The sequence below is a fragment of the Acidovorax sp. Leaf191 genome (genome assembly GCF_001424425.1).
Lineage (GTDB): Bacteria > Pseudomonadota > Gammaproteobacteria > Burkholderiales > Burkholderiaceae_C > Acidovorax.
In genome coordinates this window covers 1-56,078 of sequence record NZ_LMPT01000006.1, presented here as the reverse complement: position 1 = coordinate 56,078, position 56,078 = coordinate 1, and the positions used below count along the sequence as shown (strand labels likewise).

51 protein-coding genes and 1 pseudogene (1 of these 52 running past the window's edge) are annotated in these 56,078 nt (G+C 67.0%); 36 read left to right on the top strand and 16 right to left on the bottom strand.

The features are described 5' to 3' along the window. The 3 genes from ASG27_RS06985 to ASG27_RS06975 all read left to right on the top strand — a co-directional run. Positions 1–254, top strand: partial view of an AtuA-related protein gene (locus ASG27_RS06985; protein WP_056172096.1) — the 3' portion only. Its footprint begins 157 nt before the window's first position; only the last 254 of its 411 coding nucleotides appear in the window; the start codon falls outside the window, past its left edge; it ends in the stop codon at positions 252–254. Positions 255–322: 68 nt separating this feature from the next. Then, on the top strand, positions 323–1,318 hold the full coding sequence (locus ASG27_RS06980) for a Bug family tripartite tricarboxylate transporter substrate binding protein (protein WP_056414588.1): 996 nt from the start codon (positions 323–325) through the stop codon (positions 1,316–1,318). Between the two features lie 206 nt (positions 1,319–1,524). Next, positions 1,525–3,657: an alpha/beta hydrolase domain-containing protein gene (locus tag ASG27_RS06975; RefSeq protein WP_056414585.1), complete on the top strand. Its 2,133-nt coding sequence runs from the start codon at positions 1,525–1,527 to the stop codon at positions 3,655–3,657. A gap of 231 nt (positions 3,658–3,888) precedes the next feature. Here the strand turns inward: ASG27_RS06975 and ASG27_RS06970 are convergent, their stop codons facing one another. Next, positions 3,889–4,782: a LysR family transcriptional regulator gene (locus ASG27_RS06970; RefSeq protein ID WP_056414582.1), complete on the bottom strand. Its 894-nt coding sequence runs from the start codon at positions 4,780–4,782 to the stop codon at positions 3,889–3,891. 127 nt (positions 4,783–4,909) lie between these two features. On the opposite strand from ASG27_RS06970, the gene ASG27_RS06965 reads away from it, so the two are divergent. From ASG27_RS06965 to ASG27_RS06955, 3 genes are all read left to right on the top strand, one after another. Then, positions 4,910–5,776 (top strand): MBL fold metallo-hydrolase, encoded by an 867-nt coding sequence (locus ASG27_RS06965; protein WP_056414579.1) that lies wholly within the window; start codon positions 4,910–4,912, stop codon positions 5,774–5,776. A 272-nt stretch (positions 5,777–6,048) separates the two neighbouring features. After that, a complete protein-coding gene (locus ASG27_RS06960; protein WP_056414577.1) occupies positions 6,049–6,342 on the top strand; it encodes a hypothetical protein in 294 nt (97 codons plus the stop codon). Between the two features lie 6 nt (positions 6,343–6,348). Next, complete coding sequence (locus ASG27_RS06955) at positions 6,349–7,002, top strand: DsbA family protein (protein ID WP_056414573.1); 654 nt, start codon at positions 6,349–6,351, stop codon at positions 7,000–7,002. A gap of 382 nt (positions 7,003–7,384) precedes the next feature. On the opposite strand, the gene ASG27_RS06950 is transcribed toward ASG27_RS06955, so the two are convergent. Both ASG27_RS06950 and ASG27_RS06945 read right to left on the bottom strand, forming a co-directional pair. Further along, on the bottom strand, positions 7,385–8,533 hold the full coding sequence (locus ASG27_RS06950; protein WP_056414570.1) for a zinc-binding dehydrogenase: 1,149 nt from the start codon (positions 8,531–8,533) through the stop codon (positions 7,385–7,387). Positions 8,534–8,706: 173 nt separating this feature from the next. Next, entirely contained in the window at positions 8,707–9,573 is an 867-nt protein-coding gene (locus ASG27_RS06945; protein WP_056414567.1) for a LysR family transcriptional regulator, read from the bottom strand. 304 nt (positions 9,574–9,877) lie between these two features. Between ASG27_RS06945 and ASG27_RS06940 the strand changes: the two genes are divergently transcribed. After that, on the top strand, positions 9,878–10,840 hold the full coding sequence (locus ASG27_RS06940) for a DMT family transporter (RefSeq protein ID WP_056414564.1): 963 nt from the start codon (positions 9,878–9,880) through the stop codon (positions 10,838–10,840). A gap of 152 nt (positions 10,841–10,992) precedes the next feature. Continuing rightward, complete coding sequence (locus ASG27_RS06935; RefSeq protein WP_056414561.1) at positions 10,993–11,370, top strand: hypothetical protein; 378 nt, start codon at positions 10,993–10,995, stop codon at positions 11,368–11,370. Between the two features lie 51 nt (positions 11,371–11,421). Here ASG27_RS06935 and ASG27_RS06930 read toward each other — a convergent pair whose 3' ends face one another. From ASG27_RS06930 to ASG27_RS06920, 3 genes are all read right to left on the bottom strand, one after another. Beyond that, a complete protein-coding gene (locus ASG27_RS06930) occupies positions 11,422–12,468 on the bottom strand; it encodes an alpha/beta hydrolase family protein (RefSeq protein WP_056414558.1) in 1,047 nt (348 codons plus the stop codon). A 325-nt stretch (positions 12,469–12,793) separates the two neighbouring features. Continuing rightward, entirely contained in the window at positions 12,794–13,753 is a 960-nt protein-coding gene (locus ASG27_RS06925; protein WP_235503970.1) for an NAD(P)/FAD-dependent oxidoreductase, read from the bottom strand. Continuing rightward, positions 13,716–14,204 (bottom strand): Rrf2 family transcriptional regulator, encoded by a 489-nt coding sequence (locus ASG27_RS06920; RefSeq protein WP_056172076.1) that lies wholly within the window; start codon positions 14,202–14,204, stop codon positions 13,716–13,718. The genes ASG27_RS06925 and ASG27_RS06920 overlap by 38 nt, the downstream gene beginning before the upstream one ends. Before the next feature lie 249 nt (positions 14,205–14,453). On the opposite strand from ASG27_RS06920, the gene ASG27_RS06915 reads away from it, so the two are divergent. After that, positions 14,454–15,203: a class I SAM-dependent methyltransferase gene (locus ASG27_RS06915; protein WP_056414552.1), complete on the top strand. Its 750-nt coding sequence runs from the start codon at positions 14,454–14,456 to the stop codon at positions 15,201–15,203. A gap of 158 nt (positions 15,204–15,361) precedes the next feature. Here ASG27_RS06915 and ASG27_RS06910 read toward each other — a convergent pair whose 3' ends face one another. Beyond that, positions 15,362–16,312, bottom strand: coding sequence for a LysR family transcriptional regulator (locus tag ASG27_RS06910; protein WP_056414549.1), 951 nt, complete (start codon positions 16,310–16,312; stop codon positions 15,362–15,364). Positions 16,313–16,429: 117 nt separating this feature from the next. Here ASG27_RS06910 and ASG27_RS06905 point away from each other — a divergent pair, with 117 nt between their 5' ends. Both ASG27_RS06905 and ASG27_RS06900 read left to right on the top strand, forming a co-directional pair. Continuing rightward, a complete protein-coding gene (locus tag ASG27_RS06905; RefSeq protein WP_056414546.1) occupies positions 16,430–16,828 on the top strand; it encodes a tautomerase family protein in 399 nt (132 codons plus the stop codon). Positions 16,829–16,876: 48 nt separating this feature from the next. Then, the gene (locus tag ASG27_RS06900) at positions 16,877–17,347 is read left to right on the top strand and encodes a cupin domain-containing protein (protein WP_056422770.1); all 471 of its coding nucleotides are present in this window, start codon (positions 16,877–16,879) and stop codon (positions 17,345–17,347) included. A 128-nt stretch (positions 17,348–17,475) separates the two neighbouring features. On the opposite strand, the gene ASG27_RS26560 is transcribed toward ASG27_RS06900, so the two are convergent. After that, the gene (locus ASG27_RS26560) at positions 17,476–18,732 is read right to left on the bottom strand and encodes a P-loop NTPase fold protein (RefSeq protein WP_156370554.1); all 1,257 of its coding nucleotides are present in this window, start codon (positions 18,730–18,732) and stop codon (positions 17,476–17,478) included. A gap of 338 nt (positions 18,733–19,070) precedes the next feature. Here ASG27_RS26560 and ASG27_RS06895 point away from each other — a divergent pair, with 338 nt between their 5' ends. The 7 genes from ASG27_RS06895 (at position 19,071) to ASG27_RS06865 (ending at position 27,647) form a co-directional block, all read left to right on the top strand. Beyond that, a complete protein-coding gene (locus ASG27_RS06895; RefSeq protein WP_442854084.1) occupies positions 19,071–20,318 on the top strand; it encodes an ROK family transcriptional regulator in 1,248 nt (415 codons plus the stop codon). Further along, the gene (locus ASG27_RS06890) at positions 20,315–21,805 is read left to right on the top strand and encodes a sugar ABC transporter ATP-binding protein (protein ID WP_056414540.1); all 1,491 of its coding nucleotides are present in this window, start codon (positions 20,315–20,317) and stop codon (positions 21,803–21,805) included. Before ASG27_RS06895 ends, ASG27_RS06890 begins: the two co-directional genes overlap by 4 nt. After that, positions 21,786–22,802 carry an ABC transporter permease gene (locus tag ASG27_RS06885; protein WP_200912404.1) on the top strand — a complete coding sequence of 339 codons (1,017 nt, stop codon included), beginning with the start codon at positions 21,786–21,788 and terminating at the stop codon, positions 22,800–22,802. Before ASG27_RS06890 ends, ASG27_RS06885 begins: the two co-directional genes overlap by 20 nt. 424 nt (positions 22,803–23,226) lie before the next feature. Beyond that, on the top strand, positions 23,227–24,216 hold the full coding sequence (locus tag ASG27_RS06880) for a substrate-binding domain-containing protein (protein ID WP_056172273.1): 990 nt from the start codon (positions 23,227–23,229) through the stop codon (positions 24,214–24,216). A 469-nt stretch (positions 24,217–24,685) separates the two neighbouring features. Further along, entirely contained in the window at positions 24,686–25,699 is a 1,014-nt protein-coding gene (locus ASG27_RS06875) for a sugar phosphate isomerase/epimerase family protein (RefSeq protein WP_056414537.1), read from the top strand. A gap of 172 nt (positions 25,700–25,871) precedes the next feature. Next, positions 25,872–27,038 (top strand): Gfo/Idh/MocA family protein, encoded by a 1,167-nt coding sequence (locus ASG27_RS06870; RefSeq protein ID WP_056414536.1) that lies wholly within the window; start codon positions 25,872–25,874, stop codon positions 27,036–27,038. 39 nt (positions 27,039–27,077) lie between these two features. Continuing rightward, positions 27,078–27,647: a sugar O-acetyltransferase gene (locus tag ASG27_RS06865; protein WP_056414533.1), complete on the top strand. Its 570-nt coding sequence runs from the start codon at positions 27,078–27,080 to the stop codon at positions 27,645–27,647. 218 nt (positions 27,648–27,865) lie between these two features. Here ASG27_RS06865 and ASG27_RS06860 read toward each other — a convergent pair whose 3' ends face one another. Beyond that, complete coding sequence (locus ASG27_RS06860; RefSeq protein WP_056414531.1) at positions 27,866–28,219, bottom strand: hypothetical protein; 354 nt, start codon at positions 28,217–28,219, stop codon at positions 27,866–27,868. A gap of 243 nt (positions 28,220–28,462) precedes the next feature. Next, the gene (locus ASG27_RS06855; RefSeq protein ID WP_056414528.1) at positions 28,463–29,941 is read right to left on the bottom strand and encodes an aminotransferase-like domain-containing protein; all 1,479 of its coding nucleotides are present in this window, start codon (positions 29,939–29,941) and stop codon (positions 28,463–28,465) included. Between the two features lie 201 nt (positions 29,942–30,142). On the opposite strand from ASG27_RS06855, the gene ASG27_RS06850 reads away from it, so the two are divergent. From ASG27_RS06850 to ASG27_RS06795, 12 genes are all read left to right on the top strand, one after another. Beyond that, a complete protein-coding gene (locus ASG27_RS06850) occupies positions 30,143–30,985 on the top strand; it encodes a c-type cytochrome (RefSeq protein ID WP_056414526.1) in 843 nt (280 codons plus the stop codon). 13 nt (positions 30,986–30,998) lie between these two features. Next, the gene (locus ASG27_RS06845; RefSeq protein WP_056414524.1) at positions 30,999–32,294 is read left to right on the top strand and encodes a c-type cytochrome; all 1,296 of its coding nucleotides are present in this window, start codon (positions 30,999–31,001) and stop codon (positions 32,292–32,294) included. Between the two features lie 82 nt (positions 32,295–32,376). Next, positions 32,377–32,796, top strand: coding sequence for a thioredoxin family protein (locus tag ASG27_RS06840; RefSeq protein WP_056414520.1), 420 nt, complete (start codon positions 32,377–32,379; stop codon positions 32,794–32,796). A gap of 234 nt (positions 32,797–33,030) precedes the next feature. After that, positions 33,031–36,372, top strand: a complete 3,342-nt coding sequence (locus ASG27_RS06835; RefSeq protein WP_235503972.1) for a DEAD/DEAH box helicase — start codon at positions 33,031–33,033, stop codon at positions 36,370–36,372. A gap of 313 nt (positions 36,373–36,685) precedes the next feature. Next, positions 36,686–37,279, top strand: coding sequence for a ribosome maturation factor RimP (gene rimP, locus ASG27_RS06830; RefSeq protein WP_056414514.1), 594 nt, complete (start codon positions 36,686–36,688; stop codon positions 37,277–37,279). A 74-nt stretch (positions 37,280–37,353) separates the two neighbouring features. Beyond that, entirely contained in the window at positions 37,354–38,841 is a 1,488-nt protein-coding gene (gene nusA / locus ASG27_RS06825) for a transcription termination factor NusA (protein ID WP_056414511.1), read from the top strand. Between the two features lie 24 nt (positions 38,842–38,865). Next, positions 38,866–41,730: a translation initiation factor IF-2 gene (infB, locus tag ASG27_RS06820; protein WP_056414508.1), complete on the top strand. Its 2,865-nt coding sequence runs from the start codon at positions 38,866–38,868 to the stop codon at positions 41,728–41,730. A 189-nt stretch (positions 41,731–41,919) separates the two neighbouring features. Next, positions 41,920–42,291, top strand: a complete 372-nt coding sequence (gene rbfA / locus ASG27_RS06815; protein ID WP_056414505.1) for a 30S ribosome-binding factor RbfA — start codon at positions 41,920–41,922, stop codon at positions 42,289–42,291. Between the two features lie 137 nt (positions 42,292–42,428). Further along, entirely contained in the window at positions 42,429–43,373 is a 945-nt protein-coding gene (gene truB, locus ASG27_RS06810; RefSeq protein WP_442854083.1) for a tRNA pseudouridine(55) synthase TruB, read from the top strand. Continuing rightward, complete coding sequence (gene typA / locus ASG27_RS06805) at positions 43,370–45,193, top strand: translational GTPase TypA (protein ID WP_056414499.1); 1,824 nt, start codon at positions 43,370–43,372, stop codon at positions 45,191–45,193. Before truB ends, typA begins: the two co-directional genes overlap by 4 nt. 183 nt (positions 45,194–45,376) lie before the next feature. Next, a complete protein-coding gene (locus ASG27_RS06800) occupies positions 45,377–46,261 on the top strand; it encodes a DMT family transporter (protein ID WP_200912403.1) in 885 nt (294 codons plus the stop codon). 90 nt (positions 46,262–46,351) lie between these two features. Then, on the top strand, positions 46,352–47,455 hold the full coding sequence (locus ASG27_RS06795; protein WP_056414496.1) for an enoyl-CoA hydratase/isomerase family protein: 1,104 nt from the start codon (positions 46,352–46,354) through the stop codon (positions 47,453–47,455). Between the two features lie 131 nt (positions 47,456–47,586). Here the strand turns inward: ASG27_RS06795 and ASG27_RS06790 are convergent, their stop codons facing one another. The 4 genes from ASG27_RS06790 to smpB all read right to left on the bottom strand — a co-directional run bounded on the left by ASG27_RS06790 (position 47,587) and on the right by smpB (position 50,212). Then, positions 47,587–48,501, bottom strand: coding sequence for an anti-sigma factor family protein (locus tag ASG27_RS06790; RefSeq protein ID WP_082485870.1), 915 nt, complete (start codon positions 48,499–48,501; stop codon positions 47,587–47,589). A 3-nt stretch (positions 48,502–48,504) separates the two neighbouring features. Continuing rightward, positions 48,505–49,077 (bottom strand): RNA polymerase sigma factor, encoded by a 573-nt coding sequence (locus tag ASG27_RS06785; protein ID WP_056414492.1) that lies wholly within the window; start codon positions 49,075–49,077, stop codon positions 48,505–48,507. 40 nt (positions 49,078–49,117) lie between these two features. Continuing rightward, a complete protein-coding gene (locus ASG27_RS06780; RefSeq protein ID WP_056414489.1) occupies positions 49,118–49,486 on the bottom strand; it encodes a COG4315 family predicted lipoprotein in 369 nt (122 codons plus the stop codon). A gap of 252 nt (positions 49,487–49,738) precedes the next feature. After that, positions 49,739–50,212 (bottom strand): SsrA-binding protein SmpB, encoded by a 474-nt coding sequence (gene smpB, locus ASG27_RS06775; RefSeq protein WP_056414488.1) that lies wholly within the window; start codon positions 50,210–50,212, stop codon positions 49,739–49,741. Positions 50,213–50,324: 112 nt separating this feature from the next. Between smpB and ASG27_RS06770 the strand changes: the two genes are divergently transcribed. Both ASG27_RS06770 and ASG27_RS06765 read left to right on the top strand, forming a co-directional pair. After that, positions 50,325–50,765, top strand: a complete 441-nt coding sequence (locus ASG27_RS06770; protein ID WP_056414485.1) for a type II toxin-antitoxin system RatA family toxin — start codon at positions 50,325–50,327, stop codon at positions 50,763–50,765. Beyond that, a complete protein-coding gene (locus tag ASG27_RS06765) occupies positions 50,758–51,138 on the top strand; it encodes an RnfH family protein (protein WP_056414483.1) in 381 nt (126 codons plus the stop codon). Before ASG27_RS06770 ends, ASG27_RS06765 begins: the two co-directional genes overlap by 8 nt. Before the next feature lie 64 nt (positions 51,139–51,202). Here ASG27_RS06765 and ASG27_RS06760 read toward each other — a convergent pair whose 3' ends face one another. Beyond that, positions 51,203–51,730: a DUF4124 domain-containing protein gene (locus ASG27_RS06760; protein ID WP_056414480.1), complete on the bottom strand. Its 528-nt coding sequence runs from the start codon at positions 51,728–51,730 to the stop codon at positions 51,203–51,205. A gap of 223 nt (positions 51,731–51,953) precedes the next feature. On the opposite strand from ASG27_RS06760, the gene guaB reads away from it, so the two are divergent. From guaB to guaA, 4 genes are all read left to right on the top strand, one after another. Then, positions 51,954–53,429 (top strand): IMP dehydrogenase, encoded by a 1,476-nt coding sequence (gene guaB, locus ASG27_RS06755; protein ID WP_056414478.1) that lies wholly within the window; start codon positions 51,954–51,956, stop codon positions 53,427–53,429. A 110-nt stretch (positions 53,430–53,539) separates the two neighbouring features. Next, complete coding sequence (locus tag ASG27_RS06750) at positions 53,540–53,800, top strand: type II toxin-antitoxin system Phd/YefM family antitoxin (RefSeq protein WP_056414475.1); 261 nt, start codon at positions 53,540–53,542, stop codon at positions 53,798–53,800. Beyond that, entirely contained in the window at positions 53,797–54,231 is a 435-nt protein-coding gene (locus ASG27_RS06745; RefSeq protein ID WP_056414472.1) for a type II toxin-antitoxin system VapC family toxin, read from the top strand. Before ASG27_RS06750 ends, ASG27_RS06745 begins: the two co-directional genes overlap by 4 nt. An 11-nt stretch (positions 54,232–54,242) precedes the next feature. Further along, on the top strand, positions 54,243–55,859 hold the full coding sequence (gene guaA / locus ASG27_RS06740) for a glutamine-hydrolyzing GMP synthase (RefSeq protein ID WP_056414469.1): 1,617 nt from the start codon (positions 54,243–54,245) through the stop codon (positions 55,857–55,859). Between the two features lie 87 nt (positions 55,860–55,946). Here guaA and ASG27_RS26550 read toward each other — a convergent pair. Then, positions 55,947–56,078, bottom strand: a pseudogene (locus tag ASG27_RS26550) (electron transfer flavoprotein subunit alpha/FixB family protein); the annotation flags it as partial.

Sequence of the window (56,078 nt, the reverse complement as noted above, 5' to 3'; positions counted from 1 at the left end):
ATGTGCTGGTCGAGCAGGTCACCGAAGCCGCCGTGGCCCGCCAGTTCGCGCTGCGCCAGCCACGCCAAGTCACGCGCTACCTGCTGCCGCAGCTGCAGGCCATGAACATCGTGCTGGACGATGTGCTGGACGGCGGCGTGAACGATTCGCTCAACCTCGACAGCCACGGCAAGGCGCTGAGCTACCTGCTGCTGGACATGCCCGTCACCGTGCCTGCCGCGCTGGCACCGCACCTGGGCGGGCCGCCGCCGTAGCCGTCGCTTGTTTGACGGGTTCCCGATTCCCTTTCCGCTTTTCCATACCTAAACACAAGGAGACAACCATGAACCGATCCACTTCGCTGTTGAACCAGGGCCGACGCCACGCGATGGCCGCCGCCGTGCTGGCGCTGGGCGCGCTGCAGGGCGGGGCTGCCCATGCGCAGGCCTACCCCGCCAAGCCCATCACCTTCGTCGTGCCGTTCGCGGCCGGCAGCGCCACCGACCAACTGGCGCGCGCGCTGGGGCAGTCCATCACCAACGACACCAAGCAGGCGGTGGTCATCGACAACAAGGCCGGTGCCAGCGGCATGATCGCGGCGTCGGCCGTGGCCAAGTCCGCAGCCGACGGCTACAGCGTGCTCATCACCACCAACACCACGCATGCGGCCAACGAGCATCTGTACAAGAAGCTCTCGTACGACCCGGTGAAAGACTTTGTGCCGGTGACCGGCCTGGGCAAGGGCGGGCAGGTGCTGGTGGTCAACGCCACTGCGCCGTACAAGAACGTGGGTGAGCTGCTGGCCTTTGCCAAGAAGAACCCCGGCAAGCTCAGTTTTGGCAGCGGCAGCTCGTCGAGCCGCATGGCCGGCGAGATGCTCAAGCAACTGGCCAGCGTGGATATCCTGCACGTGCCCTACAAGAGCAACCCGCTGGCCATCACCGACCTGCTGGGCGGGCAGATCGACCTGATGATCACCGACACCTCCACCGGCGTGCCCCAGGTCAAGGCGGGCAAGCTGCGTGCCCTGGGCTACTCCACCCCAAAGCGCAGCGCCCAGCTGCCCGACGTGCCCACGCTGGACGAAGCCGGCGTGAAGGGCTACGACATGGGCTACTGGTTTGCGGCCTACGTGCCGGCCGGGACCCCCGCACCGGTGGTGGCGCGCCTGAACGAGCTGCTCACGGCTGCCACCAAGAGCGCTGCGGCCAAGAGCTTCTACGACAACGCGGGCTCCGAGGCATGGACGACCACGCCCGATGAACTGGCCAAGTTCCAGGCCGCTGAAACCCAGAAGTGGGGCAAGGTGATCAAGGCCGCCGGGATCGAGGCCGAGTAAGCCAGCAGGCCACCCAAGCCAGCCCACAAGCCGCAGCCCCCGCGCCGGGCCGCGCTTTTTCCACCCCGTTTTCCGTTCCGCCAGTCCGCCTACCGTCCCCGGCAGGCGCGGGCGGAGCCTTGCCGCGCGCAGCGCACCAGACGCTGCCGTTTTTCTCTCAGAGCCGCTAGAGCGGCCACCACCCACCATCCATCCCAGGAGACAACATGCAACCCCTTCGTGCATTCGGAAAACTCGCCCTCACGGCCGCCGCCGCGGCATCCTTGGCCGCTTGTGGCGGCAGCGGCAGCAGCAATGGGGACGACGCCCCCAAAGGCCCGGCCCTCAAGCTCCAGATCACTGCCACCGAGGCCTTCCCCGGCAGCTATGGCGACGTGGGTGAATACGAGCGCCTCACAGGCACCATCAGCGGCGAGGTCGACCCCAAGGACCCCAAGAACACCACCATCCAGGACCTGGCGCTTGCGCCCACCAACGCCAACGGCATGGTCGAGTACCAGGCCGACTTCGTCATGCTCAAGCCCAAGAACATGGCCAAGGCCAGCGGTGTCTTGCGCTACGACGCACCCAACCGCGGCAACATCCTCACGATGCTGAACCCCACGGCCACGCCCAGCGATGCGGTGTACCTGGAGCGCGGCTACGTGATGCTGTACTCCGCCTGGCAGGGCGACGTGCCCAAGACCACCCCGGCGCGCCTCACGGTGACCGTGCCCGTGGCGAAGAACAAGGACGGCAGCAGCATCACCGGCCCTTACCGTGCCGAGCTGGTGCCCACCGTGGCCAGCCCGTCCATGACGCTGCCCGGCGGCGTCTTCAACGGCACCATGATCCCGTACGAGCCCGCCAGCCTGGACAACACCCAGCCCGGCTACTCGCTCACCCGCCGCGCCAACGAGACGGATGCACGCGTGCCGGTGCCCGCAGCCGACTGGAAGTTCGCCACCTGCGATGCGGGCACCAATGCCTTCCCCGGCACCGCCAGCCCCACCAGCGTGTGCCTCAAAGGCGGGTTCGACCCGGCCTACCTGTACGAGCTGGTCTACGTCGCCAAGGACCCTAAGGTCATGGGCGTGGGCCTGGCCGCGCTGCGCGACACGGTGAGCTTCTTTCGCAGCAAGGCGGCCGACTCGTCGGGCACGCCCAACCCGCTGGCGGGCCGCATCCAGTACACGCTGGGGCAGGGCACCTCGCAGTCGGGCAACGCGATGAAGACGTTCTTGCACCTGGGCTTCAACCAGGCGCTCGACGGCGGCAAGGTGTTCGACGGCATCTTCGCCCACGTGGCCGCGCGCCAGACCCACATCAACACCCGCTTTGCCGTGCCCGGCGGCGGCGGGGGCCTGCGCACCGACCACACGGCCTTCGGCCAGACGGCGCCGCGCGGGCTGGACAAGGACTACAACGACGACATCAGCGGCCGCCAGGGCGGCGTGATGAAACGCTGCGCCGCCACCAGCACCTGCCCCAAGTTCTTTCTGGGCCTGTCGGGCACCGAGTTCTGGCAACTGCAGGGCTCGCCCGTGCTGACCGATGCCCGCGGCACCAAGGACCTGGCCCAGCCCGACAACGCGCGCATTTATTACTACGCCAGCACCCAGCACGGCGGGGCAGGGGGCACGGCCAGCATCGCGTATGCGCCCACGCGCGCTACCTACCCCACGGGCACGGTGGTGCACTTCAACGACACCTTCCGCGCGCTGTTCCTGAACCTGGAAGACTGGGTGGTGCGCGGCACGCTGCCGCCCGCCAGCCAGGTGCCACGCATCGACAACGGCACGCTGGTGCGGCCCGAGGCGCTGGCCTTTCCGGCCATGAAGGGGCTGACCTGGGCGGTGGGCGGCGTGCAGACGGCCATTCCTGAGTTCAGCTACCGGGGCCTGTACAACAACTTCCCGCTGTTCGACTTTGGCCCGCAGTACATCCCGCAGGACGAATCGGGCATCGCCACCATCCTGCCCCCGCGCAACCTGGGCCGCGACTACGCGATCATGGTGCCGCAGGTCGATGCGTCCACCGGCCTCACCCGCGCCGGCATCCGCAGCGTGGAAGCGCGCGCGCCTCTGGGCACCAGCATCGAGTTCAACTACGTCGCCACGCCCGGCATCACCGACCTGGCCAACCTCACCGGCAGCTTCATCCCCTTCCACAAGACGCGCGCCGCGCGGCTGGCGGCGGGCGATGCGCGGCCGTCGCTGGAAGAGCTGTACGGCACGCAAGACGGCTACGTGGCGGCCGTGACCGAGGCCGCCAACGCACTGGTGGCGCAGCGCCTGCTGCTGCAGCGCGACGCAGACCTGCAGATTGCGCGGGCCAAGGCGGCGGCGGTGTTGCCTTGAGGTGACTGGGTATTTGGGGTGGGGCTGAGGTTTTGGTGCCGTTGTGCTTCTTGGCGGTGGCCCCCTCTCCCCAACCCCTCTCCCGCAAGGGGCGAGGGGCCAGGGCGCCGGGGTGCTGTTGATCGCCTTTCCAACATCAAGCAAAAAACAGCCTCTACCGCTGGATCAGAAAGCGCTACCAGCTATCAAAAATATAGCGTTTCACTCATCTGCCACGCCTACCCGCGCCAACTACCAAGGCACCCCTTCAAACCGCTGCACCAAAAAATCCAGCAGCGCCCGCACCGCCGGCGACAAATGCCGGCGTGACGTGTACAGCGCGTAGATCGTCATCACCGGCAAATCCCACGCGGGCAGCACGGCCTGCAGCTCGCCACTGCGCAGCAACGGGTTGGCCAGGTACGTCGGCTGCATCGCAATGCCGCCCCCGGCCAGCGCCGCGCGCATCAGTGTGGTGGCCTCGTTGGCGCTAAAGTGGCCCGACACGCCCACGCGCTCGGTCTCTGCGTCCCGGGTCAGCGTCCACACGCTCTTGCCAAAGTTGGCATAGCTCAGGCAGCGGTGCTGCGCCAGATCGGCCGGCCCCTGGGGCGTGCCGTGCGTGGCCAGGTAGGCGGGTGATGCCACCAGCACCGAGTCACACCGCGCCAGCGGTCGGCCGATGAGCAGCGGGTCGGGCTCGGCGCTGATGCGGATGGCCAGGTCGATGCGGCGCTCCACCAGGTTGAGCGACCCCTCGCTCGCGTCCAGGTCGATCTTGAGCTGCGGGTGTTGCGCCAGAAAGTCCGCAATCGCCGCGCCCATCTGCGCGAACGCGAACGACACGCTGCAGGTCAGCCGCAGTTGGCCGCGCAGCTCGCCCTCGGTGGTGCTGGCGGTTTCTTCCTCCAGGTCTTGCGACAGCGCCAGCATCTGCTGGCAGCGGCGCAGGCAGTGCTCGCCGGCATCCGTCAGCGTCACGCTGCGGGTGGTGCGCTGCAGCAGCCGCGCCTGCAGCCATTGCTCCATCTCGCCCACATAGCGCGTGACCATGGCGCGCGACATCTCCAGCCGCTCGGCCGTGGCGCTGAAGCTGCCGCTGGTGGCCACTTCCACAAACACCCGCATGGCGGTCAGGCGGTCCATATTTGCTCTATTGGTGCAACAAATATGCGCATTTTATGGGGTTTATTGGATCGATTGGCGCAAATAAACTTCGCTTCGACATCGACGCCAAGCCCTGACAACCCCTTCAACTTTCTGGAGAAACGCCATGTTCCGCACCACCCTCATCGCCGCCACCCTCGCCGTCGCCTTCACCGGTGCCCAGGCTGCCCAGCCGCTGCAAGTCAAGGTCTACAACGCCGACGGCAACAGCTTCAACGTCAACTCCACCGTGGTCTACGGCGAGAAGGAGGCCATGGTCATCGACGCCGGCTTCACCCGTGCCGACGCACTGCGCATTGCCGCCAACGTGCTCGACACCGGCAAGGAGCTCAAAACCATCTACGTGAGCCAGGCCGACCCCGACTACTACTTCGGCGTGGAAACGCTCAAGGACATCTTCCCCAAGGCCGACGTGGTGACCACCCCCGCCGTGCTGGAGAAGATCAACGCCAAGCTGGCGACCAAGCTCTCGTTCTGGGGCCCCAAGATGGGCGCCAACGCACCGCGCACGCCCGTGCTGCCCAAGGCCATCAGCGGCAACACGCTGAGCGTGGACGGCCAGGTGGTCGAGATCCGCGGCACCACCGGCGTGCTGGCGCACCGCCCGTATGCGTGGATCCCGTCCATCAAGGCCATCGTGGGCAACATCGCGGTGTCGGGCACCAACACCCACGTGTGGACGGCCGACACGCAAACCGTGGCCGAGCGCAGCGCCTGGGTCGCCCAGCTCGACGAGATGGCCGCACTGCAGCCCGCCGTCGTCGTGCCCGGCCACATGCCTGCCGGCGGCACGCTGGATGCTGCCAACATCACCTACACCAAGGGCTACCTGCAAGCCTTCGAGAAGAATGCCGCCGCCACCAAGACCAGCGCTGAACTCATCGACGCGATGAAGAAGGCCTACCCCGCAGCGCCCATGGGCCTGTCGCTGGACATCGGCGCCAAGGTCAACAAGGGCGAGATGAAGTGGTAAATCGCTGAGTAACGGAAAGAGGAAAGGCCGGCGACGAACCTGCGTTCCATCCATCGCTGCCGTTGGCGCTGGTGCCGCCGTTCAGGCTCCCACAACCGCTCGGGCTCTCACAACCGTTTAGCCTCCCACACCCGTTCGGGCTGAGCTTGTCGAAGGGCTCAGCGTGAACGGGTGGTGGGAGCTGGAGCGCAGATAGACATACACGCGGATAGCGACAAGACTTCGCGCTGCAGCATCAACGCCCGCCATCCGTTTTTCACAAGGAGCCCCCCATGTCCATGCACCCACTCCAGCAAGTCCTGCAGCACCTGCACGCCGGTCGCTGGAACGCGGCGCACGACCTGGTGCAGCACGACGGCTCCATGCTCGCGGCCTGGCTGCACGGCATCCTGCATGTGCAGGAAGGCGACCTCGAAGACGCCGAAAACTGGTACGACCGCGCCGGCCGCCACTTCCGCAGCCGGGGCACGCTCGCGCAAGAGATCGAAAGGTTCGAAGCCGCGCTCGCTGCTTCAGCACCCCTCACCGCATCCCCCACAGCATCCCCTGATCCTGAAAGCCCCTGACCCACCATGTCCTCCGTCTCCGTCACCGTCACCTATCTGTTCGACCCCCTGTGCGGCTGGTGCTACGCCGCCGCGCCCGCGCTGAAGCACCTGCAGGGCGTGGACGGCATCCATGTCTCGCTCGCGCCCACCGGCCTGTTCGCAGGCGCAGGCGCACGGCCCATGGATGCGGAATTTGCCGCCTATGCGTGGAGTAACGACCAGCGCATCCAGCAGCTCACGGGCCAGCCCTTCACGCAGGCCTACCGCGACCATATCCTGGGTGCGCCGTCTGGCCGCTTCGACTCAGGCCCTGCCACGCTGGCGCTGACTGCTGTGGCCCACACTGCGCCCGAGCGTGAGTTGGATGCCTTGCATGCGCTGCAGCATGCCCGCTATGTGGATGGGCGCGACACTGCAGAGCCTGCCGTGCTGGCCGATGTGCTCAATGCCCTGGGCCTGGTCGACGCCGCGGCGCTCACGCTGGCGCCCGATGCAGCGCTGCGCACGCTGCTGGCCGAACGTGTGGCCCACGCCCAGTCCACACTGCGCGCCGTGGGTGCACGGGGTGTGCCGCAACTGGTGGTGACAGGGCAGGGCGGCGCGCTGCGGCTGTTGGGGGGCGATGCGCTGCTGGGGCCGCGCGAGCAGTTGGTGGCGCTGGTGCGGGCAGCGGCCTGACGGACAGCCGCTCGCAGTCAAAGAAAACCAATCACCGTTCGCGCGAAGTTTGTTGGCGCGCGGCGCAAGGCTTCGACAGGCTCAGCCCGAACGGTTTTTGAGGGGCTCAGCCCGAACGGTGTGGGGCGAGTGAAGATGCAGCCACAATTACCCGTTCACGCTGAGCCCTTCGGCAGGCTCAGGACAGGCTTGTCGAAGCGCCGCCCAAGGCTTCGACAGGCTCAGCCCGAACGGTGTTTGAGAGCTCAGCCCGAACGGTTTGGGGGTGAGTGAAATGGAATCCCCAATATCCGTTCACGCTGAGCCCTTTGACAGACTCAGGACAGGCTTGTCGAAGCGCCGCACAACGCTCCGACAGACTGTGACCTGCACCGACCCCCGCTCACTCCATCGACGGATCGATCAACACCTTCGCACCCGTATTCCGCGCACCATAAAACGCGATCGCATCGGCGCTCACAGCCCCGGCCAGCGACACCGTCCGCGCATAGTGGCTGGCAAACGTGGTCTTCAACTCCGCCGCCACGCGCGCGCGCAGCGCCTGGGCCGCGGCATCACCGATCTTGGCCAGGAACGGAAACAGCAGCCACCCGCCAATGCCCCAGGCCATGCCGAACGTGCGGTGGATCTCGGTCGGCCGCGTGTCCAGGTGGCCGTACAAATACACCTGCTTGTGCACCGCCGATCCATACCGGCTGTACTCCTGCGCCTTGCGGTTGATGGCCGCTTCCATGCACTGCAGGATCTGCCCGGCCAGCGTGCCGCCGCCGGTGGCGTCGAACGCGATGGTCGCGCCCGTGGCCACGAGCGCCTCGGTCAGGTCGGCCACGAAAGTGGGCGCGCTGGTGTCGCACACATACTGCGCGCCGATGCCGCGCAGCAGCGCTGCCTGCTCGGGCTTGCGCACGATGTTGACCAGGCCGATGCCGTCCTTCTGGCAGATCTTGTTCAGCATCTGGCCCAGGTTGCTGGCCGCGGCGGTGTGCACCAGCGCGGTGTGGCCTTCGCGCTTCATGGCCTCCACCATGCTCAGCGCGGTCAGCGGGTTGACGAAGCACGATGCGCCCTCGGCCGCCGTGGTGCCTTCGGGCAGCGGCAGGCACTGCGCCGCCGGCATGGCGCGGTACTGCGCGTACATGGCGCCGCCGATCACCGCCACCGTGCGGCCCAGCAGCGCCTGCGCGGCGGGCGACGCGCCCGCAGCCACCACCAGGCCCGCGCCCTCGTTGCCCACGGGCATGCTCTGGCCCAGGCGCGCGGCCATGCCGGGCATGGCGCGCTCGGGGATGCGGGCCGTGGCCACCGGCCGGTCGGCCGTGCCGGTGACCTGCACCGTGGACAAATCGGCCGGGCCCAGGAGCAGGCCGATGTCCGACGGGTTGATGGGCGTGGCCTGCACCCGGATCAGCACCTCGTCAGGCCCCGGCGTGGGCACGGGCGTGGGCTCCAGGCTGATCTGCAAGGTGCCGTCGGGCTGGACGAGGGAGCGCAGTTGCAGTGCGGTGGTGGGAATGTCGGTGGTGGTGGTCATGCTTGGCTTTCGGTAGGAAGAAGGGCGCGCCGTTGGTTCAATTGCGCGCCCCGGTGCCAAACATTAGAACTGGATTGCGCCGCAGCCACGGTCGCGCAAGTGCCTTGCGGCGGCAGGGTTGCTGTCGTGGTCCGCAGTGCCGGCCGGCACGCAGGCCGTGTCGCCACGCACCATCAACTCCCCAGCGTGCGCAGCATCTGCTCGTACATCGCATCCACCGCTGGCGAGCGCAGCGACACCTTGCTGCGCAGCACCGCCACCTCCATCGAATCGAGCAGCGGCAGGTCAAACTCTGCCGGCAGGTCCTGCAGTATCTGCAAGTGCGCGGGCACGCTGCACCGCGTGAGCACCGCCACGGCCAGGCCGCTCTCCACGGCGGCCAGTTGCCCCGCCAGGCTGGAGCTGTGGTACACGATGCGGTGCGCACGCCGCCGCGCCGCCAGCGCCTTCATCGTGGCGATGCGGGCCAGGCTGGCCGACTCGTACACCGCAATCGGCAGCGGGTCGCGCCGCCACACCTCGTGCTGCGGCGAGCCCACCCACACCAACGGCTCATCAAACAAAAAGTGCCCGCGCTGCGGCTTGTCGCGCGAGACCAGCGCCAGGTCCAGCTCGCCGCGCCCCAGGCGCGGGATCAGCGACGTGGACTGCTCGCACGTCAGCTCGATCTCCACCCCGTGGTAGCGGTGCGCAAAGCTGCGCAGCACCGGCGTGAGGTAGGCGCTGGCATAGTCGTCCGGCACACCCAGCCGCACGCGCCCGGCCAGCTGCGGGCCGAACAGCGCCGTGTGCGTCTCGGCCTGCAGGTCGAGCACGCGGCGCGCGTACGACAGCAGCTCGGCCCCGGCCGGCGTCACCTCCAGGTGGCGCGGCCCGCGCAGCAGCACCGGGCGGCCGAGCGCAGCCTCCAGCTTCTTGATCTGCATGCTGACTGCGGATTGCGAGCGGTGCACGAGGGGCGCGGCGCCCGAGAGCGAGCCTGCGTCCACCACGGCCACAAAGGCACGCAGCCAGTCGATCTGAAAGTCTGGGTGGTTCATTGTGGTGACAGTGCCTCGGTGGGTGTGTGCAGTGGTGTGATCTGGCGTCTTGCCGTGTGGCTGGCGCCTGCGCAGATTCTCTGGTCCGTCGCACAGGGATTGGGGCGGGCTTCGACAGGCTCAGCCTGAACGGTCGGTGTGAACGTGAGTGCGGGTGCGTGAGTGTGGATGCGTATGGGTGCGTGTGGAGACGTTGGATGCCGGGCTCTGTCAAACGCCATTTTCAATGGCATTCGTTTATCGAATGTTAGTCGTTCGAATTATCCGTTTTACACCACAACGCTAAACCCCGAGCATCAGCCCCATGAATCTCAAAGCCGGCATCGCAGCGTCCCTATCCCCCGCAGAGCCATCGCAACCACCTGTCCAGCGCGAGCGCGACGGCCAGTGGCTGCTCATCGCCGGGGGCGTGCTGCTGGGCACCATCGGCGTGTTTGTGGAAGAGGCGGGCCAGCACCCGCTGGTGACGGTGTGGTTCCGCTGCGCATTCGGCGCGCTGGCGCTGCTGGCCTGGTGCCTGGCCACGGGCCGGGGGCGCGAGCTGCTGCTCAGCGGCCGCGCCCGCTGGGTGGCGTGCGCCACCGGCGTGCTCATGGTGTTCAACTGGGCGCTGTTCTTCGCGGCCATCCCGCGCACGTCCATCGCCGTGGCGACGGTGATCTTTCACATCCAGCCCATCTGGGTCATCGTGTTCGGGGCCCTGTTCCTGCGCGAGGCCGTCTCGCCCACGCAGTGGCTGGCGACCCTGGCCGCATTGGGCGGCCTGGTGCTGACCACCGGCCTGCTGGACGGCACCGCAGCGGCTGCGGCCGCCAGCAGCAGTGGTGGTGGCGGCGGCTACATGGCGGGTGTGCTGATGTGCCTGGGCGGCTCGCTGTGCTACGCGGGCGTCACGCTGCTGGCCAACACGCAAAAGGCCATCAGCCCGTTTGCGATGGCGCTGTGGCAGTGCCTGGTGGGCGCCGTGGCGCTGGTGTGGGCCCCCTTCGTGCTGGGCTGGCCGCAGCAGGGTGCCGCATGGGCCTGGCTGCTGGGCCTGGGCGTGGTGCACACGGGGCTGGCGTATGTGGTGCTGTTCGCGGGCATGGCCCGCCTGGCGCTGGGGCGCATCGCCGTGCTGCAGTTTGTGTACCCGCTCACCGCGGTGCTGGTGGACTGGGCGGTGTATGGGCGCACGCTCAGCGCCGTGCAACTGGCGGGTGTGGGGCTGATGGCGGCGGCGCTGTGGACGATCCGGCGGCCCCAGTTGTCCGCCAAGCAGGCCTGACGCTGCGCGGGGCGCTTTAGCTGAACACCGCTGTAATTTCCTGTAATCGCCAAGCCGTCCGGTCGGCGCGACGATGGGCTCGCTTCCTCAACAAGTGATGAAGCCGAGGGCGCCGAAAATCGTCAAAGAGTAGGCATTCAGGAGAGCGGAAAATGAAAAAAATCATGACTGCAGTGCTTGCTGTGCTGCTGTGCGGGACGGCCTTGGCCAGGCCCACGTATGTGTTCCAGCCGGACTGGGATGCAGAAATCAACAACGACGTGAACAATCCCGCCACCGGAAAGCCCTACACGCAAACTCAGGTCCAGACATTTCTGGATAACGTCAAAAACCGTGGTGCCGACGAATCCAAGGCCGCCCAGGTTCTGCGCGCGTGTGGGCAGGTCCAGATAAAGAAAGGGTGCCATCAGGCCTCCGAGCCCCACATCACGATCTGGGTGGATGGCCGGGTCAAATCCAACCAGGTCAAAGCCTGCCAGAAGGTCGACCCTGACAGCGCCGTGCATGTGAACGGCTGCGATGCGCGCTGAGCGGCTCCATGTTGTCAGCGGTGCAGACTTGCCGCCGCTGACGAAAACCGCTCAGGGCGCCTTGCCCGCCGCGATGCCTGCCGTTGCAGACGCCGGAATATGCCGCTGAAAGAACTGCACCACCTGCGCATTGAACACCTGGTGAAAAGCCACCCGGTCGAACCCCGGCGCATCGCGGCAAATGTCCGGCGCCACCTCGGCCAACGCCGGCGAGCAGGGCGCCAGAAAGGCATAGTGACCCGCGTTGGCGGCCAGATGCCAGTCGGGCGCGCGGGGCAGGCCCTGGCGCACGGCTTCCACGCTGTTCAACGTGACGCCGTCGCCACCCAGCGCCGAGGCCCACAACTGCACCGGCACGCCGACCTGCCGAAGGCCCTTGGCGTCGAACACGCTCAAGGGATCGACGATGACCGCCGCCTTGATGCGCGCATCCGGCGCGGGTGTGGCCGGTATCTCGTTGCGGCGGATCTCGCCGCACAGCGGCCGGGTGGACAGCGGTGGGCACAGGTCTGGCCGCAGCGTCCAGTCCGGCATCGCGCCAGTGGCCACCAGCCCCGTGTAGCCGCCGCGTGAAAAGCCGAAGAAGCCGACCTTGCCCGCGTCCAGCTGCTTGCTCTGGGGCCATGCGCCCAGCATGTAGTCCGTCAGCCGCTTCATGTCCACCGGCCGCGTGGCAAAGGCCGACAGGTGGCCCTGGCGGCTCATGTCCTGAAAATTGTCGCCCGGGTGGTGGATGGCGGCCACCACATAGCCCGCATCGGCCAGCGCTGCCGCCGTGTCGTGGTGCCCCAGGGCCGATCCGCCCGCGCCGTGCGACACCACCACCAGCGGCAGACCTGGGCCGGTCACGGGGCAGTCCCGCGTGCCTTGCAGCACCAGCGGCGCCAGGTCGATGCGGCCCGGCGGGGTGCTGCACGGCGACCACACGGCGCCGCGCAGCGCGGGCCCGTCCTGGTCGGCAGGCACCTCGATGAAGGCAAAGCCTGCGGCGTGGGCCAGGGTGGCGGCGCAGCAGAGCGCAGCGGTGGACAGCCAGCGAAAGGCACTGCCAAAGCCAGAGCGGGCATGCAAGCGGGAGATGAATCCAGTGGAGGTCATGGTGATGGATGACTGGGGCGGTTGGGAACTGGCAGGCCGGTGCGCAGGTCGGCGTGCGCGGCGTTGCGCCGCACAGTGTGCCGCAGCCTGCGCGCCGGGACTGGGCCGATCTTGCGGCTTTGCAGCGTGGCTGCACCGGTGGTCCGCTCGGCAGTCATCCCTGTGAACCGGTCACGCAGAGCCCTGTGGCTGGTGATGGCGGGGCTGCCGACGTGCGGCGCAGGGCTTCGACAGGCTCAGCCCGAACGGTTGGGGGCGCTCAAAGAACGGCAGCCAAAACCTCAGGCAAGGCCCGCTGCCGTCGGCGCCCACCCATGCTGCCTCGTTATGGCCCGAACACCATCGCCTGGTGCGCCCCCACGCCCGCCAGCACGCCTTCGGCCGACGCCAGCGTGGCGTTGTGCCGCATCAGCGTGGCGTCGCCCGCGGCGTACACGCCGGGCACCGTGGTCATCTTGTTCGCATCGGTGCGGATGCACGGGCCCATGGGGCCGTCGTCCATGGCGCAGCCCAGTTGCTCGGCCAGCGGGCTGGCGGGGCGCGTGGTGGCCGCTACGTACAGGGCGTCCAGCGGCAGCAGGCGCGCGCCGCTGTCGCCGTGGGCCTGCAGGCGCACGTCGTGCAATGCCCCGCCGTCGCCTTCCAGCACCGCAATGCGCGCAGGCTCCACCGCAATGCCCAGCGCCAGCAGCCGCTCGCGCTCGGCCGGTTCCAGCGTGGGTTCGCCGTTCAGGAAGAGGGTGGTGGGGCCCCAGTCGGCAATCAGCTGCGCGTGCATGCCCGACTGCGGCGAGTGGTACAGCACGCCCAGCCGCTGGCCCGCAAACTCGTAGCCGTGGCAATAGGGGCAGTGCAGCACGCTGGTGCCCCAGCGCTCGCGCAGGCCAGCGATGTCGGGCAGGCCGTCCTGCACGCCAAAGGCCAGTACCAGCTTGTGAGCCTCCAGGTGCGTGCCATCGTCCAGCACCACGGCAAAGCCGCTCTCCGGCGACCCCGCGCTTTGCTGCACCGTGGCCGACACCGCCGTGCCCTGGCGCAGCGCCACCGTGGGGTAGACCAGCAGCTTGCGGCGCGCCTGCTCGATCATCGCCAGCGGCGGCTCGCCGTCCTGCCCGAAGAAGCCGTGCGACGCGGCGGCAAACCGGTTGCGCGGCTGGCCCGCATCCACCACGCACACGCGCCGCCGGGCCCGCGCCAACTGCATCGCGGCCGACAGGCCGGCAAAGCTGCCGCCTATCACGATCACCTCATACGCCTGGGTGGTTGTCATTGCTGCTGCCGCCATGAGAAATCTCCTTGTGACCGTGGCACCCGGCCACCATGCGTTGATGAAACTCGGCCGACAGCTGCGCCAGCGTCACCTCGCCCAGGCGGGCCAGCAGCACCTCTTCGGCGGCCTGGTACGCGTCCGTCAGCGCGCGGTTGACGGCCTGCTCGACGATGCAGCCCGGGCTCTCCACCCTGTTGCCCACCGCCAGCAGCGTGGGCGCGCCCAGCGCTTCGTGGATGTCGCGCAGGGTCACTTCGGACAGCGGGCACGACAGCACCCACCCTCCGCCATGCCCCTTGGCCGACGAGACAAAACCCGCATACCGCAGCCCCGCCATCAGGCGGCGGACCACCACAGGGTGGGTCTGCATGGCCTGCGCCAGCGACTCGGACGTGGCGGGGCCATCCATCTCTGCCATGTGCAGCAGCGCGTGGAGGACGTTGGAAAGGCGGCTATCTCGTTTCATGCAACATTCAAAGTTGCGTGATGTTAGCATGGGCTCAGAAGGAGCGCTGGAGGGCTCACGGTTCACTACTGAATTGATAGCTGCTAGCGCTTGCTAGAAAAGCGGTAAGGGCCAATTCGTCTTGTATTTTTTGCCCCCTGTCGCATACCCCTACCCGTTCGGGTTGAGCCTGTCGAAACCCTGCGCCAACCCGGCCAACCCTCGGCTCAACCTCTACCGCAAAACGCCGTACCCCCCGCACACCACACCATGCCCCATCCCACCACCACGACCCCCTTCACCGACCCCGCCGCCGTCGCCCGCTACGCCGAAGGCCCCCGCCGCAACGTGCCCGGCTACGACAGCCTGCTGCCCATGGTGCGCATCCTGCTGGCCGAGCGCGTGCGCGCCGACGGCCGGGTGCTGGTGGTGGGTGCGGGCGGCGGGCTGGAGCTGGAGGACATGGCGCGCGCGCACCCCGGCTGGCGCTTCGACGGCGTGGACCCGAGCCAGCCCATGCTGGACCTGGCCGCGCAGCGGCTGCAAAGCGCGGGCGTGTCGGGCGACCGCGTGGCGCTGCACCACGGCTATGTGCAGAGCGCACCGGCCGGGCCGTTCGATGGCGCGACGTGTTTGCTGACTTTTCACTTTGTGCCGCGCGAGGAGCGTGCGGCCATGGTGGCCGAGATCCGGCGGCGGCTGAAGCCCGGCGCGCCGTTCGTCGCGGTGCACCTGAGCGTGGCCGATGGTGAAGGTGCTCGGGGCGAAGGCGGGGCAGGGGAGCGTGACCTGTGGCTGTCGCGCTATGCGGCGTTTCAGGTGGCGTCCGGCATGGCGCCGGAGATGGCCGACCGCGGGCGTGCCAAGGTGGCGGCCGAGCTGGCGGTGCTGACGCCGCAGGAGGACGAGGCGATCCTGCGCGAGGCCGGGTTCGGCGATGTGCGCATGTTCTACATGGGGTTCGCGTTCAGGGGCTGGGTGGCAACGGCCTCCAGTGAACGCGGCGCCCACTCGCCCTGAAACCGTTCACGTTGACTGAGCCCATCCACAGGCTCAGGACAGGCTCAGGACAGGCTTGTCGAAGCGCCGCCGCGCAAGGCTTCCACAGGCTCAGCCCGACCGGTTGTTCAACTTCAGGAACCCCCCGGACCAGCCAGCCGGTGGTGCAAAAAATAACCTCAACGCACAGGCGCCAGCGCCCACCGGTCCTTGGCCGCCTTCACCAGAAAATCAATCACCGCCTTCACCCTGGCCGCATTGCGCCGGCCCGGTGACGACACCGCGTACAGCGTGTGCACCGTGCGGGACGCAAAAGGCGCCAGCACCTCCACCAACCGGCCTTGCGCCACGTCGGCCGCCGCGAGCGGGCACGACAGCATGCCAATGCCCGCGCCGCCCACCAGCGCGTGGTGCACCAGGGCCGAACTGCTGGCGGCCAGGCGCGAGCGCACGGTCACCTCCAGCGGCTTGCCCTGTGCGTTGCCGCGTGGATTGAGAAATGCCCAGGTCACCGCCAGCCCCTGCGCGGTGTGCGTGACGGTGTGGTGCTGCTGCAGATCGCTGGGGTCGGCGGGCGTGCCGTGCAGGCGCAAATATTCCGGAGCCGCGTACAGGCGCCGCTCGAACCGGCCCAGCGCGCGCGCCACCACCAGGTCGCTGTGGCCCACGGTGGTGCGCAGCGCCACGTCGATGCCCTCCGTCACCAGGTCGGCCACGCGGTCATCGGCCAGCAGCTCCACCCGCAGCGCGGGGTAGCGCGCCTGCAGGTCGGCCAGGTGGGGGAGCACCAGCGCCTCGCAAATCTCCTGGCTGGAGGCCAGGCGCAAGGTGCCCGCCACGCGGCTGCGCTGGTCCGACAGCGATGCCCCGATGTCCTCCAGCTGCGCCAGCAAGGCACGCGCTTCCTGCGCCAGCTCTGCACCCTCGGGTGTGGCCGACAGGCCGTGCGTGGACCGGCGCAGCAAGCGCACACCGTAGCCGGCCTCCAGCCGGTCCACACCACGCGCGACCACCGACACCGCCACATCCATCTCCCGCGCCGCCGCAGAAAACGAGCGCAGGTCGAGCGACCGCACCAGCCACCGCAGGTCGGCCGGATCGGGGAGGAAGGAGCGGGGTTCTTGTTTCATCGTGCGCGCCTTTGCGTGCGGAGCAAAAGCCATTATCGCCACGGGCGGTTTCCGTGGCGGAGCGCAATTTCTACAGTGAAGGCTCGTTCAACCCGATGCATTCAACAGGAGCCCTCCATGCCCATCCTCAACGTCAAAGTGTCTGCCCAACGCACGCCCGAGCTGTCTGTCCGCATTGCCGAAACCCTGCTGGACCTGACCACCCGCGTGCTCGGCAAGCGGCGCGACCTGACCGCCGTGGTCATCACCTTTGTGGACCCGGCCGACTGGTACATCGCCGGCCGGTCGCTGGCCGACCTGAAGCAGTCGAGCTTCTACTTCGACGTCAAGGTGGTGGACGAGACCAACACCAAGGCCGAAAAGGCGCGCTACATCGCCGAGGCGTTCGCAGCCTTCGAGGGCCTGCTGGGCGCGCTGCACCCCGAAAGCTACGTCTACGTGCAGGACGTGCGGGCCGCCGCCTACGGCTTTGGCGGCCGCACGCAGGAGTACCGCCACCAGCATCCCGAGCAATAAGCAAGCAATCAAGCCAGCCATCAACCAATAGCTACCAGGAGCACCGACATGACGATGACGACAACGAACAACCCCCTTGCCGACGTGATCGTGGCCCAGACGCTGGAGCGTGCGGGCCTGGCGGAATGGATTCCCGAAGGCGAAGGCAAGTGGTCCCTGCCCATTCAGTTCTTGCCCGACGATGCCGGTTGGGTGGAACTGATGCGCCTGTCGCCCGGCACGCGCCTGGGCCTGCACCGGCATACGGGCGAAGTGCACGCCCTGACGCTGGCAGGCGAGCGCCGCCTGAACGATGGCCGCGTGGTGCGGCCGGGCGACTACATCCACGAGCCCGCCGGCAATGTGGACTGGTGGGAGGCGACGGGCACCGAAGAGCTGCTGGTGCATGTCGTGGTGAAGGGCAGCGTGGAATACCTGGGGCCGCACCATGCGGTGCTGCAGCGGATCACCACGGCTGATCGGCGGGCTGACTACCGCCGCTGGTGCGAGGCGGTGGGGGTGGTGCCCCGTGAACTCTGATAAAGGCCGGGAGCCGTTGGGCGAACCTCAGTGCGGCGCAGGCAAGTAAATGTCTCGCGGAATTTTGAATAAACACTTATCGGCATAGTCCCGATAACCCTGATTTGGAAAGTAGTTCCCGGGGTGATTTATTTTGTCTCGCTGCTGCCTTCTTCTCTAAGTACCTGGAGCCGTACAAAAGCCTTAAGAGCGGGGTCTTTAAAAGTCGTGTAGTTGTTTAAGCGATCTACCCCCTCTGGGCGCTCTACGTCGTTTAGAACTGGACCGTACCGCTCGTCTTTCAAATCTCGTAAAGGGCCGGATAAGGATGTGCTTGGTACGTCCTTGCCCAAGTAGGTGGAAACTCGATTCTTGATCATTTCCATGGTTACATATTCGTCATCGCATTCTGCCATCGCTCGCAAAATCTGTTTTCTATAGCGAATTTCACCTGTGCTTTCAATGGCGGAAATGTAGGCTTTGTTTAACCGCGCCATCTTTGTTTCTACAAACGAGTCCACCGCATTCTGTACGTCAGTAGCAAGCACTTTACGTGGCGTGCGTTCAAAGGCGGCCTCAGCTACTTCTAAACACAAATACTGAAGAATACTCGGAGAGCCTACGCACGTCTTCACAAGCTTGTCAATGACATTTTGTTCAATCGTTATGGCAAGCGCCTTCATTCCCTCGTTTACAACATATTCGGATTCGAAATTCGTCATTGATGTCAGATGCACTTCCTGTATTAGGCGATCGATGCCAGGGTCTGAAGATACTAGCTTGCTGGCGTCTGAAGCTGTTCCTAATAGAACAATTCGAAATTTTTTGCAGTTTGCATTTCCATAGCTTTTTATAAACTTCGCCAACTCTTCTGAGAAATCTGGTGTGGCGCGATGTAATTCATCGATTAACAAAGCAACACCTGCTTCCTCGCATACTTCAATTATTTTTGAGTCTGTTGGCGAGGTTACAACGAACTGCTCTTCTTTTTGAGAGGCCGAGCCTGATGAATTTGTGCGCTTTGATGCGACCACGGCATTTGCCCAGCCTCCAACAGATGCACCAGCTTGAGCGGACTGCTCGTGCGTGTTTGAGTGGGTGGCGCTAGTTGTTTTTTTAGTTTGTACGGTATAACCTAACTTTTCTAGGCATCTTGCAAATACTGCATCCAATTTTTGATCGGCAACGCTCTCTATATTTACGAGAAGACCGGCTTCATCCTTCTCACGAAGTGCGTACCGTGCCATTGACGTTTTTCCAACCCCATATTCACCGTACACAACAGGTACCATTCCTCGCGCTAACGTTTTTGTGAAGAGCTTCTCTGATGCTCCTCGATTCGCATAAATATTCGTAGGATGAATTGGGAGCTGCCCAGGAGTGAAAACATCATTTGGAGTGAGCATCGTGTAAACCCTTTATGCAATAGGCATGCCATTAATGGGGTGGTTAGTTCCGATTAATGGATCCCCTGGCTTTGATACTTCGGAGCTAACAACTGCAAGCACTATAGCGCCCTATTGAAACAATGACGACCCCGCTTTCGTAAGCTTGGCATCAGATCCGAAGGCTAGCTAAGTAACGGTTCGTCGTTGGTAACCGAGTAGCAACGATTCGATAGGATTGCTTTGGTTGAAAGTTGGTCAAAGTTCAGTCTTGCCCGGCCAAAGTAGACCGCATAGCATCCCTGTCCAAGCACCCACCCCCATGAGGTGCTGTTTACGAAAACGACAGGAGACAAGCCTTGCCATCCACCCGCTGGAGTCACTGCGGCGCCGAAGACCTGGGCGTCTTGCAGGCCATCTTCTGGTCCGCAGGCGCGTCGCGCAATGCACTCGCGCAGCGTCTGGCCTATTCCAAGAGCAAGGCCAACGCCATGGTGGCGGCGTTGCTGGACGAAGGCCTGCTCGACGAGGTGGGCCTGCAAGAATCCTCTGGCGGCCGGCGCGCCGAAACCCTGCGATTGAGCGAAACCCTGGGCGTGGTGATCGGCGCCGACCTGGGCGCGACCAGCATGCAGGTGGCCATCATGCGGCCCGACATGACGGTGCTGGCGCGGCACCGCGAGCCCATCGATGTGCGCCAGGGGCCGGGCGTGATCCTGGCGCGGCTGCGCGGGCTGATGCGGGAGCTAATGGCGCGCTGCGGGCTGGCGGCGTCGCAGGTCATTGCCATCGGCATGGGGCTGCCGGGGCCGGTGGATTTTGAAAGCGGGCAGCTCGTCAACCCGCCGCTGATGCCCGACTGGGACGGCTTCTCCATCCGCGACTACCTGCGCGAGGCGTTTGCCGCGCCGGTGTTTGTGGACAACGACGTGAATCTGATGGCGCTGGGCGAGCTGTGGCGGCTGCAACGCAATCTGCCCAACTTTTTGGTGATCAAGGTCGGCACGGGCATTGGCTGCGGCATCGTGTGCCACGGGCAGGTGTACCGGGGGGCCAATGGGTCGGCCGGTGACGTGGGCCACATCTGCGTGGACCAGAGCGGGCCGCGCTGCCACTGCGGCAACCAGGGCTGTGTGGAGGCGATGGCCGCTGCGCCCGCCATGGCGCGCATGGCGATGGAGGCCGTGGAGCGGGGCGAGAGCGCGATGCTGGCCGAGCGCCTGCAGGCCACCGGCACGCTGACCACCGAGGACGTGGCCCAGGCCAGCCGTGCGGGCGATGTGGCGGCCAACGCAATCATTCAGCGGGCGGGCAGCCTGGTGGGGCAGATGCTGGCGTCCATCGTGAATTTCTTCAACCCGTCGCACGTGTTCATTGCAGGGCGGGTGACGGACATGGGGCCGCTGTTCCTGGCGTCGGTGCGGCAGAGCGTGTACCACCGGTCGCTGGCGCTCTCCACGCGGCACCTGGAGATTCAATACGCGCCGCTGGCCGACGATGCCGGCGTGGTGGGCGCGGGCGTGCTGGCCATGCAGCAGAGCTTGGCGCTGTCGCCGCGTGCCTCTTCTTCTGCGACCAAAGCCAATGCCGTGGGGGCCACACGATGAGCGTCGCTGTCGAGTTTCGCAATGTGACCAAGGAGTTCGGCCCGGTGCGCGTGCTGCACGGCGTGGGCTTTGCGCTGCAGCCGGGCCGTGTGTACGGCCTGCTGGGCGAGAACGGCGCGGGCAAGTCCACGCTGATGAAGATACTGGCGGGGTACGAGAGCCCCACCACCGGCGAGGTGGTGGTGGACGGCGCGGTGCGCGCCCCGGGCGGCGGATCGCGCGCGGCCGAGGCGCAGGGCATCGTGCTCATCCACCAGGAGTTCAATCTGGCGGACGACCTGACGATTGCGCAGAACATCTTTCTGGGCCATGAGATCAAGCGTGGCCCCTTCCTGGATGACAAGGCGATGCGCGAGAAGACGCGCGCTGCACTTGCACAGGTGGGTTTGCCGCTCGACCCTGACACGCGGGTGAAGAAGCTCATCGTGGCCGAAAAGCAGCTGGTGGAGATTGCCCGCGCGCTGGCCCGCAATGCGCGCCTGCTCATCATGGACGAGCCCACTGCCACCCTGACCCCCGGCGAGACGGAGCGCCTGTTTGCGCTGATGGCCGGGCTCAAGGCTGCGGGCGTGACCATCATCTACATATCGCACAAGCTCGACGAAGTGGAGCGCACCACCGACGAGGTGGTGGTGATGCGCGACGGCCTGCTGGTGGCGCGCGAGGCCACGGCCAGCGTGACGCGGCGGCAGATGGCCAACCTGATGGTGGGCCGCGAGCTGGCGGATTTGTTCCCGCCCAAGCTGCCCGCGCCTGCGGGTGGAGAGCCCGCCATCCAGGTGCGGGGCCTCTCTGTGCCGGGCTGGGCCGAGGACGTGAGCTTTGACGTGCGGCGCGGCGAGATTCTGGGCTTTGCCGGGCTGGTGGGCGCGGGGCGCACGGAGCTGTTCGAGGGCCTGCTGGGCCTGCGCCCGCGGTCGGCCGGCACGGTGGAGTTGGCGGGCAAGCCGGTGAATCTGAAAAGCCCGCGCGATGCGGCGCGCCACGGCCTCACGTACCTGAGCGAAGACCGCAAGGGCAAAGGCCTGCACGTGCACTTCAGCCTGCGCCCCAATCTGACGCTGATGGCGCTGGAGCGCTACGCCAAGCCCTGGCTCGACCCGGCGGCCGAGCAGGCTGCGCTGCGCGATGCGGTGCAGGAGTTCGGCATCCGCACCGGGTCGCTGGAGGTGCGCGCGTCGTCGCTGTCGGGCGGCAACCAGCAAAAGCTGGCGCTGGCCAAGGTGCTGCACCCCGGCCCCAGCGTGGTGGTGCTGGACGAGCCCACGCGCGGCGTGGACGTGGGCGCCAAGCGCGAGATCTATCACCTGGTGCAGCGCCTGGCGGAGCAGGGGCTGGCGGTGGTGGTGATTTCTTCCGAACTGATGGAGCTGATCGGCCTGTGCCACCGCGTGGCGGTGATGCGCGCCGGGCGGCTGCAGACCACGCTGCAAGAACCACATTTGACCGAAGAGGAGTTGATCGCACATGCCACAGGTACCCGCTGAAAACGCCACCACCCCAGCGGGCCGCCACGGCGGCGCCACGGCCTGGTGGGGCAAGCTGCACGGGCTGGGCCCGGTCATCGGGCTGGTGCTGCTGTGCATTGCCGGCACGCTGCTCAACAGCAATTTCGCCACCTACGACAACGTGATGAACGTGCTCACGCGCACGGCCTTCATCGGCATCATCGCGGTGGGCATGTGCTTTGTGATCATCTCGGGCGGCATCGATTTGTCGGTGGGGTCGATGGCGGCGCTGATCGCAGGCTCGGTCATCCTGTTCATGAACGCGATGGCGCCCGTGCTGGGCTCGCCCATGGCGGCCGTGGTGGTGGGCATGCTGCTGGCGGTGGTGCTGGGCGCGGTGTTCGGGCTGGTGCATGGCCTCTTGATCACCAAGGGGCGCATCGAGCCCTTCATCGTGACGCTGGGCACGCTGGGCATCTTCCGTGCGTACCTCACGTATTTTTCGAACGGCGGGGCCATCACGCTGGAGAACGATCTGTCTGACATCTACAGCCCCGTGTATTACGCCAACCTGCTGGGGGTGCCGATTCCGGTCTGGGTCTTTTTGCTGGTGGCTGTCATCGGCGGCGTCATCCTGAACCGCACGGCCTATGGCCGCTATGTGCAGGCCATCGGCTCCAACGAGCAGGTGGCGCAGTACGCGGCGGTGGATGTGCACAAGATCAAGATCCTGACGTACATGCTGCTCGGGGTGTGCGTGGGCATTGCCACGCTGCTGTACGTGCCGCGCCTGGGGTCCGCATCACCCACCACGGGCCTGCTGTGGGAGCTGGAGGCGATCGCCGCGGTGATCGTGGGCGGCACGGTGCTCAAGGGTGGGGCGGGCAGCATCACCGGCACGGTGGTGGGCGCGATCCTGCTGTCGGTGATCAGCAATATCTTGAACCTGACCAGCATCATCAGCGTGTATTTGAATGCGGCGGTGCAGGGGTTTGTGATCATCGCGGTGGCTTTCATGCAGCGTGGAAAGAGGTGATGGCCGTGTCGCCACTTCATTCCTTTCATTCGCCCCGCGAGGCCGCCCCGACCCCCGAACCGTTCGGGCTGAGCCCTTCGACGTGGCTCAGGACAGGCCTGTCGAAGCTTGGGCACTCGCGCCCCATGTTGGCAGCCCTTCGACAGGCTCAGGGCGAACGGGGCAGGGCGAGCGCACTGCGCTGGATTCCGGCAATCCCCCAACCGTTCGGGCTGAGCCCGTCGAAGCCTGGGCACTCGCGCCCCATCGTGACAGCCCTTCGACAGGCTCAGGGCGAACGGGGTAGTGGCGCAGGCCCCAGGTGCTTGCACCCGTTCCGAAGCGCTTCCACCGGTTTTTAGTTTCGTCAGTGTTCCCCAGTCGGCCAGGCTTTCATGGCCATTTTCAGCAAAGCAACAGCAACAGCAACAGGAGACAACGCATCATGAACAGCAAGACATCAACTTCGTCCTTCACCCGCCGCCTGGCCCTCTCGGCCGTGGGGGCCGCAGCCGCGTTGGCGCTGGCAGGCCCGGCGATGGCGCAGGCCAACAAGACGGTGGTGGGCGTGGCCATTCCGTCGGCCACGCACGGCTTCACGGGCGGCATCGTGTACTGGGCCAACCAGGCCAAGAAGGACCTGGAGAAGGCCCACCCCGGCCTGCAGGTCATCGTCAAGACCGCAGGCGGCGCGCCCGAGCAGGCCAACCAGCTGCAGGACCTGGTCACGGTCAACAAGATCAACGCCTTGGTCATCTTCCCGTTCGAATCGGCGGCGCTGACCAAGCCCGTGGCCCAGGTCAAGGCCAAGGGTGTGTACGTGACGGTGGTGGACCGCGGCCTGACGGACACCAGCGCGCAGGATGCGTACGTGGCCGGTGACAACACCGCGTTTGGCAAGATTCCGGCCGAGTACATCGCCAAGGCGCTGAACGGCAAGGGCAACGTGGTGGCCATGCGCGGCATTGCGACCACGCTGGACAACGAACGCATGGACGCGTTCAACGCGGTGCTGAAGAACCACCCCGACATCAAGCTGCTGGACGCCAAGTACGCCAACTGGAACCGCGACGATGCCTTCAAAGTGATGCAGGACTACCTGACCCGCTTTCCGCAGATCGACGCGGTGTGGGCGGCTGATGACGACATGGCCGTGGGCGTGCTCAAGGCCATCGAGCAGGCCAAGCGCAAGGACATCAAGCTGGTGTTCGGTGGCGCGGGTGCCAAGGGCATGATCAAGACGCTGGCCGATGGCAGCAATCCGCTGATCCAGGCCAATGTGTCGTACAGCCCCAAGTTCATTTACGACTCGATCAAGCTCACGGCCGAGGCGCGCATCAAGGGCGAGAAGCTGCCTGCGACGACGATCATCCCGTCGGTGCTGATCACCAAGGAAAACGCGAAGAACTTCTACTTCCCGGACTCGCCGTTCTGATGGTGGTTTTGAGATAAAAAAGGCCTCTACCGCTTGTCTGGTAAGCGCAAGCAGCTACTAAAAATATAGCAGTGACTGCTTGCTGGGCAAGTGGAGGCCATGGCTCTCAACCCATCCAGCCCGAACCCGAACCCGAACCCGAACCCGAACCCGAACCCGAACCCGAACCCGAACCCGAACCCGAACCCGAACCCACCCCCGCCCGTTCGGGCTGAGCTTGTCGAAGCCGCACCCAGCCGTGCCCGGCCTTCGACAAGCTCAGGCTGAACGGATTTGGGAGGTTGGGAGGTTCGGAGGTTGGAATTCAACGATTGCCAGACAAAAGCCATGGCAGTCACCACGACCCGAATGGCTCAACACCACCCCCGCCCGTTCGGGCTGAGCCTGTCGAAGCCACACCCTGCGTGCCCGGCCTTCGACAAGCTCAGGCTGAACGGTGGGTGGACCGAATAACCAGGACGCACGCACCATGCCCAGACCCGTCACCCTTTTCACCGGCCAGTGGGCCGACATGCCGCTGGCAGAACTCGCGCCCCTGGCCAAGAGCATGGGCTATGACGGCCTGGAGCTGGCCTGCTGGGGCGACCATTTCAACGTGCAGGAGGCGCTGTCGACGCCGCAGTACGTGAAGGACAAGCACGCGCTGCTGGCCCAGCACGGCCTCTCGTGTTTTGCCATCGGCAACCACCTTGTGGGCCAGGCCGTGTGCGACCTGATCGACGAGCGCCACCATGCCATCCTGCCGCCCCACGTGTGGGGCAACGGCGAGCCCGAGGGCGTGCGCCAGCGCGCTGCCGAAGAACTGGCCGACACGGCGCGCGCGGCTGCGCAGTTCGGCGTGAAGACGGTCACCGGCTTCACGGGATCGTCGGTGTGGCATTCGATCTACGCGTTTCCGCCCACCACGCAGGCGTACTGGGACAAGGGGTTCGTGGACTTTGCAGACCGCTTCGGCCCCATCCTCGATGTGTTCGAGGAGCACGACATCAACTTCGCGCTGGAGGTGCACCCCACCGAGATCGCGTTCGACATCGCCTCGGCCGAGCGTGCGGTTGCGGCGGTCAACCAGCACCGGCGCTTCGGCTTCAACTACGACCCGAGCCACCTGGCCTACCAGGGCGTGGACTACGTCAAGTTCATCCGCCGGTTTGCCGACCGCATCTACAACGCCCACATGAAGGACGTGTGGTGGGGCAAGGGCGACGGCACGGTGGGCACGTTCGGCGGGCACACCAGCTTTGGCGATGCGCGGCGCACCTGGGACTTTCGCAGCGTGGGGCGCGGGATGATCGATTTCGAATCCATCATCGTCGCGCTCAACGACATCGGCTACCAGGGCCCGCTCTCGGTGGAGTGGGAGGACAGCCGCATGGACCGCGTGCACGGCGCCACCGAGAGCGCGGCGTTCTGCAAGCGGCTCGACTTCAAGCCCGCGGCGGGCGCGTTCGACGCGGTGTTTGCGCGCGACCAGCAGAAGGTGTGAATGCTCTCCAGCCACCGCCACCGTTCCACCGCCATCCACCACTCCCTCACCGTTCGGGCTGAGCCTGTCGAAGCCAGGGCAGAGTGCTCGACATCCCTTCGACAAGCTCAGGGCGAACGGCCGGGTGGTGTCGGCAACAGCGAACCAAGAACAACAAACAAAGGCCTTCCGTATGTCCAGTGAAGTCAGAAAGCTCCGCTACGCCATGGTGGGCGGCGGCCACGGCGCCTTCATCGGTGCGGTGCACCGCAAGGCCATGGCGCTCGACGGCCAGTTCGCGCTGGTGGCCGGTGCGCTCTCGTCATCGCCCGAGCGGGCCCGCGCATCCGGCGCCGGGCTGGGCCTGGCGGACGACCGCAACCACGGCAGCTGGCAGGACCTGCTGGCCGACGAGCTGCGCCGCAGCCCCGATGAGCGCATCGACCTGGTGAGCATCGTCACCCCCAACCACGTGCACCACCCGGTGGCCCTGGCCTTCGTGCAGGCGGGCTTTCATGTGGTGTGCGACAAGCCGCTGGTGCACACCAGCGCGCAGGCCGAAGAGCTGGTGGCGGCGGTGAAAAAGGCCGGCACCGTGTTCGGCGTGACCTACAACTACACCGGCTATCCGATGGTGCGCGAGGCCCGCCACCTGGTGCACAGCGGCGTCCTGGGCACGCTGCGCAAGGTCACCGTGGAATACAACCAGGGCTGGCTGGCCACGGCGGTGGAGCAGGGCGGCGGCAACAAGCAGGCCGACTGGCGGCTGGACCCGGCCCGCAGCGGCGCGGTGGGCACCATGGGAGACATCGGATCGCACGCAGAGAACCTGGCCGCCACCGTCACCGGCCTTAGGCCCGAGGCGCTGTGCGCCGACCTCACCACCTTCGGCGCCGGCCGGCGGCTGGACGACGATGCGCAACTGCTGCTGCGCTATGCGGGCGGCGCACGCGGCGTGATCGTCGCGTCGCAGGTGGCCGCGGGGCTGGAAAACGATGTGCGCTTGCAGGTGTCCGGCACGCTCGGCACGCTGGTGTGGCGGCAGGAGGACCCCAACCACCTGGTGCATTCGCCGGTGGACGGGCCGCGCCGCATCCTCACCCGTGGCTCGCCCTGGCTGAGCGAATCGGCGCTGCGCGCAGGGCGCATTCCGGCCGGGCACCCGGAGGCTTTCATCGAAGCGTTTGCCAACGTCTACCTGGGCGTGGCGGCGGACATCCGGGCGCGGGCCGCAGGGCGCACCGCCACGGCGCTGGAGGCCGACTACCCGCGCGTGGAAGACGGGGCCGAGGGCGTGCGCTTCATCGAAAAGGTGGTGGAGTCCGCCGCGAGCGAGCGCAAGTGGACGCCCTTGGGCTGACCCGTCCGGACTGGCGTGGCAGGGCTGGGACAATGGCCCATGACCTCTGAAAAATCCAGGATGATCGCCGGCGCGCTCTACAACGCCGCCGACCCCGAACTGGCCTCCGACCGCCTGCGCGCCCGCCAGCTGTGCCACGACATCAACACCACCCGGCCCGACACGGCCGGCACGGTGAAGGCGCTGGTCGCGCAACTGGTGCCGGGCGTGCCGGCCAGCGTGGCGATCACGCCGCCTTTCCAGTGCGACTACGGCTACAACATCACGCTGGGCGAGGGCGTGTACTTCAACGTGAACTGCGTGGTGCTGGACGTGGCACCGGTGCACATCGGCGCGCGCACGATGATGGGGCCGGGCGTGCAGATCTTCACGGCATCGCACCCCATGTCGCCCGAGGAGCGTGCGGGCGGGCTGGAGCTGGGTGTCGCGATCACCATCGGCGCGGACGTGTGGATCGGCGGCGGCGCCATCGTCTGCCCCGGTGTGACCATTGGCGATGGCGCGGTGATTGGTGCAGGCAGCGTGGTCACGCGCGATGTGCCGGCGCGGGTGTTTGCGGCGGGGAATCCGTGCCGGGTGGTGAAGCCGTTGGATCCGCTGGTGGTGTGAATGCGGTGGGTGGCGGGTGAGGCCGCGGTGCTTGCAAACCCGTGACGGTGATGGTCGGCGCGCTGCGCTTGCCTGACCCCGTTCGCCCTGAGCCTGTCGAAGGGCTGCCAATGGGGGCGCGTGTGCCCTGGCTTCGACAAGCTCAGCCCGAACGGTTGGTGGTTGAGAGATGGGGTGTGCAGGCGCTCGAGCGCTGCCCAGGTGTCACCGACGCGAACTCACGCATTCGCCAACTGAAACCGCTGATCGAAATTCATCTTCCCCAGCACCCGCAGCGCCGCCGCACGCGTGGCGCTGTCCACCTTGCTGATGTCCAGGCTGTAGCGCTTGGCGGTGGACACCACGTCCACGCATTTGTGGCCCCATTGCACGGCCACGAGCAGGGTGGGGCGCTGGCCGGCCTCCATACCGCCCACGGAGACGCCGCGCTGCTCGGGCCGCAGCATGAACTCGAGATGCGGCGTGCGCGTGAGCGTGAGGCGGCTGGCACCGAGCGGGCCCAGGGCGAATGAGACGACCCAGTCGTCTTCGTCTTCCACGGTCAGAAACGGGACATGCTGGGGTGCTGCCATGGTGGGGCGTTGGGTGGGTGGTGGATGCTGGCGGGTTGCCAGGCTGGTAGCGCTGCCCGGGTTGCGGGCGGCGGTCAGTATGCCGTGGCAAAAGCCGTGCCGAGGTCGGGAGAACCCGAGGTTGGGCCTTTCCAACGCCGCGGGGTTTCGTCAGGTGGCTGCAAGCCAAAACGTGCTGCGGTGGCGCGGTGCGGGCGGGTCCGCGCGGCCTGCCGCGGTTCAACTATTGGTTGATTCATCGGTTCAATCAGCGGTTGAATCGCCGTGCTCGCCCGGCCCTGGGCTACTTTGGGCCAGGGCCGTCGCCAGCTCGCCCACCGTCTGCAGCGCGGCTTCCAGGCGGCTTTGCGCCGGGTGCCCGTAGTTGATGCGCACGCAGTGGGCAAAGCGCCGGTCGGCCGAAAAGATCTGCCCCGGTGCCAGGCTGATGCCGCGCTGCAGTGCCTGGCGGTGCAGTTGCAGGGCATCGACCTGCGGCGGCAGCTCCACCCACACAAAGTACCCGCCCTCGGGCTGCGACACCCGCGTGCCCGGCGGGAAGTGCCGGGCCACCGCGGCCAGCGCGATGGCCTGCTGCTGCGCCAGGCTGCGGCGCAGCTGGCGCAGGTGGCGGTCGTAGCCGCCCTGCGCCAGGTATTCGGACAGCGCCTGCTGCGACGGCGTGGCGGCCGAGAGCGTGGTCATGAGCTTCAAGCGCTGCACCGCCGTGGCAAAGCGGCCCGCCGCCACCCAGCCCACGCGGTAGCCGGGCGCCAGGCTCTTGCTGAACGAGCTGCAGTGCATCACCAGGCCGTGGGCATCGAACGCCTTGGCCGGGGGCGGGCGGTGCGGGGCGAAGTGCAGCTCGCCGTACACGTCGTCTTCGATCAGCGGCACCTGGTGGCGGGCCAGCAGGGCGACCAGCTCGCGCTTCTTGCTTTCGGGCATCAGGCTGCCCAGGGGGTTTTGAAAGCTGGGCATGAGCCAGCAGGCCTTGACCCGCTGGTGCGCGGGCTGGCGTTCCAGCGCCTCGGCCAGGGCGGCCAGGTCGATGCCGTCGCGCGGGTGGGTGGCAATCTCCAGCGCCTGCAGGTTCAGCCGCTCCAGCGCCTGCAGCGCGGCGTAGAAGGTGGGCGATTCGACCACCACGATGTCGCCCGGCTGGGTGACGGCCTCCAGGCACAGGTTCAGGGCCTCCATCGCGCCGTTGGTGATGATGATCTCTTCCACATCCACCGCGCTGCCGTGCAGGCCGTAGCGCAGCGCGATCTGCTGGCGCAGGCGTTCGTCGCCGGGCGGCAGGCTTTGCACGATGTTCCAGGGGTCGAGCTTGCGCATGCCGCTGGCCAGGCAGCGCGCCAGCCGGTCCAACGGAAACAGTTCCAGCCCCGGAAAGGCCGAGCCCAGCGGCACCAGGTCGCGGTCGCGCGCCAGGCCCAGCACTTCGAACACCAGGTCGCTGATGGCCACGCCGGTGGAGGTGCGCGCGGGCTGCGAGGGCAGGGGCTCTGCGGGGCGGGACCCGGTGGCGGGCAGCCGCGCGCTGACGTAGTAGCCCGAACGCGGCCGGGCGTGGATGAGGCCCTGGGCCTCCAGCAGGTAGTACGCCTCGAACACGGTGGACGGGCTGATGCCGCGCGTGCGGCTGGCCTCGCGCACGGACGGCACGCGGTCGCCCGGGCGCAGGGCGCCGCTGTGGATGAGCTGGGCGATGGCGTCGGCGTGGCGTTCGTAGCGTTTCATGGGGGCGGGCTGACGGGGTGGCCCCTTGGGCCATGGAGGCCTGGGAGCGGATGCAGCGCAAACTGATCTGTATTTTTAACTGGAAACTGAATCTGTACTGTTTTGGGGGTTGGGCGTAGAGTGCCGTGGTGCGCTGGTGCGGGCGGTGATGAACGCCCGGCCCAGTTGGCGACCCTGTCGATCCCCACCCGAATAAAACCCATGATTGATTGCCTGCGCAGCCTGCTGCGCCCTGTTTCTGGCTGGCCTGCTGCTGCTGCGGTGGCGGCGGCCTCGGTAGCGGCGGCTTTCAGCGCCAGCGCGCTGGCCGCGCCTGCTGCTCCCACCCCGCCAGCCACGGCGTCGGCCACGATGCCCGCATCTGCCACGGCTGCTGCAGCGCCCACGGTGCCCGCCGCCGCCATGGCCTCGCGCGTGCTGGCCTGCACCGCCTGCCACGGCAAGGAAGGGCGGGCCACGCAGGAGGGCTACTTCCCGCGCATCGCGGGCAAGCCGGCGGGCTACCTGGCCAACCAGTTGCTCAACTTCCGCGACGGGCGGCGCAGCTACCCGCAGATGACCTACCTCATCGAGCACCTGACGGACGACTACCTGCGTGAAATGGCCGAGCACTTTGCCGCGCAGGATGTGCCGTACCCGCCGCCGCCCGCTCCCCAGGCGCCTGCCGCCGCGCTGGAGCAGGGGCGCCGGCTGGTGCACCAGGGCGACGCTGCGCGCCGCATCCCTGCCTGCGTGTCGTGCCACGGCAGTGCCATGACGGGCGTGGCGCCGTCCATCCCGGGCCTGCTGGGCCTGCCGCGCGACTACCTCAACAGCCAACTGGGCGCCTGGAAGACCGGCCAGCGCCGCGCCCATGCGCCCGATTGCATGGCCGACATCGCCCGGCAGTTGACGCCTGATGATGTGAGCGCCGTGTCGGCTTGGCTGGCCGCACAGCCGGTGGCCGGGGGCGGCAAGCCCGCGCGCACCCTGCCGGCCGCCATGCCCGCCCGCTGCGGCGGCGTGGCCGAGGTGCCCGTGGCTGCAGCACTTTCAGCACGTTGAGAAGGATGCCCCCATGAAACGCATCCTCTGGACCCTTTCTTCCGTGCTGGCAGCCGTGGGCATCGCGGCCGCGGCCGTCATCACGCTCAACCTGCGCGGCGAAGAGCCGCTGCCCGCGGCCGAGACGCTGCAGAGCACGCCCGCGCTGGTGGCGCGCGGCGAGTACCTGGCACGCGTCGGCAACTGCATGGCCTGCCACACCACGCAGGGCGGCGCGCCGTTTGCGGGCGGGCGCGGCATCGAGACGCCGTTCGGCGTGGTGCACACCTCCAACCTCACGCCCGACCCGGCGCAGGGCATCGGCAGTTGGACGTCCGCCGAGTTCTGGCGCGCCATGCACCATGGCCGCAGCAAGGACGGGCACCTGCTGTACCCGGCCTTTCCGTACCCCAACTACACCCAGGTGACGCGCGCGGATTCGGACGCCATCTTTGCGTACCTGCGCAGCGTGCCCGCCGCCAGCGAGCCGAACCGCACGCACGCGCTGCGCTTTCCGTACAGCACGCAGGCGGCGCTGGGGGTGTGGCGTGCGCTGTTCTTTGCCCCGGGCGCTGCCAGCACCGCTGGCGACGCCGCGCCCACGAAGACGGCGGAATACGACCGCGGCGCCTACCTGGTCAACGGCCTGGGCCACTGCACGGCCTGCCACACGCCGCGCAACGCGCTGGGCGCCACGGCAGACGCCAAGGCCTTCAACGGCGGGCTGATCCCGGTGCAGAACTGGTATGCCCCCGCGCTCAACGCGGCGGCCGAGGCGGGCGTGAAGGACTGGGCCACCGACGACGTGGTGGCCTTGCTGAAAACCGGTGTGGCCCCGCACGGGTCGGTGCTGGGCCCCATGGCCGAGGTGGTGTTCCGCAGCACGCAGTACCTGACCGATGCCGACGCCCGTGCCATGGCCGTGTACCTGCAGGCGCTGCCGCAGCAGGCCGCCCGCGCCACCCCGGCGCCCTACACCGCGCCACCCGCCGCCGCCATGGCGCGGGGCGGCAAGGTGTACGAGCAGCAGTGCGCGCAATGCCACGGCGATGCCGGGCAGGGCCAGGCGGGCGCCTTCCCGGCGCTGGCGGGCAACCGCGCCGTGCTGCTGGCCGACCCGACCAACACGGTGCGGGTGGTGCTGCAGGGCGGCTACCTGCCCGCCACGGCCGGCAACCCGCGCCCGCACGGCATGCCGCCGTTTCAGCAAACGCTGGGCGACGAGGATGTGGCGGCGGTGACCACCTTTGTGCGCAACAGCTGGGGCAACCGGGCGCCCGGTGTGGGTACCATCGAGGTTTACCGCGCCCGCGAACGGCGCGGCATGTAAAGGCGCGGTGATGCGGTGGTGCGGTGGCAGGGTCTGCCGGCAGCGCCCGCCGCGCAGCCCGCCCCCGAAGGAGCCCCCGTCGATGCAAAGCCCGGCCCCGTTGCCAGACCCCACGCCGCAGAGCCCGGCCGCCGCCACCCCGGGCGGCTGGTGGGCCGTGTGCCTGTGCGCTGCCTGGTGCGGCACCTGCGGCGTGTACCGCCCCCTGTTCAACGAACTGGCCCGCGCGCACCCGGACGTGCGCTTCGAATGGGTGGACATCGAGGACGACGCGGAGATCGCCGGGGACCTGGATGTGGAAACCTTCCCCACGCTGCTGATCGCCGATGGCGAACGGGCGCTGTTCCTCGGGCCGCTGCTGCCGCAGGCGCCGGTGCTGGGGCGGCTGCTGGCCAGCCTGCAGGCGTCGTCGCCCCAGGCGGGCGGTGCGGGCAGTACAGGCGGTACGGGGGGTGAGGCGCAAGAAGTCTTCGAGCGCGTGCGCGCAGCGCGCAGCCGGTAGGCGCTGCGGCGGTCTTCTCTTCTGTTGGTGCGAAATGCTCCTGTTTTTATAGCTGCTGGCGCTTGATAGACAAGCGGTAGAGCCGTTTTTTGCTTGGATTTTGTGCCCATACCCCGTCCCCCCTGGTTCCAGATCGGTTCATTGCAGGCCCAGTGCGACAAAGGCACCTGGTCGCGCGGGGCAGCGCTGCACCGCCAAGGGGCCGTGCTGCGCATCGCCGTCAAGCCGGACGGCATGGCCGGGTGGGCGCTGGACGGCGAGGTGCTGGGCAGCCAGCCGGTGCCGTATGCCGTGCGGGTCCAGCTCACCCTGTCCGACGCCGGCGTGGTCCAGTCGTGGTGGGGCGAGTGCAGCTGCCCGGTGGGCGCCGACTGCAAACACGCGGTGGCGCTGGCGCTCAAATCCGTGCACCTGGGCGGCGAGCCGCCGGCCACGGCCACGCAGGCTGCCGACGCGCTGAAGGCCCTGCAAGAGCGCAAGGAAGCGCTGGCCCGCACCGAGGCCGAGGCGCGGCTGGTGCACTGGCTGCGCGAATGGGACCGCGCGGCGGGCGCGTCGGCCACCGCACCCGCTGACCCACAGGTGGACCGGCCCGAGCAGTACCTGTATCTGGTCTCCACCGTGGGGCTGCCCCGCGCCACGCTGCAGCAAATGCAGCTCGAAGCCGTGGTCTCCTACCCCAAGCTGACCGGCGGCTGGGCCAAGCCCAAGCCGGTGCGCACCCAGCCCGCGCCAGGGCAGGCGGTGTACGACCGCGCAAGCGACGCCGACCGCCAGGTGCTGCAGCTGCTGCGCGCCATGCCGCGCGGGCTGGGCTACTACTCGGCCTACAGCGCCGGGCCGGTGGCGGTGCTGGAGGGCTCGGTGGGCGTGCTGGCGCTGCAGCAGGCGGCCAGCACCGGCCGGCTGTTCGCGGATGCGGGCGGCTCCATGGTGGGCACGCCCCTGGCCTGGGGGCCACCGCTGGCTATCGCCTGGGCCTGGCACGAGTCACGCGCCCCGGCTGCGGCCGGTGGCGACACCACCTGGGCGCTGCGCCCCGGCCTGCCCGGCACCACGGCCACGCTGTGCAGCAACAGTCCGCCTTTGTACGTGGACGCTGCCAACGGCCTGTGCGGCACGGTCGACTTGCAGGGCCTGAGCGCGGCGCAACTGGCCATGCTGCTCAAGGCGCCGGCGCTGAGCACCGCGGCGCTGCAAAAGCACCAGGCAGAGCTGGCCACCCGCCTGGGCGGCGTGCTGCCGCTGCCGCCGGTGGGGGCGCCCTTCGCCCGGGTGCAGGGCGTGAAGCCCCTGGCGCGGCTGTTTCTGGCGCCCACACCGCCTGAAGATATGCCCGACATGGGCCTCATCACCGCGCAATTGCAGTTCGACTACCAGGGCCACGTGGGCTGGTGGGCGGGGCAGGACCTGGCCTTGATGGTCCCGGGGGCCGACGGCGTTGAGGTGCTGCTGCAGCGCGATGCAGTGGCCGAGCTGTCGGCCATCGAACGCCTGCTTCACCTGGGCCTGCTGGGCACCGACGACGGCCTGTTCGGCATTCCCGGCGAGCAGCCGCAAACCGCCTGGATGCACTGGGCAGACAACGGCTTTGCGGTGCTGCGCGACGCAGGCTTTGCCGTCACGGTGGATGCGGCGCTCAACGGCTGGATCACCCATGCCGACACGCTGGCCGTGGCGCTGCAGCCAGAGGGTGCGGGCGATGGCGATGGCAAGGGAGGAGAAGGCGCAGGCGCAGGCGATGAGGCCACGTCCCCCTGGTTTGCGCTGTCGCTGGGCATGGAGGTGAACGGCGTGCGCCACAACATCCTGCCCTGGCTGCCCGACCTGATCGCCGCCGCGGCCGACCAGCCGCTGGATGCTGCCACCGGCCTGCCGCAGCTGCCGCCCTATGTGTACCTGCCATCGCTGCAGGGCCCGGGCTTCGTGCGTTTGCCGACCGACACCCTGCGCCCCTGGATGGCCGCGCTGCTGGACCTGGTGGGCGACCGGGCGCACGACTTCACCGCCGACAGCCTGAAGCTGTCGCGCCTGGACGCCCTGCGCACCAGCGCCGCGCTGGGCCAGGGCGTGCCGTGGCAGGGCGCCCACGCGCTGCGCGCCGTGGTGGACCAGCTGCAGGGCGCCAGTGCTTTGCCCCCGGTGCCGCTGCCCGCCGGCGTGCGCGCCACCCTGCGGCCATACCAGCAGCAGGGCCTGAACTGGCTGCAGTTCTTGCGCGCCCACGGCCTGGCCGGGGTGCTGGCCGACGACATGGGCCTGGGCAAGACGCTGCAGACCCTGGCCCACATCCAGGTCGAAAAAGACGCCGGGCGCCTGACCGACCCCGCGCTCGTCATTGCGCCCGTGAGCCTGATGGGCAACTGGCAGCGCGAGGCCGCACGCTTTTGCCCCGGCCTGCGCTGCCTGGTGCTGCATGGCGCGGGCCGCCATGCGGTGGCCGACGCGGTGGCCGAGCACGACCTTGTCATCGCCCCGTATTCGCTGCTGCAGCGCGACCGCGACCGGTGGCTGGCCCAGCCGTGGCACCTGGTGGTGCTGGACGAGGCGCAGAACATCAAGAACGCCAGCACCCAGGCGGCGCAGGTGGTGGGCGCGCTCAACGCGCGCCACCGCCTGTGCCTGTCGGGCACGCCCATGGAAAACCACCTGGGCGAGATCTGGAGCCTGTTCCACTTTTTGATGCCGGGGTTTCTGGGCAGCCAGCAGCGCTTCAAGCAGGTGTTTCGCACGCCCATCGAAAAGCAGGGCGACGGCGCGCGCATGGCGCAGTTGCGCGCGCGCATCACGCCGTTCATGCTGCGGCGGACCAAGGCGCTGGTGGCCGGCGAGCTGCCGCCCAAGGTCGAGACTGTGATGCCGGTGGAGCTGGCCGGTGCGCAGGCCGACCTGTACGAGACCATCCGCCTGGGCATGGAGAAAACCGTGCGCGAGGCCCTGCACACCAAGGGGCTGGCGAAGTCGCAGATCACCGTGCTGGACGCATTGCTCAAGCTGCGCCAGGTGTGCTGCCACCCGCAGCTGCTGCCGCTCGAGGCCGCCCGGGGCGTGAGCGCATCGGCCAAGCTGGAGCAGCTGATGGCGCTGCTGCCCGAAATGCTGGCCGAGGGGCGGCGCGTGCTGCTGTTCTCGCAGTTCACCAGCATGCTCACGCTGATCGAGGCCGAGCTGAAAAAGCGCGGCCTGCCCTGGGTCAAGCTCACCGGGCAGAGCCAAAAGCGTGACGCGGTCATCGCGCAGTTCACCAGCGGGCAGGTGCCGCTGTTCCTCATCAGCCTGAAGGCGGGCGGGGTGGGGCTGAACCTGCCGCAGGCCGACACCGTGATCCACTTCGACCCCTGGTGGAACCCCGCGGCCGAGGCCCAGGCCACCGACCGCGCCCACCGCATCGGCCAGACGCAGAGCGTGTGGGTGATCAAGCTCGTGGCGCAGGGCACCATCGAAGAGCGCATCCTGGCGCTGCAGGACAGGAAGGCGCAGCTGGCCGGCAGCCTGTACAGCGGCGCCGCCGCGCGCAAGGAGCCGCTGTTCACCGAGGGCGACCTGGCCGAGCTGCTGGCGCCGCTATCGCAGTGATAGCGGCTGGCGCGTGTGGGGCGCGCGCCACGTGCCGTTTTGGCTGTGGGTATTTGTCGCCCATGGCGTGCACCCCGCTCGCAGCCGCATGAATGCTGGTTTTCGCCGGATTCGGGGTGCGTTCACAACAGTTTTGCGAGTGCGCGCCTTTGCAAATCAACACTTTGCGCGCTACAATACGACTCTCACGACCAAACGGGCGGGTACCAACCGCCCGTTTTTTTTGGTCGAACGCTTTTGGAGCTCGAAGCTGTCGGAGAAGAGTCTCCGGGGGTTATCGGGTTTTTTGTTTTTCCGGGATTGAACTGAACACGTGGCATTGCAGCAAGTCGTTGAACAAATAGTGACGGGCCTGGGGTATGACCTGGTGGAGATCGAGCGCTCCGCCGGTGGTCTGCTGCGCATCACCATCGACTTGCCCTGGGTGCAGCCGGCCGCCGATGCGCCCGCGCCCCTGCTCGATCAGTTCGTCACGGTCGAGGATTGCGAGAAGGTCACCCGCCAGCTGCAGTTTGCGCTGGAGGTCGATGGCGTCGAGTACAAGCGCCTTGAGGTGTCCTCACCCGGCATCGACCGCCCCCTGCGGCACGAACAGGACTTCGTGCGTTTTGCGGGCTCGGTCATCGACATCACTTTGAAGGCGCCCATCGGCGCCGCAGCGGGCGGCCAGGTCAACGCCACCCGCAAGAAATTTCGCGGCACGCTGGAGCGGGCCGAGGCAGGGGGCTGGCAGATCGTCTGGAGCGAAGAGCCCGCCGTGAAGCCCGGTGCCAAGGTCAGCAAGAAGCGCGTGCCCGCGCCGCTGCAGGCGCTGGGTTTTGCCCTGGATGAAATCAAGGATGCCCGCCTGGCGCCCATCGTGGACTTCAAGGGGCGTGCAGGCAAGGCTGGGCCAACGCCCGCCTGAGCCGCTGAACAAATGGGGTGGGGCTGCGGTGCGCAGCCACTGCCCTCAGGTGATTGAAATAGGAGAGTCGTCGCATGAATCGCGAATTGTTGATGTTGGTTGAGGCCATTTCACGCGAGAAGAACGTGGAGCTGGACGTGGTCCTGGGCGCCGTGGAGTCGGCCCTGGCCCAGGCTACCAAGAAGCTGTACCAGGGCGAGGTGGACATTCGCGTGTCCGTCGATCGCGACAGCGGCAACTACGAGACTTTCCGCCGCTGGCTGGTGGTGCCCGACGATGCCGGCCTGCAGAACCCTGAAGCCGAAGAGCTGCTGATGGACGCGAAGGATCGCATCCCGGACATCGAAGTCGGCGAATACATCGAAGAAGGCGTCGAGTCCGTGCCCATCGGCCGCATCGGCGCCATGGCGGCCAAGCAGGTCATCCTGCAGAAGATCCGCGACGCAGAGCGCGAAATGCTGCTCAACGACTTCATGTCGCGCGGCGAACGCATCTTCACCGGCACCGTCAAGCGCATGGACAAGGGCGACATCATTGTCGAGTCCGGCCGTGTGGAAGGCCGCCTGCGCCGCAGCGAGATGATCCCCAAGGAAAACCTGCGCAGCGGCGACCGCGTGCGGGCCATGATCATGGAGGTGGACCTCACGCTGCGTGGCGCACCCATCATCCTGTCGCGCTCGGCCCCTGAGTTCATGATCGAGCTCTTCCGCCAGGAAGTGCCCGAGATCGAGCAGGGCCTGCTCGAGATCAAGTCCTGCGCCCGTGACTCCGGCTCGCGCGCCAAGATCGCCGTGCTGTCCCACGACAAGCGCGTGGACCCCATCGGCACCTGCGTCGGCGTGCGTGGCACCCGGGTGAACGCGGTGACCAACGAGCTCGCCGGCGAGCGCGTGGACATCGTGCTGTGGTCCGAAGACCCCGCCCAGTTCGTGATCGGCGCGCTGGCCCCGGCCAACGTGTCCTCCATCGTGGTCGATGAGGAAAAGCACGCGATGGACGTGGTGGTGGACGAGGAAAACCTCGCCATCGCCATCGGCCGCGGCGGCCAGAACGTGCGCCTGGCGTCCGATCTGACCGGCTGGAAGATCAACATCATGGACGCCGCCGAAAGCGCGCAAAAGCAGGCCACCGAGACCGACACGGCCCGCAAGCTGTTCATGGAAAAGCTGGATGTGGACGAGGAAATCGCCGACATCCTGATCTCCGAAGGCTTCAACAGCCTCGAAGAAGTGGCCTATGTGCCGCTGCAGGAAATGCTGGAGATCGAAAGCTTCGACGAAGACACCGTCAACGAGCTGCGCGCCCGTGCCAAGGATGCGCTGCTCACGATGGAAATCGCCCGCGAGGAAAGCGTGGATGAGGTCTCCCAGGACCTGCGCGACCTTGAAGGCCTCACCCCCGAGTTGATTGCCAAGCTGGCCGACGGCGGTGTGCATACACGTGACGACCTGGCCGATTTGGGCCTAGATGAACTGACCGACCTGACCGGACAGTCTGAAGAAGATGCCAAAGCCTTGATCCTGAAGGCGCGCGAACATTGGTTCGCGGGGCAGCAAGAGTAAAGGTCAGGGAGGCACGAACCATATATGTCCAGTAATACTGTCGCCGAGTTCGCTAACGAGCTCAAGAAATCGCCTGAAACCCTGCTCGACCAGCTCAAGGCTGCTGGCGTGGGCAAGGCTGCCCCGTCGGATGCACTGACCGAGTCGGACAAGCAAAAGCTGCTGGCCTACCTGCAGGCCAGCCACGGCACGGCTTCGGCCGACCGCAAGAAGATCACGCTGGTGAAGAAGTCCACCAGCGAGATCAAGCAGGCCGATGCCACCGGCAAGGCGCGCACCATCCAGGTGGAAGTGCGCAAGAAGCGCACCTTCATCCAGCGCGACGAAGATGTCGGGGCCGCGGCCGAGTCCGCAGCGCCCGCCGTCGAGGAAGCCGCTGCCTCCAGCGAGGACATCGAACTGGCCCGCCGCGAGGAAGAAGCCCGCAGCCAGGCCGAGCTGATCCGCCGCCAGGAGACCGAGCTGGCCGAAAAGCGTGCCGAGCGCGAAGCCCGCGAAAAGCGCGAGCGCGAAGCCGAAGAGCGCGCCGCCGCCTACGCAGCCCAGGAAGCCGAGAAGAAGGCGCAGGCCTCTGCCGTCAAGCAGGAAGCCACCCGCGAACAGGCGGCCGAAGCTGCTGCGCGCAATGCCGCCCAGACCGAAGCCCGTGAAAAGGCCGCCGCAGAATCCAAGGCCCGCGCCGACGAGGAAACCGCGCGCGCTGCCGACCTGGACGCCCGCCGCCGCAAGGCCGAGGCCGAAGCTGCCGCCATCCGCTCCATGATGGCCACGCCCAAGAAGGCGGTCATGGTCGCCAAGAAGCCCGAAGAACCCAAGCCAGTGGCCAAGCCCGCTGCCGTGGGCGATGCGAAGAAGGGCACGCTGCACAAGCCGGCCGTCGGCACGGGTGTGGCCCGTGCGGGCGCCCCTGCCGCAGCAGGCGCTGGTGCGCCCGGTGCAGGCAAGGAAGTCAAGTCGGCCAAGCTGTCCTCCAGCTGGGCGGGCGACGCTGCCAAGAAGAAGGAAATCAAGACCCGCGGCGACAGCAGCGGCGGTGTCGGCCGCAACAACTGGCGCGGAGGCCCGCGCGGCCGCCGTGGCGACAACCGCGACCACCGTGACGACCACCAGCAGTCCGCCCCGGTCGAGGCACGCATCATCGAAGTGCACGTTCCCGAAACCATCACGGTGGCGGAGCTGGCACACAAGATGTCGATCAAGGCCAACGAAGTCATCAAGGCCCTGATGAAGATGGGCCAGATGGTCACCATCAACCAGCCGCTGGACCAGGACACCGCCATGATCATGGTGGAAGAAATGGGCCACAAGGCGGTGGTGGCTGCGCTGGACGATCCGGAAGCCTTCACCGACGACGATTCGAGCCAGAAGGACGTCGAGCTGTTGCCGCGCGCCCCTGTGGTCACCGTCATGGGCCACGTGGACCATGGCAAGACCTCGCTGCTCGACTACATCCGCCGTGCCAAGGTGGCCGCGGGCGAAGCCGGCGGCATCACGCAGCACATCGGTGCCTACCACGTGGAAACCCCACGCGGCATGGTGTCGTTCCTCGATACCCCCGGTCACGAGGCCTTCACGGCCATGCGTGCCCGCGGTGCCCAGGCCACCGACATCGTGATCCTGGTGGTGGCCGCCGACGACGGCGTCATGCCCCAGACCAAGGAAGCCATCAAGCACGCCAAGGCGGCTGGTGTTCCCATCGTGGTGGCCATCACCAAGGCCGACAAGCCCGATGCCAACCCCGACCGCGTCAAGCAGGAGCTGGTGGTCGAAGAGGTGGTGCCGGAAGAATACGGTGGCGATTCGCCGTTCGTGCCCGTGTCCTCCAAGACCGGCATGGGCATCGACACCCTGCTCGAGCAAGTGCTGCTGCAGGCCGAAGTGCTGGAACTGAAGGCACCGGTCGACTCGCTGGCCAAGGGCCTCGTGATCGAAGCGCAGCTCGACAAGGGCCGTGGCCCTGTGGCGACCGTGCTGGTGCAGTCCGGTACCCTCAAGGTCGGCGACATCGTGCTGGCAGGCCAGACCTATGGCCGCGTGCGTGCCATGCTGGACGAAAACGGCCGCGTGGCCAAGACGGCAGGCCCGTCGATCCCGGTGGAAATCCAGGGTCTGACGGAAGTGCCGCAGGCGGGCGACGAATTCATGGTGCTCACGGACGAACGCCGTGCCCGCGAAATCGCCACCTACCGTGCCGGCAAGTTCCGCAACACCAAGCTGGCCAAGCAGCAGGCTGCGAAGCTCGAAAACATGTTCGCCGACATGACGGCGGGCGAAGTCAAGATGCTGCCCATCATCGTCAAGGCCGACGTGCAGGGTTCGCAGGAAGCGCTGGCGCAGTCGCTGCTCAAGCTGTCGACCGACGAAGTCAAGGTGCAGCTGGTGTACGCCGCAGTGGGCGCCATCAGCGAGTCGGACATCAACCTGGCGATCGCCTCCAAGGCCATCGTGATCGGCTTCAACGTGCGGGCAGATGCCGGCGCGCGCAAGCTGGCCGAGGGCAATGGCGTCGATCTGCACTACTACAGCATCATTTACGACGCTGTGGACGAGCTGCGGGTGGCGATGTCGGGCATGCTGGCTCCGGAGCAGCGCGAGGAAATCATCGGTACGGCCGAGATCCGCACGGTGTTCGTGGCGACCAAGATCGGCACGATTGCCGGTTCGTACATCACCTCGGGCATGGTCCATCGCAACGCACGTTTCCGCCTGCTGCGCGACAACGTGGTGGTCTACACGGGCGAAGTCGATTCGATCAAGCGCCTCAAGGACGATGTCAAGGATGTCAAGGAAGGCTTTGAGTGCGGTATCAAGCTCAAGAACTACAACGACATCAAGGAAGGCGATCACCTCGAATTCTTCGACATCAAGGAAATCGCCCGGACTCTATGAGACACCCCCTGAGTCGCTTCGCGCCTTCCCCCTCTCTCGCCTCGCGGCGCGAGGCGGGAGGGGGACGCCCCCAGCACACGCAAGCGCAGCGCCGCCTATGCGTCGGGGCGGCCCTTGTGCGGGGGCGCTGGCCTGCGCCGCGTGAGAACCACGCGATGCCGGAACAGCAAACGGCGAAGGAATACTGACATGCCAGCGAAGAAATCTGCCACCCCCAACCGCGCCTTCAAGGTCGCCGATCAGATCCAGCGCGATCTGACGGAGCTGATCGCGCGCGAGTTGAAGGACCCGCGCGTGGGCATGGTGACGCTGCAGGGCGTGGAGGTGACTCCCGACTATGCGCACGCCAAGGTGTTCTTCAGCCTGCTGACGGGCGACCCCGTGGAGACGCAGGTCGCGCTCAACCAGGCGGCGGGCTTCCTGCGCAACGGCCTGTTCAAGCGCCTGCACATCCACACCGTGCCTACGCTGCACTTCGTGTTCGACCGCACCTCCGAGCGTGCGGCCGACATGAACGCCTTGATCGCCAAGGCTGTGTCTTCGCGCGCTAAAGAGGAGTAGGCATGAGTACCGCCGGGCCGCCCCAAGGTGCGAAAGCCCCCTTGGGGGGCAGCGATTTGCACGCAGTGAAAGAGCGTGGGGGCGTTGCTGCGCACGCGCCTCGCACCAGGGTGCAGCGGCGCCCTGTGCATGGGGTGTTGCTGCTGGATAAACCGCTCGGCCTGTCGAGCAACGACGCCTTGCAAAAGGCGAAGTGGCTGCTGCGCGCCGAAAAAGCGGGCCACACCGGCACGCTCGACCCGCTGGCCACCGGCGTGTTGCCGCTGTGCTTCGGCGCTGCCACCAAGTTCAGCCAGCTGCAGCTCGACGCCCCCAAGACCTACGAAGCCGTAGCGCTGCTGGGCACCACCACCACCACCGGCGACGCCGAAGGCGATGTGGTGGAGCGCCGCCCCGTGGTGCTGGCAGACCTCACGCCCGAGCGCCTGGCCGCCGTGCAGCAGCAGTTCACCGGCCCCATCAAGCAGGTGCCGCCCATGCACAGCGCCCTCAAGAAGGACGGCAAGGCGCTGTACGAATATGCCCGCGCCGGCATCGAGGTGGAGCGGCCCGCACGCGACGTGGTGATCCACGCGCTGTCGCTCACCCTGCTGGCCGACCACCCGGACGCCATCGCCATGCGGATGGTGGTGCGCTGCAGCAAGGGCACGTACATCCGCACGCTGGGCGAAGACGTGGGCGCCGCGCTGGGCGTGGGCGCCCACCTGACCTTTCTTCGGCGCATCGATACCGGTGGTATCGGTGTGGAGCGCTGCGTCACGCTGGCAGAGCTCGAGGCCATGGAGGAGGGCGCGCGGCTTGCGCAGCTCGAGCCGCCGGAATCACTTTTGGCACAACATGTGCGTGTCACGCTGGACAGCGAGAATGCCGCTCGCTTCCTGTCGGGCGTACGCCGCCGAGGTACCTGGCCTGATGCAGGTGCCGTGGCGGTGTTTGGCGACGTGCCCCCTGCGCTGCTGGGGGTGGGCCACATCGTTGGCGGGGAGCTGGTGCCCGACAGGCTCCTGAGTCCGCTGGAAATTCAACAAATTTTGGAAGGCACGCCGCACCTGCAAGCCAGCGGCACATTGGAAAAACTATGACGAAACAGATCCGCAACATCGCCATCATCGCCCACGTTGACCATGGCAAAACCACCATGGTCGACCAACTGCTGCGCCAGTCCGGCACCTTCGCCGACCACGAAAAAGTGGTCGACACCGTGATGGACAACAACGCCATCGAAAAAGAACGTGGCATCACCATCCTGGCCAAGAACTGCGCCGTGAGCTGGGAAGGCACCCACATCAACATCGTGGACACCCCCGGTCACGCGGACTTCGGCGGCGAAGTGGAACGTGCCCTGTCCATGGTGGACAGCGTGGTGCTGCTGATCGACGCGCAAGAGGGCCCCATGCCCCAGACGCGTTTCGTGACCAAGAAGGCCCTGGCCCTGGGCCTGCGCCCCATCCTGGTGGTGAACAAGGTGGACAAGCCCGGTGCCAACCCCGACAAGGTCGTGAACGCCGCGTTCGACCTGTTCGACAAGCTCGGCGCCACCGACGAACAACTGGACTTCCCCGTGGTGTATGCCTCGGGCATCAACGGCTGGTCGTCGCTGGAAGAAGGCGCACCGGGCGAGCAGTGGGGCCCCGACATGTCGGCCCTGTTCAACACCATCCTCAAGCACGTTCCCCCGAACTCGGGTGACCCGGCAGCTCCGCTGCAGCTGCAGATCTCGGCGCTGGACTTCTCCACCTTCGTGGGCCGCATCGGCGTGGGCCGCATCAGCCAGGGCACCTTGAAGCCCATGATGGACGTGGTCGTCATGGAAGGCCCCGATGGCAAGGCCGTGAAGGGCCGTGTCAACCAGGTGCTGACCTTCCAGGGCCTCGATCGCATGCAGACGCCGCTGGCCGGCCCGGGCGACATCGTGCTGATCAACGGCATCGAGGATATCGGTATCGGCGTGACCGTGACCGACCCCGCCAACCCCGCACCGCTGCCCATGCTGAAGGTGGACGAGCCCACGCTGACCATGAACTTCTGCGTGAACACCTCGCCGCTGGCAGGCCGCGAAGGCAAGTTCGTGACCAGCCGCCAGATCTGGGACCGCCTGCAAAAGGAACTCCAGCACAACGTGGCCCTGCGTGTGAAGGAAACCGACGAAGAAGGCATCTTCGAAGTGATGGGCCGCGGTGAACTGCACCTGACCATCCTCCTGGAAAACATGCGCCGCGAAGGCTACGAGCTGGCCGTGTCCAAGCCCCGCGTGGTGTTCAAGGACGTGAACGGCGTCAAGCACGAGCCCATCGAGCTGGTGACGGCCGACATCGAAGAAGGCCACCAGGGCGGCGTGATGCAGGCCCTGGGCGAGCGCAAGGGCGAGCTGGTGAACATGGAGCCGGACGGCCGCGGCCGCGTGCGCCTGGAGTACCGCATTCCTGCGCGGGGCCTGATCGGCTTCACCAACGAATTCCTGAACCTGACGCGTGGCTCGGGCCTGATCAGCAACATTTTCGACAGCTACGAGCCGCACAAGGGCGACATCGGCGGCCGCAAGAACGGCGTGCTGATCTCCATGGACGACGGTGAAATCTTCACCTACGCCCTGGGCAAGCTGGACGACCGCGGCCGCATGTTCGTGAAGGCGAACGACCCCGTGTACGAAGGCATGATCGTCGGCATCCACAGCCGCGACAACGACCTGATCGTGAACGCCACGCGCACCAAGCAGCTGACGAACTTCCGCGTGTCCGGCAAGGAAGACGCGATCAAGATCACGCCGCCCATCGACGCCACGCTGGAATACGCGGTGGAATTCATCGAGGACGACGAGCTGGTCGAGATCACGCCCAAGTCGATCCGCATCCGCAAGCGCTTCCTGACCGAAAACGAGCGCAAGCGCGCAGGCCGCTCCTGAGTTGCCAGCGTGAAGACGCTGCGTTCTGCAGAGTGAGCGCACGCAGGAACTGAGGTTCACCCCGAAGTTTTCTGTGTGTCGCCCGAAGGGCCACCGCCATGCTGTGGCCCTTTTTTCATGTCGGTCGTGCTGCCTGCTTTCCATCACCATCACCACTACCACCACCCGGACTGAACGCGCTCCATGTCTTTGCCCCAGCTCACGCACTCCCGCGCCGTGGCCCTGATGGTGGCGGTCACCCTGATGTGGTCGATCGCGGGCGTGGTCACGCGCCATCTGGAGGCGGCGCGCAGCTTCGAGGTGACCTTCTGGCGCAGCCTGTTCACGCTGGCGGCCCTGCTGGTGATACTGCCGCTGATGCAGGGGCGCACGGTGTTCGCGTCCCTGCACCGCAGCGGCCGGGCGCTGTGGATATCCGGCCTGTGCTGGAGCGTGATGTTCACCGCGTTCATGGTGGCCATCCTGCTCATGCCCGTGGCCAACGTGCTGGTGACGATGGCGGCGGCCCCGCTGCTCACGGCGCTGTTTGCGCGCATCTTCATCGGCCACCACATCGCGCCCCGCACCTGGCTTGCCATTGGCGTGGCGGCGCTGGGCATCGGATGGATGTACGGCTCGCAGATGGCGGGCCTGCCAGTGGTGGGAACGCTGGTGGCCTTGTGCGTGCCGGTGGCCGGGGCGGTGAACTGGACGGTGGTGCAGCACTCGCAGCGCCACGGCCACGCGGTGGACCTGGTGCCTGCGGTGCTGGTGGGCGCGGTGTTGTCGGTGGTGGCCACGCTGCCGCTGGCGCTGCCGTTTCAGGCCTCGGCACACGACCTGTGGCTGCTGGCATTGCTCGGGGTGGTGCAACTGGCCATACCGTGCGTGCTGGCCGTGCGCTGCGGGCAGGTGCTGAAGGCGCCGGAGATTGCGCTGCTCAGTTTGCTGGAGGTGATCTTCGGTATCTTGCTCGCCTGGCTGGGTGCGGGCGAAGAGCCCGGCGCCGCGGTGCTGGGCGGCGGTGCGCTGGTGATCGGCGCGCTGGTGTTCAATGAGGTCATGGGGGCGCGGCGCGCCTCGCAGTGAGCAAGGCGCAGCGCGGCCCGGAATGCAGTGCATGCCGCAGTGGGTGCGCATTTCAGTGTGTGTGAAACCTACCTTTGTAAGGAATAAAAAATGACGGAGACAGTGGCGGTGGTGGATAAAGAAGTTCTGAGCGAAGTGCGTGGCCAGGTGGGCCTGATCACCTTGAACCGCCCGCGTGCGCTCAATGCGTTGTCGCTGGGCATGGTGCGCGATCTCATGCGCGTGCTGCTGGCGTGGCAAAGCGATGCGCGGGTGCTGGCCGTGGCGGTTCGCGGCAGCAACAAGGAAGGGCCTTTCGGCGCCTTTTGCGCGGGCGGGGACATCCGCTTTTTGCACCAGGCCGGCAGCCAGGGCAACCCGCAGCTCGAAGACTTCTTCACCGAGGAATACGCGCTCAACCACCTCATCCACCACTACGGCAAACCTTACATCGCCTTCATGGACGGCATCGTGATGGGCGGCGGCATGGGCATCAGCCAGGGTGCTGCGCTGCGCGTGGTGACCGAGCGCACGAAGATGGCCATGCCGGAGACCGCCATCGGCCTGTTCCCGGACGTGGGCGGCGGGTACTTTCTGAGCCGCTGCCCCGGCCGCGTGGGCGAGTGGCTGGCCCTGACGGGCGACACCATCGGTGCCGACGAAGCCATCGCCAGCCACCTGGCCGACGGCCGCATGCCCTCGGACCAGTTGCCTGCAGTGTGGGAAGCCCTGGCCACGCAGACGTTTGCCGACGGTGCGGCGGTCAAAAACTATGTTGCTACAAAATTGGTAGCTGCTGGCGCTCATCCATCCAGCGGTAGGGCCGATATTGACCAGTATTTTGCGCTGCCCGGCGTGGGCGACATCGTGCGGGCGCTGGAGTCCGCCGACAGCGACTGGGCGCGCGCCACGGCGGCTACGCTGCGCAAGCGCTCGCCGCTGATGCTGCACGTCGTGCTGGAACAGGTCCGCCGCGCGCGCGACATGGGCCTGGCCGACGACCTGCGCATGGAGCGCGACATGGTGCGCCACTGCTTTTACCTGCGCCCCGGCCAGAGCGAGACGGTGGAAGGCATCCGCGCGCTGGCCGTGGACAAGGACCACGCGCCGAAGTGGAACCCCGCCCGCATCGAGGACGTGACGCCCGACATGGTGGCGCCGTTCTTTGCGAGCCCCTGGCCTGCGCACGCGCATCCGCTGGTGGCGCTGGGCTGATACGGCTTCGTCTTTCACCCTCTCGCGCCGCGGCACGCCTTGCCGTGCTGCAGCTACCGCGAGTCTTTGCAACGCCGCAGACCGCCCGAGACCGCCGATGCCCACGGTGCGGTGATCCGTGCAGAGGTTCCCTAGAGCTGTCTGTACACCACCGATGCCAGCACCAGCAGTTGCTGGCGTGACAGCTGGCCGCTGAGCGCATAGCCAAAGCCCTGGTCCACCCAGTAAAAGCTCGGGACCGGGCCGTCGCTGGAGAACTGGAAGGCAGTTTCTGCGGCATCGGGCTGCTTCGGTGCGGCCGTTGCCGCGCCGGGCTGGCCTGCGGCGACGGCGCCCAGGTACAGGGTGATGCGCCCGCCCTGGGCGTTCTGGTACATGAACTGCGCGCGTGCACCTGCGTCTCCCGGCGCCCCGGGCAGCAGGCGGCCTCCCACCAGTTCATAGCCTTCATCGGCGAGCACGGGCAGCTTGAGCGGGCGGCTCAGCCGCTTGGAGAGCCACTGCACCAGGTGCTCCTGCTGGGCTGCCGGCACCTCCACGGCGTGCCGCACTTCGGGCTGGTACACCGCGTGGGCCACTGCGGCCTGTTGGGCAAAGTGCTGGCCGGTGGCGGCGAGCGCCGGCGTGGGCGCGGGCGCGTTGAGGCGCGCCATGCCGGGCAATACGCCGGGCACCAGGCTGCGTCCGGTCCAGCCCAGCGCGAAGGCCACCAGTACCGATGCCGCCATGCCGCCCCAGCGCCACCACTGGGTCTGGCGCTGCTGGCGCACCGACGCGCGCTGCGCCGCGGCCAGCAGGGCGTCGGGCACTGGCTCGGTCAGCAGGCTCTGGTGCAGTGTGCGCAGTTGCAGGCGTTGGTGCTCCCAGTGGGCCACGGTCTCTTCGGCGCCCGCCTGGCGTTCGAGCTTGTCGCGCAGTGCCGCCGCCTGCGCCGGCGGCAGGCGGCCGTCCACCAGCGCATGCCACGCGGCGGCTTCATCGCCGTCGGCGGGTGGAGGAGGGGGGTGGTGCTTGTGGTCCATGGCGGGCTGGCGTGCATCAAACATGGGTTATTTGAGGCGGCGCAATGTGGGTGGCTGGCCGGTGGGATGGGGAAGAGGCTGGGGCGCAGGTTGCTGCGCGGCGGGTGTCAACGCGTCGGGCACCGGCGCAGGCGGCCGCTCCATCAGCAGGCGCAGGCGGCTGCGGGCCCGGGACAGGCGTGACATCACCGTGCCCACGGGGATGCCCAGCACCCGGGCGGTGTCGGCATAGTCCATGTCCTCCAGCGTCACCAGCAGCAGCACGGCGCGCTGGTCGGGCGGCAGGCGCTGCAGGCAGCGCTCCAGGTCCAGCGCGTCGTCCCCCATGCCGGCGCTGCTGCCCTGCAGGGTGTCGTGCAGGTCGTCGATGTCCGCATGCGGCCAGGGCGGCTGGGTGCGCACCTGGTTCAGGTACAGGTTGTGCATCAGCGTGAACAGCCAGGCCCGCAGGTCGCTGCCGGTGCGCCACAGCAGCCATTTGCTGCAGGCGCGCTCCAGCGTGTCCTGCACCAGGTCGTCCGCAGCCCAGGCATCGCCCGTCAGCACCCGCGCATACCTGCGCAGGGCGGGCAACTGCTCGACGACCTGGGTGCGGTTCATGCAGACCGTGGTGCGGTGCGCTGCGGGGCGGCCGTGTCCATCAGGGCTTGGCGGTACGCCAGGCCTGGTTCACGCCGTCACCCGTCTTGTCGCCGGGCTTGGTGTCCTTGACCCAGTAGTACAGCGGCTTGCCCTTGTACGCCAGCTGGGTCTTGCCATCGTCGCGCGTGATCACGCTGTAGTCGCCGCCGGGCGCCTTGGCGGCCATCAGCGGCGGCCAGTTGGTGGCGCAGGGGCCGTTGCAGACCGACTTGCCGCTGCCGGCGGCGTCGCGGTCGAAGGTGTACAGGGTCATGCCGCCAGCGCCCACCAGCACGCCGTCCATGGTTTTCACGGGGCCGTCGGCCGCCATGGTGGAGCAGCCAGCGATGGCTACGAACGCGGCGAGGGACAAGAGGGTCTTTTTCATGGTGTCTCCAGGTGGAAGAAGAGGGTTTGCAGACAACGGCACATGCCGCCTTGCAACTCCATGAACACCGCGGCGCAGCGGTTTATTCCACTGCACATGAAAAAACTCAATACATCCAACGCGCACAGGCGTCAAAACTGGCACGATCCCAGCCAGCATCCCCGTGCAAGGGCCGCCAAGCTGCGAAGCGAGCTCCGCTTGCGGGAACCGGGGCGTCCCCCTGGGGGCGACGGTGCGCAGCACCTCAGGGGGCTACCTGTTCCTGCTCTTCATGGCGCGTTCCACTTCGCGCTTGCCTTCGCGGTCCTTGATGGTGTCGCGCTTGTCGTGCTCGGCCTTGCCCTTGGCCAGGGCGATGTCGCACTTCACATAGCCGTTCTTCCAGTGCAGGTTCAGCGGCACCAGCGTGTAGCCCTTTTGCTCGACCTTGACGATCAGGTGCTTGATGTCGTCCTTCTTGAGCAGCAGCTTCTTGGTGCGGATGGCGTCGGGGTTGACGTGGGTCGACGCGGTCTTGAGCGGGTTGATCTGGCAGCCCATCAGGAACATCTCACCCTCGCGGATCAGCACGTAGCCGTCGGTCAGTTGCACCTTGCCTTCGCGCAGGGCCTTCACTTCCCAGCCGTACAGGACGACGCCTGCCTCGTGGCGTTCTTCGAAGAAATAGTTGTAGGCCGCCTTTTTGTTGTCGGCAATGCGGGCGGTGGGATCGGGTTTCTTGGCCATTGGGTTTAGATGCGGCGCAAACCGGGAGATAAAAGGCCTCCCTACAATGTTGTCGTCGCAACAGCGATTCTAATTTCTCCGGCTTGCGCGCTTTCGCTCAAGCTCCGTCTGCATGAAAACCGTTCACAAGTCCGTCCTCATCTGGTACAGCCCCGAAGAAATGTTCGCCCTGGTCACCGGGGTGGAGCACTATCCCCAGTTCCTGCCCTGGTGCGACCACGCCGCCGTGCTGGAGCGCACCAGCGACGGCATGACCGCGGAGGTGGGCATCTCCTTCAGCGGAATCCGCCAGACCTTCGTGACCCGCAATACCCACGAGGCCGGCAAGCGCGTGCAGATGCACCTTGTCAAAGGGCCGTTCTCGCAGCTGGAGGGCGACTGGCACTTTCACACGGTGGGCGACGGCAGCCAGCGCGCCTGCAAGGTGGAGTTGCTGCTGCACTACGGCTTTGACAGCGCAGCCCTCGCGGCCCTGGTGGGACCGGTGTTCGACCGCATCGCGGGCAGCATGGTGGATGCCTTCGTCAAGCGTGCCGAGCAGGTGTATGGCTGAAGCGCCCGGGGCGGTGCCTGCAGCCGCGCCGGCGTCGTCGGTCCCGGTGACCGTGGCCGTCTGCCTGGCGCCGCGCGAAGTGCGCGAATGGGCGCTGGAGCTGCCTGCAGGTGCCACGGTGCAAGACGCGCTGCAGGCCTGTGGGGTGGATGTGCAGGGCCTGCAGGGCGTGGCTTTGGGGCCTGCGGCCATCGGTATCTGGGGGCGCGCTGCGGGGCTGGACGTGGTGCTCAAGGCCCAGGACCGGGTGGAGGTCTACAGGGCCTTGAAGGTCGACCCCAAGGTCGCCCGCCGCGAACGCTTTGCGCGGCAAGGCGCACGCACGACGGGGCTCTTTGCCCGGCAGCGCCCGGGCGGCAAATCGGGCTACTGACCTGGCGGGGTAGCAGCCCGTGGGTGCCTGTGCAGGTGCTGGCGACGAGCGCCCGCGCTGTCCATCAACGCTTGCAGTCGGAGGCGATGATGGAGTCCAGCCGCTTGGTTTCCGCTGCGCGGCCACCTTCGTCCAGGAAGATGCGCTCGCCCTGCGCGTTCGTCTGGGTGATGGGCCTGCCGGAGTCGAAATCCGCCTTGGCCTGGCGTGCGCGGTTGCAGTTGTCGGCCTTGGCCTTGGTCAGTTTGTCTTCTTCTGCCTTCTTCTTGGCGGCTTCTTCTGCGTCGGCCTGGGCCTTCTTCTCTTCAAGCGCCTTGTCCTTGCCGCCAGCGGCCGCGCTGGCCGCGGCCTTGCCGGCTGGCGCGGTTGCGGGTGCCGGGGCCGCTGCGTCTGCCGAAGGCGCTGCAGGCGCCGCTACGGCGGGCCGCCCGCCGCTGGGCTGCTTCAGAATGCTCTTGTCGGGGATTTCCTGTGGCGGGGGCCGGTCACTGAAGACCTTGCGGCCGTCCTTGTCGATCCACTGCCATTGCGCGGCTGCGCCCATGGCCCAGGTGCAGGCAATGGCCAGCAGGAGAAGCTTGTGCGTTTTCATGCGAACAAGTTTAGCCGCCAGCCTGGGGCGCGGCCAGTGCCATCGGATGGGCGGTGCTTTTGGCACGACACATTGCACGGACTCGAGGCACTTTTGCCTCTGAACTGGCGGCGCTTTTCCCTCTGAACAACCCGCAGCGCATGCGCCACAACGCCAGCAGCCCGGCCCCGCCGGCTGCAGGCCGCACAGGGCGCGGGTACAATCCGTCTTTTGGAGCCTTCTCATGCGCCTTCTTGGAAAAGCGCTCACCTTCGACGATGTGTTGCTGGTGCCAGCGTACTCCCAGGTCCTGCCCAAGGACACGTCCCTCGCGACGAAACTCTCCCGTAACATCCAGCTGAACCTGCCTCTCGTGTCCGCCGCCATGGACACCGTGACCGAGGCGCGCCTGGCCATTGCCATTGCCCAGGAGGGTGGCATCGGCATCGTGCACAAGAACCTCACGGCGCAGGAGCAGGCCGCCCAGGTGGCCAAGGTCAAGCGCTACGAGTCCGGCGTGCTGCGCGACCCCGTGGTCATCACCCCCGAGCACACGGTGCTGCAGGTGCTGCAGCTGTCCGAGCAGCTGGGCATCTCGGGCTTTCCGGTGTGCGACGGCGGCAAGGTGGTCGGCATCGTCACCGGGCGCGATTTGCGCTTCGAGACGCGCTACGACGTCAAGGTCCACCAGATCATGACCCCGCGCGAGAAGCTCATCACCGTCAACGAGAAGGAAGGCACCTCGCCTGCCGAAGCCAAGGCGCTGCTCAACAAGCACAAGCTCGAGCGCATCCTGGTCGTGAACGACGCGTTCGAGCTCAAGGGCCTGATCACCGTCAAGGACATCACCAAGCAAACCAGCTTCCCCAACGCCGCCCGCGACCCCTCGGGCCGCCTGCGCGTCGGCGCTGCGGTCGGCGTGGGTGAGGGCACCGAAGAACGCGTCGAAGCGCTGGTCAAGGCCGGTGTGGACGCCATCGTGGTCGACACCGCCCACGGCCACAGCAAGGGCGTGATCGAGCGCGTGCGCTGGGTCAAGCAGAACTACCCGCAGGTCGACGTGATCGGCGGCAACATTGCCACCGGCGCGGCCGCGCTCGCGCTGGTCGAGGCCGGGGCCGATGCGGTCAAGGTCGGTATCGGCCCGGGCTCCATCTGCACCACCCGCATCGTGGCCGGTGTGGGCGTGCCCCAGATCATGGCCATCGACAGCGTGGCCACCGCCCTCAAGGGCACCGGCGTACCGCTGATCGCGGATGGCGGCGTGCGCTACAGCGGCGACATCGCCAAGGCGCTGGCCGCAGGCGCCAGCACCATCATGATGGGCGGCATGTTCGCGGGCACCGAAGAAGCGCCCGGCGAAGTCATCCTGTTCCAGGGCCGCAGCTACAAGAGCTACCGCGGCATGGGTAGCATCGGCGCCATGCAGCAGGGCAGCGCCGACCGCTACTTCCAGGAATCGACCACCGGCAACCCCAACGCCGACAAGCTCGTGCCCGAAGGCATCGAAGGCCGCGTGCCCTACAAGGGCTCCATGGTCTCCATCGTGTTCCAGATGGCCGGTGGCGTGCGCGCCGCCATGGGCTACTGCGGTTGCGCCACCATCGAAGACATGAACAACAAGGCCGAGTTCGTCGAGATCACCACCGCCGGTATCCGCGAAAGCCACGTGCACGATGTGCAGATCACCAAGGAAGCCCCGAACTACAGGGCTGACTGAGCACCGCCGATCCAATCTGGCCTGATTGAAAATATCTGGTCAGAATGATATAGTCTGGTCTGAATTCGCCATTCAGGCCAGACTTTTTCTTTTTGGGGGTCCGCGCATCCATGCAGTCCGTTGGTATCTACGAAGCCAAGAGCAGGTTCTCCGCACTGATCGAACTGGTCGAGCAGGGCGAAGAAGTGCGCATCACCCGCCACGGCAAAGAAGTGGTGCGCCTGCTGCCCGTGCGCCGCCGCCCGGTCATCACCGACGAGCAGATCGCCCGCGAACTGGGCCAGATCGACGCGCTGCACGCCAGCATCCGCCCCGCGGCCGAGGCCGCCAGCCCCGACACCTTGCGCCGCAAGGGCAGGGCGGCAGCATGACCGCCTTCGTCCTCGACGCCTCCGTCACCGCCGCCTGGCTGCTGCCCGACGCGGCCAGCGAGCACACGCGCCGCCTGTACACCCTGATCCGCCGCGACGAGGTCGAGCCCCAGGCCCCCAACCTCTGGCAGTGGGAGTGCAGCAACCTCATCAGCACCGGCGTGCACAGCGGCCGCATACGGCCCGCCTCGGTCGAAGGCCTGTGGGGCGTGCTCGAAGCCATACGCCACCGCGTGGAGCTGCACGAACTGGCCCCCGCCCAGCACAAGGCCGTGATGGACGTGGCGCTCGACACCGGCCTGCCCACCTTTGATGCTGCCTACCTGTGGCTTGCGCGCTCACTGCGCCTGCCGCTGGCCACCTTCGATCTCCAGCAGATTGCCGCTGCCGAGCGCAGCGGCGTGCCGCTTCTTGACCTTTCCCGCCTCTGAAGACCACCACCATGCAACACGACAAGATCCTCATCCTCGACTTCGGCTCCCAGGTCACGCAGCTCATCGCGCGCCGCGTGCGCGAAGCCCACGTCTACTGCGAAGTCCATCCCTGCGACGTGAGCAGCGACTGGGTGCGCGCATTCGCGGCCGATGGCCGCTTGAAGGGCGTGATCCTGTCGGGCAGCCACGCGAGTGTCTACGAGGTGGACGACCGCGCCCCCGATGCCGTGTTCGAGCTGGGCATTCCTGTCCTCGGCATCTGCTACGGCATGCAGACCATGGCCACCCAGTTGGGCGGCAAGGTCGAAGGCTCCAACACCCGCGAGTTCGGCTACGCAGAAGTGCGTGCCCATGGCCACACCGAGTTGCTCAAGGGCATCGAAGACTTCGCCACGCCAGAAGGCCACGGCATGCTCAAGGTCTGGATGAGCCACGGCGACAAGGTCACCGAGCTGCCGCCAGGCTTCAAGGTCATGGCCTCCACACCGTCCTGCCCCATTGCGGGCATGGCCGATGAAGCGCGCCGGTTCTACGCGGTGCAGTTTCACCCGGAAGTCACCCACACGGTGCAGGGCCAGGCACTGCTCAACCGCTTTGTGATCGATATCTGCCGCACGCAGGCGGACTGGATCATGGGCGACTACATTGAGGAAGCCGTCGCCAAGATCCGTGAGCAGGTGGGTGACGAGGAAGTCATCCTGGGCCTGTCCGGTGGTGTGGATTCGTCGGTGGCTGCTGCCCTTATTCACCGCGCCATCGGCGACCAGCTCACCTGCGTGTTCGTCGACCACGGCCTGCTGCGCCTGAACGAAGGCGACATGGTCATGGAGATGTTCGAGGGCAAGCTGCACGCCCGCGTGATCCGCGTGGATGCCAGCGAACTGTTCCTCGGCAAGCTGGCCGGCGTGAGCGAGCCCGAAGCCAAGCGCAAGATCATCGGCGGCGAGTTCGTCACGGTATTCAAGCAGGAGGCCGCCAAACTGAAGGCGGGCGACGGCGGCCACAAGGGCGCCACCTTCCTGGCACAGGGCACCATCTATCCCGACGTCATTGAATCCGGCGGCGCCAAGAGCAAGAAGGCCGTCACCATCAAAAGCCACCACAATGTGGGCGGCCTTCCCGAGCAGCTGGGCCTCAAGCTCCTGGAGCCCCTGCGCGACCTGTTCAAGGACGAGGTGCGCGAACTCGGCGTGGCCCTGGGCCTGCCACCCGACATGGTCTACCGCCACCCCTTCCCCGGCCCCGGCCTGGGCGTGCGCATCCTGGGTGAAGTGAAAAAGGAATACGCCGACCTGCTGCGCCGCGCCGACGCGATCTTCATCGAAGAACTGCGCAACCACGTCGACGAAGCCACCGGCAAGACCTGGTACGACCTCACCAGCCAGGCCTTCACCGTCTTCCTGCCGGTCAAGAGCGTGGGCGTGATGGGCGATGGCCGTACGTACGATTACGTCGTCGCCCTGCGCGCCGTGCAGACCAGCGACTTCATGACCGCCGACTGGGCCGAGCTGCCGTACGCGTTGCTCAAGAAGGTGTCGGGCCGCATCATCAACGAAGTGCGGGGCATCAACCGCGTGACGTACGACGTGAGCAGCAAGCCGCCAGCGACGATCGAGTGGGAGTGAAATCAGGTCCTTCGGGGCCTATTGCCGCTTTCAAGCGTAAAAGGTTTTGGCGCGACAAACGATGCCTTTTGCGGGCAGGCCGCCTCTTCAGATAGCCTTGACCAGTTCGGGCACAGCCGCGAACAGGTCGGCCTCCAGGCCGTAGTCGGCCACGCTGAAGATCGGCGCTTCCGGGTCCTTGTTGATCGCAACGATCACCTTGGAGTCCTTCATGCCGGC

Excerpts from the sequence above, each read along its gene's own strand:
- ASG27_RS06980 (WP_056414588.1), top strand. The coding sequence starts at position 323 with ATGAACCGATCCACTTCGCTGTTGAACCAGGGCCGACGCCACGCGATG.
- ASG27_RS06975 (WP_056414585.1), top strand. The coding sequence starts at position 1,525 with ATGCAACCCCTTCGTGCATTCGGAAAACTCGCCCTCACGGCCGCCGCC.
- ASG27_RS06970 (WP_056414582.1), bottom strand. The coding sequence starts at position 4,782 with ATGGACCGCCTGACCGCCATGCGGGTGTTTGTGGAAGTGGCCACCAGC.
- ASG27_RS06965 (WP_056414579.1), top strand. The coding sequence starts at position 4,910 with ATGTTCCGCACCACCCTCATCGCCGCCACCCTCGCCGTCGCCTTCACC.
- ASG27_RS06960 (WP_056414577.1), top strand. The coding sequence starts at position 6,049 with ATGTCCATGCACCCACTCCAGCAAGTCCTGCAGCACCTGCACGCCGGT.
- ASG27_RS06955 (WP_056414573.1), top strand. The coding sequence starts at position 6,349 with ATGTCCTCCGTCTCCGTCACCGTCACCTATCTGTTCGACCCCCTGTGC.
- ASG27_RS06950 (WP_056414570.1), bottom strand. The coding sequence starts at position 8,533 with ATGACCACCACCACCGACATTCCCACCACCGCACTGCAACTGCGCTCC.
- ASG27_RS06945 (WP_056414567.1), bottom strand. The coding sequence starts at position 9,573 with ATGAACCACCCAGACTTTCAGATCGACTGGCTGCGTGCCTTTGTGGCC.
- ASG27_RS06940 (WP_056414564.1), top strand. The coding sequence starts at position 9,878 with ATGAATCTCAAAGCCGGCATCGCAGCGTCCCTATCCCCCGCAGAGCCA.
- ASG27_RS06935 (WP_056414561.1), top strand. The coding sequence starts at position 10,993 with ATGAAAAAAATCATGACTGCAGTGCTTGCTGTGCTGCTGTGCGGGACG.
- ASG27_RS06930 (WP_056414558.1), bottom strand. The coding sequence starts at position 12,468 with ATGACCTCCACTGGATTCATCTCCCGCTTGCATGCCCGCTCTGGCTTT.
- ASG27_RS06925 (WP_235503970.1), bottom strand. The coding sequence starts at position 13,753 with ATGGCGGCAGCAGCAATGACAACCACCCAGGCGTATGAGGTGATCGTG.
- ASG27_RS06920 (WP_056172076.1), bottom strand. The coding sequence starts at position 14,204 with ATGAAACGAGATAGCCGCCTTTCCAACGTCCTCCACGCGCTGCTGCAC.
- ASG27_RS06915 (WP_056414552.1), top strand. The coding sequence starts at position 14,454 with ATGCCCCATCCCACCACCACGACCCCCTTCACCGACCCCGCCGCCGTC.
- ASG27_RS06910 (WP_056414549.1), bottom strand. The coding sequence starts at position 16,312 with ATGAAACAAGAACCCCGCTCCTTCCTCCCCGATCCGGCCGACCTGCGG.
- ASG27_RS06905 (WP_056414546.1), top strand. The coding sequence starts at position 16,430 with ATGCCCATCCTCAACGTCAAAGTGTCTGCCCAACGCACGCCCGAGCTG.
- ASG27_RS06900 (WP_056422770.1), top strand. The coding sequence starts at position 16,877 with ATGACGATGACGACAACGAACAACCCCCTTGCCGACGTGATCGTGGCC.
- ASG27_RS26560 (WP_156370554.1), bottom strand. The coding sequence starts at position 18,732 with ATGCTCACTCCAAATGATGTTTTCACTCCTGGGCAGCTCCCAATTCAT.
- ASG27_RS06890 (WP_056414540.1), top strand. The coding sequence starts at position 20,315 with ATGAGCGTCGCTGTCGAGTTTCGCAATGTGACCAAGGAGTTCGGCCCG.
- ASG27_RS06885 (WP_200912404.1), top strand. The coding sequence starts at position 21,786 with ATGCCACAGGTACCCGCTGAAAACGCCACCACCCCAGCGGGCCGCCAC.
- ASG27_RS06880 (WP_056172273.1), top strand. The coding sequence starts at position 23,227 with ATGAACAGCAAGACATCAACTTCGTCCTTCACCCGCCGCCTGGCCCTC.
- ASG27_RS06875 (WP_056414537.1), top strand. The coding sequence starts at position 24,686 with ATGCCCAGACCCGTCACCCTTTTCACCGGCCAGTGGGCCGACATGCCG.
- ASG27_RS06870 (WP_056414536.1), top strand. The coding sequence starts at position 25,872 with ATGTCCAGTGAAGTCAGAAAGCTCCGCTACGCCATGGTGGGCGGCGGC.
- ASG27_RS06865 (WP_056414533.1), top strand. The coding sequence starts at position 27,078 with ATGACCTCTGAAAAATCCAGGATGATCGCCGGCGCGCTCTACAACGCC.
- ASG27_RS06860 (WP_056414531.1), bottom strand. The coding sequence starts at position 28,219 with ATGGCAGCACCCCAGCATGTCCCGTTTCTGACCGTGGAAGACGAAGAC.
- ASG27_RS06855 (WP_056414528.1), bottom strand. The coding sequence starts at position 29,941 with ATGAAACGCTACGAACGCCACGCCGACGCCATCGCCCAGCTCATCCAC.
- ASG27_RS06850 (WP_056414526.1), top strand. The coding sequence starts at position 30,143 with ATGATTGATTGCCTGCGCAGCCTGCTGCGCCCTGTTTCTGGCTGGCCT.
- ASG27_RS06845 (WP_056414524.1), top strand. The coding sequence starts at position 30,999 with ATGAAACGCATCCTCTGGACCCTTTCTTCCGTGCTGGCAGCCGTGGGC.
- ASG27_RS06840 (WP_056414520.1), top strand. The coding sequence starts at position 32,377 with ATGCAAAGCCCGGCCCCGTTGCCAGACCCCACGCCGCAGAGCCCGGCC.
- ASG27_RS06835 (WP_235503972.1), top strand. The coding sequence starts at position 33,031 with ATGGCCGGGTGGGCGCTGGACGGCGAGGTGCTGGGCAGCCAGCCGGTG.
- nusA (WP_056414511.1), top strand. The coding sequence starts at position 37,354 with ATGAATCGCGAATTGTTGATGTTGGTTGAGGCCATTTCACGCGAGAAG.
- infB (WP_056414508.1), top strand. The coding sequence starts at position 38,866 with ATGTCCAGTAATACTGTCGCCGAGTTCGCTAACGAGCTCAAGAAATCG.
- rbfA (WP_056414505.1), top strand. The coding sequence starts at position 41,920 with ATGCCAGCGAAGAAATCTGCCACCCCCAACCGCGCCTTCAAGGTCGCC.
- typA (WP_056414499.1), top strand. The coding sequence starts at position 43,370 with ATGACGAAACAGATCCGCAACATCGCCATCATCGCCCACGTTGACCAT.
- ASG27_RS06800 (WP_200912403.1), top strand. The coding sequence starts at position 45,377 with ATGTCTTTGCCCCAGCTCACGCACTCCCGCGCCGTGGCCCTGATGGTG.
- ASG27_RS06795 (WP_056414496.1), top strand. The coding sequence starts at position 46,352 with ATGACGGAGACAGTGGCGGTGGTGGATAAAGAAGTTCTGAGCGAAGTG.
- ASG27_RS06790 (WP_082485870.1), bottom strand. The coding sequence starts at position 48,501 with ATGTTTGATGCACGCCAGCCCGCCATGGACCACAAGCACCACCCCCCT.
- ASG27_RS06785 (WP_056414492.1), bottom strand. The coding sequence starts at position 49,077 with ATGAACCGCACCCAGGTCGTCGAGCAGTTGCCCGCCCTGCGCAGGTAT.
- ASG27_RS06780 (WP_056414489.1), bottom strand. The coding sequence starts at position 49,486 with ATGAAAAAGACCCTCTTGTCCCTCGCCGCGTTCGTAGCCATCGCTGGC.
- smpB (WP_056414488.1), bottom strand. The coding sequence starts at position 50,212 with ATGGCCAAGAAACCCGATCCCACCGCCCGCATTGCCGACAACAAAAAG.
- ASG27_RS06770 (WP_056414485.1), top strand. The coding sequence starts at position 50,325 with ATGAAAACCGTTCACAAGTCCGTCCTCATCTGGTACAGCCCCGAAGAA.
- ASG27_RS06765 (WP_056414483.1), top strand. The coding sequence starts at position 50,758 with ATGGCTGAAGCGCCCGGGGCGGTGCCTGCAGCCGCGCCGGCGTCGTCG.
- ASG27_RS06760 (WP_056414480.1), bottom strand. The coding sequence starts at position 51,730 with ATGAAAACGCACAAGCTTCTCCTGCTGGCCATTGCCTGCACCTGGGCC.
- guaB (WP_056414478.1), top strand. The coding sequence starts at position 51,954 with ATGCGCCTTCTTGGAAAAGCGCTCACCTTCGACGATGTGTTGCTGGTG.
- ASG27_RS06750 (WP_056414475.1), top strand. The coding sequence starts at position 53,540 with ATGCAGTCCGTTGGTATCTACGAAGCCAAGAGCAGGTTCTCCGCACTG.
- ASG27_RS06745 (WP_056414472.1), top strand. The coding sequence starts at position 53,797 with ATGACCGCCTTCGTCCTCGACGCCTCCGTCACCGCCGCCTGGCTGCTG.
- guaA (WP_056414469.1), top strand. The coding sequence starts at position 54,243 with ATGCAACACGACAAGATCCTCATCCTCGACTTCGGCTCCCAGGTCACG.